This is a genomic window from Bradyrhizobium sp. DN3 (assembly GCF_041357655.1).
Classification (GTDB): domain Bacteria; phylum Pseudomonadota; class Alphaproteobacteria; order Rhizobiales; family Xanthobacteraceae; genus Bradyrhizobium.
This window is the reverse complement of the sequence record NZ_JAULLN010000005.1, coordinates 1-57128: the sequence shown is the minus strand read 5'-3', so window position 1 is coordinate 57128 and position 57128 is coordinate 1. Positions and strand designations below refer to the sequence as shown.

Annotated in this window: 52 protein-coding genes, 1 other RNA gene and 2 pseudogenes (1 of these 55 running past the window's edge); 14 read left to right on the top strand and 41 right to left on the bottom strand. The window is 64.5% G+C overall.

Features of this window, described 5'->3' with window-relative positions:
• The 17 genes and pseudogenes from AAE027_RS09490 to AAE027_RS09410 all read right to left on the bottom strand — a co-directional run.
• Positions 1-52 carry the beginning of a septal ring lytic transglycosylase RlpA family protein gene (locus AAE027_RS09490; protein WP_370987531.1) on the bottom strand. 467 nt of this gene lie to the left of the window's left edge, so only the first 52 of its 519 coding nucleotides appear in the window; its start codon is at positions 50-52; its stop codon lies beyond the left edge, outside the window.
• A 148-nt stretch (positions 53-200) separates the two neighbouring features.
• Entirely contained in the window at positions 201-362 is a 162-nt protein-coding gene (locus AAE027_RS09485) for a hypothetical protein (protein ID WP_370987529.1), read from the bottom strand.
• Between the two features lie 6 nt (positions 363-368).
• Positions 369-1619: a DUF1501 domain-containing protein gene (locus AAE027_RS09480; protein WP_370987528.1), complete on the bottom strand. Its 1251-nt coding sequence runs from the start codon at positions 1617-1619 to the stop codon at positions 369-371.
• A gap of 2 nt (positions 1620-1621) precedes the next feature.
• Positions 1622-3073, bottom strand: coding sequence for a DUF1800 domain-containing protein (locus AAE027_RS09475; protein ID WP_370987527.1), 1452 nt, complete (start codon positions 3071-3073; stop codon positions 1622-1624).
• A gap of 163 nt (positions 3074-3236) precedes the next feature.
• Positions 3237-5756, bottom strand: coding sequence for a M56 family metallopeptidase (locus tag AAE027_RS09470; RefSeq protein WP_370987526.1), 2520 nt, complete (start codon positions 5754-5756; stop codon positions 3237-3239).
• Complete coding sequence (locus tag AAE027_RS09465) at positions 5753-6145, bottom strand: BlaI/MecI/CopY family transcriptional regulator (protein WP_091878929.1); 393 nt, start codon at positions 6143-6145, stop codon at positions 5753-5755. The genes AAE027_RS09470 and AAE027_RS09465 overlap by 4 nt, the downstream gene beginning before the upstream one ends.
• 351 nt (positions 6146-6496) lie before the next feature.
• Positions 6497-8149, bottom strand: a complete 1653-nt coding sequence (locus AAE027_RS09460; RefSeq protein WP_370987525.1) for an NAD-dependent malic enzyme — start codon at positions 8147-8149, stop codon at positions 6497-6499.
• A 324-nt stretch (positions 8150-8473) separates the two neighbouring features.
• Positions 8474-10807, bottom strand: coding sequence for a mechanosensitive ion channel domain-containing protein (locus AAE027_RS09455; RefSeq protein ID WP_370987524.1), 2334 nt, complete (start codon positions 10805-10807; stop codon positions 8474-8476).
• A gap of 975 nt (positions 10808-11782) precedes the next feature.
• Entirely contained in the window at positions 11783-12820 is a 1038-nt protein-coding gene (locus AAE027_RS09450) for a patatin-like phospholipase family protein (protein WP_370987763.1), read from the bottom strand.
• Positions 12817-13746 carry a polyphosphate kinase 2 family protein gene (locus tag AAE027_RS09445; RefSeq protein ID WP_370987523.1) on the bottom strand — a complete coding sequence of 310 codons (930 nt, stop codon included), beginning with the start codon at positions 13744-13746 and terminating at the stop codon, positions 12817-12819. Before AAE027_RS09445 ends, AAE027_RS09450 begins: the two co-directional genes overlap by 4 nt.
• Positions 13718-14726 (bottom strand): annotated as a pseudogene (locus AAE027_RS09440) (branched-chain amino acid ABC transporter permease); the annotation flags it as partial. The pseudogene AAE027_RS09440 and the gene AAE027_RS09445, both read right to left, overlap by 29 nt.
• Positions 14723-15604, bottom strand: a complete 882-nt coding sequence (locus AAE027_RS09435; protein WP_370987522.1) for a branched-chain amino acid ABC transporter permease — start codon at positions 15602-15604, stop codon at positions 14723-14725. The gene AAE027_RS09435 and the pseudogene AAE027_RS09440, both read right to left, overlap by 4 nt.
• 6 nt (positions 15605-15610) lie before the next feature.
• Positions 15611-16315: an ABC transporter ATP-binding protein gene (locus AAE027_RS09430; protein ID WP_370987521.1), complete on the bottom strand. Its 705-nt coding sequence runs from the start codon at positions 16313-16315 to the stop codon at positions 15611-15613.
• 3 nt (positions 16316-16318) lie between these two features.
• Positions 16319-17086 (bottom strand): ABC transporter ATP-binding protein, encoded by a 768-nt coding sequence (locus AAE027_RS09425; RefSeq protein ID WP_128935945.1) that lies wholly within the window; start codon positions 17084-17086, stop codon positions 16319-16321.
• Positions 17087-17101: 15 nt separating this feature from the next.
• The gene (locus tag AAE027_RS09420; protein WP_370987520.1) at positions 17102-18418 is read right to left on the bottom strand and encodes an ABC transporter substrate-binding protein; all 1317 of its coding nucleotides are present in this window, start codon (positions 18416-18418) and stop codon (positions 17102-17104) included.
• 95 nt (positions 18419-18513) lie between these two features.
• Entirely contained in the window at positions 18514-19218 is a 705-nt protein-coding gene (locus tag AAE027_RS09415; RefSeq protein WP_370987519.1) for an NUDIX hydrolase, read from the bottom strand.
• 29 nt (positions 19219-19247) lie between these two features.
• The gene (locus AAE027_RS09410) at positions 19248-20273 is read right to left on the bottom strand and encodes an ABC transporter substrate-binding protein (RefSeq protein WP_176945290.1); all 1026 of its coding nucleotides are present in this window, start codon (positions 20271-20273) and stop codon (positions 19248-19250) included.
• 138 nt (positions 20274-20411) lie between these two features.
• Between AAE027_RS09410 and AAE027_RS09405 the strand changes: the two genes are divergently transcribed.
• Positions 20412-20861 carry a cupin domain-containing protein gene (locus tag AAE027_RS09405; RefSeq protein WP_091878970.1) on the top strand — a complete coding sequence of 150 codons (450 nt, stop codon included), beginning with the start codon at positions 20412-20414 and terminating at the stop codon, positions 20859-20861.
• A gap of 175 nt (positions 20862-21036) precedes the next feature.
• Here AAE027_RS09405 and AAE027_RS09400 read toward each other — a convergent pair whose 3' ends face one another.
• Complete coding sequence (locus AAE027_RS09400) at positions 21037-21825, bottom strand: ABC transporter permease (RefSeq protein WP_370987518.1); 789 nt, start codon at positions 21823-21825, stop codon at positions 21037-21039.
• Positions 21825-22643, bottom strand: a complete 819-nt coding sequence (locus tag AAE027_RS09395; protein WP_370987517.1) for an ABC transporter ATP-binding protein — start codon at positions 22641-22643, stop codon at positions 21825-21827. Before AAE027_RS09395 ends, AAE027_RS09400 begins: the two co-directional genes overlap by 1 nt.
• A 279-nt stretch (positions 22644-22922) precedes the next feature.
• On the opposite strand from AAE027_RS09395, the gene AAE027_RS09390 reads away from it, so the two are divergent.
• On the top strand, positions 22923-23705 hold the full coding sequence (locus AAE027_RS09390; RefSeq protein ID WP_370990890.1) for an ATP-binding cassette domain-containing protein: 783 nt from the start codon (positions 22923-22925) through the stop codon (positions 23703-23705).
• Complete coding sequence (locus AAE027_RS09385) at positions 23702-25261, top strand: glycine betaine ABC transporter substrate-binding protein (protein ID WP_370990888.1); 1560 nt, start codon at positions 23702-23704, stop codon at positions 25259-25261. The genes AAE027_RS09390 and AAE027_RS09385 overlap by 4 nt, the downstream gene beginning before the upstream one ends.
• Before the next feature lie 206 nt (positions 25262-25467).
• On the opposite strand, the gene AAE027_RS09380 is transcribed toward AAE027_RS09385, so the two are convergent.
• The 9 genes from AAE027_RS09380 to miaA all read right to left on the bottom strand — a co-directional run bounded on the left by AAE027_RS09380 (position 25468) and on the right by miaA (position 35918).
• Positions 25468-27180 (bottom strand): sulfatase-like hydrolase/transferase, encoded by a 1713-nt coding sequence (locus AAE027_RS09380; RefSeq protein WP_370990887.1) that lies wholly within the window; start codon positions 27178-27180, stop codon positions 25468-25470.
• A 258-nt stretch (positions 27181-27438) separates the two neighbouring features.
• Complete coding sequence (locus AAE027_RS09375; RefSeq protein WP_370990886.1) at positions 27439-28290, bottom strand: SDR family oxidoreductase; 852 nt, start codon at positions 28288-28290, stop codon at positions 27439-27441.
• Positions 28291-28779: 489 nt separating this feature from the next.
• Positions 28780-29799, bottom strand: a complete 1020-nt coding sequence (gene ilvC, locus AAE027_RS09370) for a ketol-acid reductoisomerase (RefSeq protein WP_370990885.1) — start codon at positions 29797-29799, stop codon at positions 28780-28782.
• A 133-nt stretch (positions 29800-29932) separates the two neighbouring features.
• A complete protein-coding gene (locus AAE027_RS09365; protein WP_370990884.1) occupies positions 29933-30535 on the bottom strand; it encodes a LysE family translocator in 603 nt (200 codons plus the stop codon).
• A 7-nt stretch (positions 30536-30542) separates the two neighbouring features.
• Positions 30543-31433 (bottom strand): EamA family transporter, encoded by an 891-nt coding sequence (locus AAE027_RS09360; RefSeq protein WP_370990883.1) that lies wholly within the window; start codon positions 31431-31433, stop codon positions 30543-30545.
• 48 nt (positions 31434-31481) lie between these two features.
• Positions 31482-32177 carry a class I SAM-dependent methyltransferase gene (locus AAE027_RS09355; RefSeq protein WP_370990882.1) on the bottom strand — a complete coding sequence of 232 codons (696 nt, stop codon included), beginning with the start codon at positions 32175-32177 and terminating at the stop codon, positions 31482-31484.
• A 3-nt stretch (positions 32178-32180) separates the two neighbouring features.
• Complete coding sequence (gene ilvN / locus AAE027_RS09350; RefSeq protein ID WP_091878999.1) at positions 32181-32723, bottom strand: acetolactate synthase small subunit; 543 nt, start codon at positions 32721-32723, stop codon at positions 32181-32183.
• 143 nt (positions 32724-32866) lie between these two features.
• The gene (locus AAE027_RS09345) at positions 32867-34642 is read right to left on the bottom strand and encodes an acetolactate synthase 3 large subunit (protein ID WP_370990881.1); all 1776 of its coding nucleotides are present in this window, start codon (positions 34640-34642) and stop codon (positions 32867-32869) included.
• A gap of 328 nt (positions 34643-34970) precedes the next feature.
• Positions 34971-35918 (bottom strand): tRNA (adenosine(37)-N6)-dimethylallyltransferase MiaA, encoded by a 948-nt coding sequence (miaA, locus tag AAE027_RS09340; RefSeq protein ID WP_370990880.1) that lies wholly within the window; start codon positions 35916-35918, stop codon positions 34971-34973.
• Positions 35919-35929: 11 nt separating this feature from the next.
• Between miaA and serB the strand changes: the two genes are divergently transcribed.
• A complete protein-coding gene (serB, locus tag AAE027_RS09335) occupies positions 35930-36835 on the top strand; it encodes a phosphoserine phosphatase SerB (RefSeq protein ID WP_370990879.1) in 906 nt (301 codons plus the stop codon).
• Positions 36836-36974: 139 nt separating this feature from the next.
• Here serB and AAE027_RS09330 read toward each other — a convergent pair whose 3' ends face one another.
• The 11 genes and pseudogenes from AAE027_RS09330 to AAE027_RS09280 all read right to left on the bottom strand — a co-directional run.
• On the bottom strand, positions 36975-38480 hold the full coding sequence (locus tag AAE027_RS09330) for a Do family serine endopeptidase (RefSeq protein ID WP_128935963.1): 1506 nt from the start codon (positions 38478-38480) through the stop codon (positions 36975-36977).
• A 144-nt stretch (positions 38481-38624) separates the two neighbouring features.
• Positions 38625-38831, bottom strand: a complete 207-nt coding sequence (locus AAE027_RS09325; RefSeq protein ID WP_027560516.1) for a DUF2065 domain-containing protein — start codon at positions 38829-38831, stop codon at positions 38625-38627.
• A 71-nt stretch (positions 38832-38902) separates the two neighbouring features.
• Positions 38903-39799, bottom strand: a complete 897-nt coding sequence (gene hflC, locus AAE027_RS09320; protein ID WP_370990878.1) for a protease modulator HflC — start codon at positions 39797-39799, stop codon at positions 38903-38905.
• Complete coding sequence (gene hflK / locus AAE027_RS09315) at positions 39796-40932, bottom strand: FtsH protease activity modulator HflK (protein WP_091879018.1); 1137 nt, start codon at positions 40930-40932, stop codon at positions 39796-39798. Before hflK ends, hflC begins: the two co-directional genes overlap by 4 nt.
• Positions 40933-41085: 153 nt before the next feature.
• Positions 41086-41595, bottom strand: a complete 510-nt coding sequence (locus tag AAE027_RS09310; protein ID WP_370990877.1) for a dihydrofolate reductase — start codon at positions 41593-41595, stop codon at positions 41086-41088.
• Positions 41595-42080 (bottom strand): GNAT family N-acetyltransferase, encoded by a 486-nt coding sequence (locus AAE027_RS09305; RefSeq protein WP_370990876.1) that lies wholly within the window; start codon positions 42078-42080, stop codon positions 41595-41597. The genes AAE027_RS09310 and AAE027_RS09305 overlap by 1 nt, the downstream gene beginning before the upstream one ends.
• Before the next feature lie 6 nt (positions 42081-42086).
• Entirely contained in the window at positions 42087-42881 is a 795-nt protein-coding gene (locus tag AAE027_RS09300) for a thymidylate synthase (RefSeq protein ID WP_091879028.1), read from the bottom strand.
• Between the two features lie 170 nt (positions 42882-43051).
• Positions 43052-44032 (bottom strand): tripartite tricarboxylate transporter substrate binding protein BugD, encoded by a 981-nt coding sequence (locus tag AAE027_RS09295; RefSeq protein ID WP_370990874.1) that lies wholly within the window; start codon positions 44030-44032, stop codon positions 43052-43054.
• 138 nt (positions 44033-44170) lie between these two features.
• Positions 44171-45685, bottom strand: a complete 1515-nt coding sequence (locus tag AAE027_RS09290; RefSeq protein WP_370990872.1) for a tripartite tricarboxylate transporter permease — start codon at positions 45683-45685, stop codon at positions 44171-44173.
• 7 nt (positions 45686-45692) lie between these two features.
• Positions 45693-46454: a tripartite tricarboxylate transporter TctB family protein gene (locus tag AAE027_RS09285; protein WP_370990870.1), complete on the bottom strand. Its 762-nt coding sequence runs from the start codon at positions 46452-46454 to the stop codon at positions 45693-45695.
• 95 nt (positions 46455-46549) lie between these two features.
• Positions 46550-46824, bottom strand: a pseudogene (locus tag AAE027_RS09280) (chromate transporter); the annotation flags it as partial.
• Between the two features lie 109 nt (positions 46825-46933).
• Here AAE027_RS09280 and ssrA point away from each other — a divergent pair.
• The 10 genes from ssrA (at position 46934) to AAE027_RS09230 (ending at position 55319) form a co-directional block, all read left to right on the top strand.
• Positions 46934-47301: a transfer-messenger RNA gene (ssrA, locus tag AAE027_RS09275) on the top strand.
• Between the two features lie 116 nt (positions 47302-47417).
• Positions 47418-47936, top strand: a complete 519-nt coding sequence (locus AAE027_RS09270) for an SspB family protein (protein ID WP_091879040.1) — start codon at positions 47418-47420, stop codon at positions 47934-47936.
• A gap of 90 nt (positions 47937-48026) precedes the next feature.
• Positions 48027-49460 (top strand): class II fumarate hydratase, encoded by a 1434-nt coding sequence (gene fumC / locus AAE027_RS09265; protein WP_370990869.1) that lies wholly within the window; start codon positions 48027-48029, stop codon positions 49458-49460.
• Between the two features lie 277 nt (positions 49461-49737).
• Positions 49738-49926: a DUF4169 family protein gene (locus AAE027_RS09260; protein ID WP_370990868.1), complete on the top strand. Its 189-nt coding sequence runs from the start codon at positions 49738-49740 to the stop codon at positions 49924-49926.
• Entirely contained in the window at positions 49923-50174 is a 252-nt protein-coding gene (locus tag AAE027_RS09255; RefSeq protein WP_084805126.1) for a ribbon-helix-helix domain-containing protein, read from the top strand. The genes AAE027_RS09260 and AAE027_RS09255 overlap by 4 nt, the downstream gene beginning before the upstream one ends.
• Positions 50175-50289: 115 nt before the next feature.
• Positions 50290-50565 (top strand): FeoA family protein, encoded by a 276-nt coding sequence (locus AAE027_RS09250; protein WP_091879050.1) that lies wholly within the window; start codon positions 50290-50292, stop codon positions 50563-50565.
• 26 nt (positions 50566-50591) lie between these two features.
• Positions 50592-52463 (top strand): ferrous iron transporter B, encoded by a 1872-nt coding sequence (feoB, locus tag AAE027_RS09245; protein WP_370990866.1) that lies wholly within the window; start codon positions 50592-50594, stop codon positions 52461-52463.
• 302 nt (positions 52464-52765) lie between these two features.
• Positions 52766-53047, top strand: a complete 282-nt coding sequence (locus AAE027_RS09240; RefSeq protein WP_370990865.1) for a hypothetical protein — start codon at positions 52766-52768, stop codon at positions 53045-53047.
• Between the two features lie 127 nt (positions 53048-53174).
• A complete protein-coding gene (cax, locus tag AAE027_RS09235; protein WP_370990864.1) occupies positions 53175-54278 on the top strand; it encodes a calcium/proton exchanger in 1104 nt (367 codons plus the stop codon).
• Between the two features lie 507 nt (positions 54279-54785).
• Positions 54786-55319, top strand: coding sequence for a GNAT family N-acetyltransferase (locus AAE027_RS09230; RefSeq protein WP_370990889.1), 534 nt, complete (start codon positions 54786-54788; stop codon positions 55317-55319).
• Between the two features lie 100 nt (positions 55320-55419).
• On the opposite strand, the gene AAE027_RS09225 is transcribed toward AAE027_RS09230, so the two are convergent.
• Entirely contained in the window at positions 55420-55659 is a 240-nt protein-coding gene (locus AAE027_RS09225) for a hypothetical protein (RefSeq protein WP_091879060.1), read from the bottom strand.
• Between the two features lie 31 nt (positions 55660-55690).
• Entirely contained in the window at positions 55691-56809 is a 1119-nt protein-coding gene (locus tag AAE027_RS09220; RefSeq protein ID WP_176945292.1) for a DUF2336 domain-containing protein, read from the bottom strand.
• Positions 56810-57128: the final 319 nt, after the last annotated feature.

Genomic DNA, 57128 nt, shown 5'->3' with positions numbered 1-57128 from the left:
ACGAGGTTGCGAGGGAAATCCGGGTAGTTTCGGCACGTGTGATGCGAGACATGGTACGCCCCTCCGAACGGCCGGATTTTCGGTGGGGAATGAGGGCAGAACCTTGTCGGAACAAAAGCGGGCCTGGGGCCGCGGCCGTTTCACGCCAGCTGTGACGATTCCACCACAGTGCCTGTCCTGAATCGGGACAGGCTCGCGGTTCAGCCCGATACTACGCGCCAGCCGATTGGGCGCGCCTCCAGCTGAACCTCGCCATGCTCGGCGTCTTGCAGGAGCCGCATCAGCTCACGCCGATAGAGCCGCCGCCAGCCTGTCTTCAGGCCGGCGATAAAGTCGAGTTCCAATTGCGTCAGCGTGCACATCGCGCTTCAGGCCACGAGGCCTTCCATCGGCTTGACGTCGGCGCTGCCGGGGAAGACCGTCTCGGCGAGAACCTTCTCCTCGAGGCGCAGGTGATCTCTCAGCAGGCCCTTCAGCACGGCGCGTAGATCCGTTGTCGGCTTGAGGTCGCGATCCTCGAACAGCTGCGCCGGCTTCAGCCCCGGCCAGTCCGCGATCACGCGGCCGCCGGCAAGCGCGCCGCCGATGAGGAAGGCGACCGTGCCGGTGCCATGGTCCGTGCCTTGCGTGCCATTGATGCGCGCGGTGCGTCCGAACTCGGTGACGACGGCGACGACCGTCTCTCGCCACGCCTCACCCATGTTGCTCTCGATCGCCGCGAAGGCGCCGTCGAGTGCGCCGAGCAGATTGTAGAGCTGACCCGAGGCCGCGCCTTCGGCGATATGCGTGTCCCAGCCGACGAAGCCCATGGCGCCGACGCGCGGGCCGTCGGGCTTGGCGAGATAGCGCGCGGCGGTGCCGGCGGCTTCGGCGAAGTAGGCGCGCACCCGCGCGATGCCCGGAGGCGCCAGCGTCGGATCGTCTGACATCGGATCGCCCGCGCCAGGCGCGCCGCCGAGTGAAGCGAGCTTCATCCGCGCCTGGAGCACGGTCGCGAGCTTCGGATCGGTGTGCTGATAGAGATCGAGCAGGCGGTTCTGCGTATCCTCGCTCGCCGGCAGCAGCTTCTGCGGCACCCACGTCATGACGGGCGCTGAGCCGCGCACGACGAGCGGGGTGACGGAGCCAATGCCGAGCGCGCGGCTGCCGCGCGGATCGACGCGGCCGCCTGACTCCAGTGCGAGCAGCGCGCGGTTGAGCCATCCCGAGCTGGTCATGCCGGGCTTGACGAGCCCGCTCTCCAGCACGTCCTGGCCGTCGAAATGCGAACGCTCGCGATAGGGCGTCGCAGCGGCATGGACGATCGCGGCCTTGCCGCTTCGATAGAGCCGGTGCAGGTTCGGCATAGCCGGATTGAGCGCGAAGAACGAATCGAGCGGCAGCGCCGGCGGCTTGCCATCCAGCACCAGCGCGCGATCGCCGCGCAAGCCTAGCCAATCGGGATCGCCGACCGGCGCGACGGCACCGAGGCCATCGAGCGCGCCGCGCAGGACGATGACGAGCAGGCGCGGATCGCGTCCTTCGGCGCGCGCAATCCGCGGCATCTGGCTCCATGCGAACAGCGCACCGGAGCCGACCAGAAGCTCGCGCCGCGTGGGCAAATGATCGACAAAGCCCATGCTCACCTCCTCTGAAAATCCGCCGACATGAACAAGAGCGCCAGCGCCTGCTGCCGGCTCTCGGCGCGACCGACCGCCTGCTTCACCTCGGGCGCGATCTGCGATGCGAAGACGTCCTCGATGATGGCTTGCGGATCGGTCATGCCGGTGATGCGCTCGGCAAAATTGTTGGCGACGTCGAGCCGCCGGCCGACGCCGTCGATCCAGCTTGCCTCGTCGTCCGGATAGCCTTTTGGCGCCGGCGGACGCCACAGCGCCTCGCCGAGCAGCTCCTGGCCTCCGGTGAAGCGCACGGGATCGACGACCATGATGCCGGTCGCGCGCACCATGCCGATCACCCATTCGCCGGGACGTTTCAGTTTTGACGGCGGCCCGCGCCAGGCCTCGTCCGACGACACCATCGCGATCGCGACCTGCTTGAGATCGCCGTCGGTGTCGCGAAACATCTTTGCCATTTGCTCGACGAGTGCTGGCGGCGGCTCGTCGGCGACGAAATGCCGTGCGAGCTTGGTCGCGACATGGGTTGCGGTCGCCGGATGCGCGGCGAGGTCGCGCAGCACGGCGCGGCCCTGCTCGACGTCGTCCTGCTCATAGCGCTTGCCGAGCACGGTCTGGCCGCCGGGCTCGTGCAGACGTGGATTGAAGGTGAACTCGCCGCCATGCTGGGGGTCGGCGCCCGGCGGCACCAGCGTCCAGCCGGTGAGCACGTTGGCGAAGCTGATCACGTCCTCCTGCGTATAGCCGGTGCGCACACCGAGCGTGTGCAGCTCCATGATCTCGCGCGCAAAATTCTCATTGAGGCCGCGGCTGCGGTTGATGCCGGCCGTCGAGTTGGCACCCATCGACTCCAGATTGTCGAGATAGAACAACATTGCCGGGTGACCTTCGACGGCCTGGAGCAGGTCGACGAAACGGCCGAGCGCGTGGGCGCGAACGGCTTCGCGCTCATAGGCACCGGACATGCTCTGGATCCGGTTGGCCGAGACGCAGAAATGGTTGGACCAGAACCACACCAGCCGCTCGGCAAAGCCGATGTCGGCAGCAAGCGCAGCTTCCGTGCGCAGCTTGGCTTCCTGCAAATAGATCGGACGTCCGGGATCGGGAATGGCGTCGGCCGCCTGTTTCGCCGCCATCTCGGCGGCGTCCTTCTCCTGCCGCTGTCCCTGTGCTTGATCTTCGGACATGACGGGCGCCGCAGCCATCTGCTGCTTCTTGGCCTGCTGCTGCGCCTGCTTGGCACGCGCGGTTCGCCGCGCATTGGCATCGGCGACGGTGCGATAGGCCTTTGCGCTTGTGGGAAGGCTGGCCGCGGCGCTCAGCACCAGCGGCCGCTCGAGCTCGGCGATCAGCGCGCCGCGCGGGTCGGTGCCGACGGCGGCGATCGATCCCGGCCGCGGCCCCAACCCGAAGCGCTGAAGCGCGAGGACGACCTCTGCCTTTACAGAATTGCTCATGGCGGACGCCCAATTCTTTCGAGCCTGCGCTATAGCGCCAGGCTACAGCTTGTAATGCTACAAACAGTAGCACTCACGGCAGAGGGCCGCAAGCCGAGATTGAACGCTCGCCGTCATTTGATCGGGAGCTGCCGGTCTGCCAGACCGGCAGCTCCTGTCGTCTCTAGAAATTCGGCCCCAACGCGATCTTGGTGATCGTGCCGTTCCTGACGCCGATGCGCCATTCCGCCGACCCATTGGCGAACTGGGCGACATAGATGTCGCTGTCGAGCGCTGTGACGCCGCGGAAGGAGACTGCACGCAGCGCGCCGAGCCGCGCCAGGATCGCCTGATCGAACGGAAGCTGTTGACGCGTGATGTCGGCCACCTCCGACGTCATGCGGTCGTAGTCTGGCTGCCCCTTGCCGACGCCCTCGATGTAGCGGCGCAGCATCTCCTCGCCATTGGCAATCGGAACGGCGCGGCGCGCAGCGCGCCCCGGACGCGCACCGAGGCTCATCGCTTCGACATTGTGGAAGCGCGTCTGCCGGCCCGGCACCAGGATCTCCAGGCATCGTCCGGACTTGTCGGCAATCACCCAGGGATTGTTCACAGTGGTCGTGGAAGCCCAGGACATATTGGGCCTGACCACGCTCTGCGTCCTGCGATTGCCGTCGGCGTCGAGATTGGAGATCTGGATGTCCTCGCCCATCTCGTTATAGACCATGATCCTGATCGGCGAGGTGCCGGCGCGACCGCGCACGCTCGCCTCTTCCGCGCAGGAGACGATACCGCCGAGCTCGTCATTGCCGTCGGCCCGGAACAGCACGTCGCCGACCTTGCCGTCGGGCTCGAGCAGCAGGCGGAATTCCGCCGAGCCGTTCTCGAATTTCGCGCCATAGATGTCGTAGCCGCCGGGGCCGACGCCGCGGAAGAAGATCGACTCAAGGGCTCCGAGCGCCACGAACGTCGCCTGCGTCTCGTTGAGCTGACGGTGGATCTTCGCAGCCAGCGGCGCGCTCATGCGATCGTAGTTCGGCGTGCCGCGGCGTAAGTCTTCGATCCCGCGCAGGATCATCTCCTTGCCGCCTGCAACGGGGACCTGCTCGCGGAAACGGTCCGGCACCTCCGCAACACGGCGCGCGAAGTCGGCCTCGATCGCCTGCGCCACGGCCGCATCGATCCGCGGCGCGAGTCGGGCACCAAACACCGCATTCTGGACCAGCACGCGCGAGACCCTGGCTTCTTCGTCGCGCAGGAAGATCAGGAGGTTGTCGCCATGGATCGAGAAGACATCGGCGCCTTCCGCGAGAAGTGCCGCCCGGCCCTGCACGGTTTCCTGCACCTGAAGCCGATCGCCGTCGCGGCGCACGGTGAGAACGCGGTTCGGTGCAACCCTGTACCAGCCGACATATTGATCGAGCGGCGCGGGTCCAGTTGCCGCCGCCGGCATCTCCGCGACGCGAAGCGCGCGCACGTCGCGACCGTTCATGCGCAGCATTAGCTCGGAGGAGCGACGCTCCGCTTCGATCGGGAACGTGATCTCGCCGGATGAAGCCGGGTAGGATGCCGTACCATCACTGCCGACCGTCAGACGCAATCTGCGCTGCCCGGTGAGCTGGCCGTAGAGCTCGTCGCCCTCGCGGAAGATGGCGAAGACCGAGGCCGGGCCCATGGCATAGAAATTGACGAAGGGGCGGTAATGCTGGTCCGGGACATCGCCGAGATCGGCGCTGACCGGCGCGACGTCCGGCGTGCGATAGGCGATCATGCCGGCGGACACGATCACGGCGGGGACGATCGCGGCCGCGATCCACAATCGCTTGCGCCAGCCGACAGCCACCGGCATCGCGGCGGCCGCGATGATGCGCTCGACGCGGGCGCGCACCGTCGAGGCCCGCGCCATCGCGAGCTCGACCGAGCGCGGTCTTACGGTGCTGGCAAAATCGAGCAGGATCTCCGCATAGGACAGCCGGTCTTCGATCACCTCGATCGCCCGGGCATCGCTGATGATCTCGGCGAGCTCGGCGAGACGCGCAAGCTGCCACCACGAGAACGGGCTGAACCAGAACACCGCGCGATTGAGTGAGGCCAGCAACAGGACGTAGAAATCGCGATTGGCGACATGCGCGCCTTCATGCGCCAGCACGGCGAGGCGCTTTTTCGCATCCCAGCCAGCGAATTGCGGCGGCACCAGAATGGTCGAGCCGAAGGTGACGGGACCGCCGACGTCACGGCTGACGCGGACGTCGGCAGCGATCAGCTGCGCGCCTTTCATCGGCGCCGCCGCCCGTGCCATGCGCCAGGTCAGGCAGAGGCCGATCATCAGCCGCAACAGCAGGCAAGCGGTGACGCCGGCATAGATGATGGTGGCCACCAGCCACCAATTGATCGAGAGCCCGCTTCCGGCCGGCGGAACGATCGCCGCGCCTGATGCGACCGGCAGCGACGGCTGCGGCAGCTCCAGCATCGAAAGGTCAGCCGGCAGAAAATCGTCCGGCGCCGGCATCGGCACAGGCGGCCGGGTGATCGTGAGCGTCGGCCAATGCATCACGAAGGGCATCGCCAGCGACGCCAGCAGCACGACGACCCACGCCGTCATGTGGACGTGCGGATTGCGCACGCGAAACAGGGTGAGACCGAACCAGACGATGCCTCCCAGCACGAAGGAGCGCAGCGCCGCCTCAGCCAGAGTTGCGATCATTCTTTCTTCACTCCCCTCGCCTTCTTCGCCTTGGCCACCTGGTCGGCCAGCGTGCGCAGCTGCTGCTGGTCGAGCATCTTGTTGTCCACCATGCCGACGAGAACTTCTTCAATTGAACCGTTGCAGAACCAGTCGACGATGCGCTGCACCGCCTTGGCCGCCACACGCGCGCGTGGTTCGGCGGCGTGGTAGACGTAGGTGCGGCCGTCCACGGTGTGGTTGGCATAGCCCTTTTCTTCCAGCCGGCGCAGCACCGTGCGAACCGTGGATTCCTTCAGACGCCGCGACAGACGCTCACGCACGATTTCGGCCGTGACGGGACCATGGGCCCAAACCAATTGCATGACCTCGCGCTCGAGGTCGCCCAGTTCGGGCAAACGATCGTCCATGGCACCTACCTTGCGGATAGAGTTTTCTTGTAACGCTACAGATCGTCGCATATGCGGCCGCGCCGCGCAACGGCGATTCTACCTGAAATGGTATCGCCGTGCTGACCTAATGGCGGTTGGGAAGAGACACGTCTAGAGTCGGATCTATCTCCGACGTGGTTGGCAGTGTGCCTTGCCCCTCACCCGGATCGCGCCGGACGATGCTGCGCATCGCCGGGGCAATCCGACCTCTCCCCGCTGAAGAGCGGGGAGAGGTTAAGGAGGCAACCTCTCTCGCTCCCTCTCCCCGTTCTTACGGGGAGAGGGTGGGGTGAGGGGCTATCTCAGCGAGTTCAGATTGAGTTGTAAGCTTCAGTAATGCGGCTCGTACATCTGCGACTGGACCAGGGCCCTCACATCGTTGGGCGCCGGTCCGTCGGCGAGGCCGCGCTGAAAGGCGACGTCTGCGACGGCGGCGGCGATGCGGACCGAGACCTCGCGGATGCGTGGCAGCGCCGGATAGAGGCTACCCTGCGCGAGGTCCTCCTTGCCGACGCAATCGGCGAGCGTGTGGGCCGCCGCCATGAACATTTCGTCCGTGACGAGGCGCGAGCGGCTGGCGATGACGCCGAGGCCGACGCCGGGGAAGATGTAGGAATTGTTGCCCTGGCGCGGCACGAAGGTGCGGCCGCTGAGCGTCACCGGATCATACGGACTGCCGCAGGCAAACAGCGCGCGGCCCTCGGTGTAGCGGTAGGCATCCTCCGCCGAGCACTCGGCCTTCGAGGTCGGATTGGAGAGCGCGAACACGATCGGCTGCTCGTTGAGCTCGACCATCGCCTTGAGCACCTCGGGCGTGAAGGCGCCGCCGACCGCCGCAACGCCGATGATCGCCGTCGGCTTCAGCGTCTTGATCGCGGTGAGGAAATCGGCGATCGGCGCCTGGTCGGCATGGGCATAGCGCAGCTTGTGGCCGGACAGGCCATCGCGGCCGCCGACGACGAGGCCACGGGAATCCACCAGCCAGTTGCGCCGGAGCGCTTCGGCCTCCGCCAACCCCTCCGCTATCATGGCGGAGACCACGAGATCGGCGATGCCGGTCGCCGCCTCGCCCGCGCCGAGGAACAGGATGCGCTGATCCCTGAGCTTGCCGCCGGAGACGCGCAGAGCCGAGAACAGGCCGGCGAGCGCCACCGCCGCGGTGCCCTGGATGTCGTCATTGAAGACGCAGGCTTCATCCCGGTATTTGTGCAGCAGCTTGAACGCCGAATGGTTGGCGAAATCCTCGAACTGGATCAGCACGCCCGGAAAGGTCTTGCGCGCGGCCTGCATGAATTCGTCGACGAAGCTGTCATAGGCCTCGCCCGTCAGCCGCCGCTCGCGCAGGCCGAGATAATAGGGATCGTTCAAAAGCTCTTCGTTGTTGGTGCCGACGTCAAGCACGATCGGCAGGCACAGCTCGGGATGCACGCCGGCGCAGGCCGAATAGAGCGAGAGCTTGCCGACCGGAATCCCCATGCCGTTGGCGCCGAGATCGCCCAGCCCGAGGATGCGCTCGCCGTCGGTCACGACGATCAGCTTGGCCGGATACGGCCAGTTCTTCAGGATCTCGGCGATCTGGCCACGATCGCGCGAGGAGATGAACATGCCGCGCGGCCGCTGGAAGATCAGACCGTATTTCTGGCAGGCGAGCCCAACGGTCGGGGTGTAGATGATCGGCTGGATCTCGTCGATATTGTCGACGACGACGCGGAAGAACAGCGCTTCGTTGCGGTCATGCAGCGCATTCAGCGCGACGTATTTTTCCAAATCCGTCGGCAGCGTGCGCAGATTGGTCAGCACGCGCTGAGCTTGCGTCTCCATCGTCAGCACGCATGGCGGCAGCAGGCCGCGCAGGCCCAGCGCCTCGCGCTCGGATTCCGTGAAGGCGGTGCCCTTATTGAGCAGAGGATCGCGCAGCAGCGTCATGCCTTGCGATTGATCGGATGATGTCGCTTGGGCAGCGACACGGGCAGGTCTATTCACGAATTCCCCCAAGGAGTTTCTTATTGAACCGCGGTCATTGTCGGCCAGCGCTCCCCGGAGATCAAGGACGTTGGGACTGAGGCATCGATTGTGATCTCGCACCGCAGCGAGATTGTCGCGCGAGATCGCAGGTCGCGCGCGACGCAAAGGTTAACGCCGCAAAGCTCCTGCTCCTCATGATGAGGATTGAGAGCTGGGCCTGCTCTCTCCCCTCGTCATTCCGGGGCGCGCGTCAGCTCGAGCCCGGAATCCATTTGTCAGCAGGCTGATGCCGGAGTGAACGCTGCCGGGCGCGCGGAGGCAAGCCGGAAGATGATCGAGCCGCTATCCGGCCGCCCGCCTTGGCGTCGGATTGGCGGCGCCGTCGGCCGGTGGCGCGATCTGCGTCAAGATGGTCTGGGTGGCGGAGGCGACCTCGATGCCGCTCTGCTGGAAGCGCAGCTTCATGCGGCGGTTGAATTCGCGCTGGACCGGCCAGCGGCCGGCCTCGGTGCAGCGGATCTGGCCGACGATCGACACCATTGCGCCATCGACCTTGTCGATGCCCCAGAGCTCGAGGTCACCGCGGATCAATGCACGGAATTCCGGCTCGCGGCGCATCTCCTCCACGATGTCCTTGAGGATCTGCCCGGCGCGGTCGGTGTCTTCCTTGTAGGCGACGTTGACGCTGACGGAGGCGTTGCCGGCGCCACGGCTGGCATTGGTGATGGTCGTAACCGCGCTGAACGGCACGATGTGCACGGCGCCATCGCCGGCGCGCAGGCGGATGGTGCGGATCGAGACGTTCTCCACCACGCCTGACAGCCCTGAGACGCTGACATTGTCGCCGACCTGCACCGTGTTCTCCAAGAGCAGGAACAGACCCGTGATGAGGTCCTGCACCAGCTTCTGCGAACCGAAGCCGATGGCAATGCCGACGATGCCGGCGCCCGCGAGCAGCGGGGCGACATTGACGCCGATCTCGCTCAGCGCGGTGAGGCCGACGACGGTGGCGATCAGGCAGAGCAGCGCCGTCCGCAGCATCGGTTGGAAGGTGCGTAAGCGAGCGGCGCGGGCATAATGGCCGTCCCGGGACAGCGCATTGATCTGGCGGTCCAGCAGCGCGTTGCTGGCTTCCCAGATCGCGGCCGCGATGAACACGGCGAGCCCGATCGTCACCAAGGCCGAGATCAGCCGGCTGCCGATCTGGCCGCCATAGAACCAGACGATCGCGTCCACGCCCCAGACTTCGAGCACCGCCACGAAGCCGATGAAGGCGATCACGCCAGATACGATCTTGCGCAGCAGCGGCAGATAGCGGTTGGCGCGGATCTCGAGACCGGGAAAGCGCTGCAGGATCTCCGGCTTGATACGAAAGCCGCGGTCGATCAGGCTCAGCGTCAGCATGATGGCGACGCGCGTGATCAGCGCCACCACGACCGTCCCGACGAAATACTGCAAGAGCAGCGAATAGCCGTTGCGGATGTTGAGCGCCCACACGGCCCACAGCGCGAGATCGAGCGCGATGGCAAGATAGTGCCAGCCGCCGGCGATGCGGTTGCGCAGACGAGCCGCGATGCCCTGCCGATCGGCCGGCGCGCGGATGGCTTCGGCGACCTGGCGGCGGCATTGCAAGATGATGACGACGATGAAGAGGTGCACGATCAGCATCACCATGCGCAGCAGCGCAGCGTAACCGGCGCGATGCAGGCCGAGCAGCAGCGCCACATTGGCGAAGGCGATGCCGGATACACCGACGCCGACGATGCGGCGCGCCCAGATTTCGATATAGGCTGCGGTCTCGGCCCGAACCGGAAACAGGCCGAACGGTCCCGCCAGCGCCCGGATCACGCAGATGAGTCCGCGGGAGAACGCATAGGCGTTGATGACAGCGAGGATCACGAGGCGAACGGTCGTGGGCTCGCCGATCTCGGTCCCGAGCAGCGCCGTGGCGATGCCCACCAAGACGACCACCGGCAGCAGTTCGAGCACGAGGCGTCCCAGCACGAAGGGCAGCCGCAGCAGAACCTGCCAGACCCGCGCCAGACTGTGGTGGCGCTTGTTCAGTTCGGGTGCAGGGGTGACATCGGCCACCGATGACGGCGGATCGGCAATCGGCAGCGCCTGTGCCGGCAGGCGCGCGGTCTGCGGCACGCGTTCTTCCAGGAACGCGACTGGACGCCGGATCAGGCGGAACATCACCCATTCAGCCGCAAGGGCGCAACCGAGCACCAGCGCCAGCTTCCAGGCGATCTCGATCAGGAGATTGTAGGCGGCGGGATCGTTCGCGGTCCGCATGATCCAGTAATAGAACGCCGGAAAATGCGTGAGCGTCCGCGCCATGCTGGCGATCTCGCTCGAGATCGCACCGATCTCCTCCGACACCGTGAGCAGGAGCTGTGCACCGAGACCGTCGGCCGAGAGCGGGATCGGCGATTTCTGCTCGGGCGCGGCGGGTGCAGGCTGCTGCTGACCGGGCGCATTCGCGATCGCGCGCAGCGTATCGATCATCTGCGCACGCTTCTTGTCATCCTGGAGCGTCTCCAGCGCCCGCTTGGCCTCGTCCGGCGACAGCGCCGCCGCACTGCTCGCGGCCGGCGTCTCGGCGCGAGCACCGCAGAGAGATGAGATCGCGAGGAAGAGAGCGGCGAGGAGCGCCGGGGCAAGCTTGTGCGACACGCGGATTCCCTGAAAAAAAATGAATGCGCTGGCGGTGCCGGGACCGTCACCACCGAAGCACATGCGTCATGTCGGATGACCGTTATTCGCCTCGGACCTGTGTCGGAAGTTGGCCTTTGAGGCGACATTCTCTTGGCATTTGGCCATGCAGGATTGGAGACGGCACAGGCTCAGCGCAGCGAGACGGCTTGAGAACGCTGAGCGCGCTCCCGCCGTTCCGCAGAGCAGTTGCTTTTGAGGGCGGTTTCCCTGTGGCCATCCTTCGAGACAGGATGAGGACTGAATGCGCGGCAACAGTTTCAACGAGCACCGCTGCCGCTTAGCCTCATCCTGAGGAGCTTGCGGAGCAAGCGTCTCGAAGGACGAGGCGCGCGCGCAGACCGCCTAAAGTGCCACATGCGATAGCCCAGCGTCATTCCGGGCGTCGGCCCGGAATGACGGCAAGGAGGGAGGAGGGACAAGGCAGAACTTTAATGCATTTGTCGTGGCGGCCTCGGCGCGGTCAGCCATTGATCGACGTGATGCAAATTACAGCGCCGGGAAGGTAGGGGCTTTGCCTCACTGATGCAGCCCGCTAAACCTTGACCCGGCGTGCCGTTCGCGGTTTTCGCCGCTATGCGATAGTCCGAACGAGCTCCATCGCACTTAGCGGCTGGATTTGCGGAGGTGGTGTCATAGACCTCCCCTTGCTCATGAGGTGGACGTTGCGCGTCGCTTGTTTGCGACCTCTGCGATGCTCCTCCCGAGACACAAAACTGTCAAGCAGGATCGATGACCTGAAGGATCACATTTGAACGCGCGAGTTCCCTGGACGGGGCATGGTGACATTATGCGCCTGTTTTGCCCGACGCGTCAAACCAATTTCGTAAAATCCGCATAAGCACGACGTGGCCGGCAAGCCATTGATTCCGCTATCCCCGGCTACTGTGCATGGGGTTGTTTTCGCAATTATTGTCCATGGCCGGCTCGCGCCGCCTAGAGAAACATGTCTGTCAGGTCAACCGTCGAGGACTTTCCGACCCGGTCGAAGTTTCGCGCCAGCCAGCTTCGCGCCGCCTCGCGGCCCTCGTCGCGCAGGCGACACAACAGGCTCCATTCGGGATGGAATTGCGTGGCCGTACCGAGCTGCGACATCAGCTGGTCGTTGCCGATCCAGTGCATGTACATGCGGCTATGCCTGTCGCTGTCGAGCTCGCCGTCGTCGATCAGCCGTGTGGCGAAGGCGATCGCGCGCATCTCGCGCATCAAGGACGAATTGAAGCTGATCTCGTTGATGCGGTGGAGGACATCGGCCGCGCTGGTCGGCAGCTCGTCGCGCCGGATCGCCGTGACCTGCACGATGATGACGTCGTGACTGCCCTTGCGGTAGATCAGCGGAAAGATCGCGGGATTGCCGAGATAGCCGCCATCCCAATAATGCTCACCGTCGATCTCGACCGCCTGGAAATAGGGCGGCAGGCAGGCCGAGGCGAGCACGGTGTCCGCATTGAGAAACGGGCTCTGGAACACCTTGATCTTGCCGGTGCGGACGTTGGTGGCGTTGAGAAACAGCTCTGGCGCCTCGGGCGAGGAGTTGAGCCGGTCGAAATCGATCACGCGCTGCAGCAGCGTGCGGAGCGGATTGAAGTTGAAGGGATTGAGCAGGTTCGGCGGCAGCGTGTGCGTCAGCGTGTGGATGAAGGCATGGACCGGATGATATTCCGGCGGCAGCTTCAGGGCCTGGATCCACTGGTTCAGCGGCGAGAGCAAATCGTACGCCAAGTCCATGCGCGACACTTCGTACCAGAACGCGTGCAGGCTCTGCCGCGCCGCTTCCGCGCCTCCGTTCGCCATGCCGGAGGCCATCGCCACCGCATTCATCGCGCCGGCACTGGTGGCGCTGATCGCCTCGATCGCCAGCCGGCCGTCCTCGAGCACCTGGTCGAGCACACCCCAGACGAAGGCGCCGTGCGCGCCGCCGCCCTGCAGCGCGAAGTTGACGTTCTTGCGGTTCGCGGTTCCGTTGGCTGTCACTTTGCCCGCTTCCTGCCTCCCGTCCCCTCTTTCTCCAGCGCCTTGCGCACTTGCTCGAATTCCTGCAGCGAGGCCCTGTCGGCACGCGGAAAGCGCAGGTCCAGCTTTTCGAGCGCAGCATTGATCACGGAGCCGATCACGACGCGGGCGAACCATTTGTGGTCGGCGGGCACGACGTACCACGGCGCATGTGGTGTCGACGTGTGGCGCACGATGTCCTGATAGACCGCCTGGTAGCGCGGCCACAGCGCGCGCTCCTTGATGTCGTCCATCGAGAACTTCCACTGCTTGGCCGGCTCTTCCAGCCGGTCGAGGAAGCGCTGGCGCTGCTCCTCCCTGGAGACGTTGAGGAAGAACTTCAGCACCACGGTGCCGTTGCGGCCGAGATAGCGCTCGAAAGCGGAGATGTCCTCGAACCGCTCCTTCCAGATGTTCTTGGTGACGAGCTTTGCCGGCAGCTTCTCCTTGGCGAGGATCTCCGGATGCACCCGCGTCACCAGGCATTCCTCGTAATGGGAGCGGTTGAAGATGCCGATATGGCCGCGCTCCGGCAGCGCGACCACGTGGCGCCAGAGGAAGTCGTGGTCGAGCTCCTTGCTGTTCGGCGCCTTGAAGGCACGGACCTCGCAGCCCTGCGGATTGATGCCCTCGAAGATCGCTTTGATCGCACTGTCCTTGCCGCCGGCGTCCATGGCCTGGAGTACGATCAGGAGCGACCAGCGGTCCTGGGCGTAGAGCTTCTCCTGAAACGCGATCAGCCGCTTCTTGTTGGCATCGAGGATCTCCTGCGCCGTCTCCTTGTCGAGATCGCCCTTCTCGTCGGTCTTGTGGTCCTTGAGGTGAAACTTGCCGGATCCGTCGTAACGGAACGGCGTGATGTAACGGTCGAGCTGGTCGGCGATCGATTTGGACGGCTTCTTGCTCATGAGTTCGGGGACACCTTGCGTTGCGGCTTCAATCGGTCGAGCACGCTACCAAGGATGCCCTTGGGAAGAAATATGATGAAAAGCACGAGCAGCACGCCATAGACGAGATTGTCCCAGCCGACCGCCTTGGTGCCGAAGCCGATACGCAAGCTCTCCGCGAGCAGGATGGTGATGATGGCGCCGACGGTCGGGCCGAGCGAGACGAACAGGCCGCCGACGATGGCCGCGAACACCATCTGCAGCGACACCGCGATGCCGCTGACGGTGTCGGGCGTGATGAACATCTGGTACTGGCAGTAGATCGCGCCGGCGAGCGCCGTCATCAGCGCGCTGAGCAGCGTGATCTTCAGCTTCTCGGCGGTGACGTCGACACCGGCCGCGGCCGCGGCGTCCTCGTCCTCCGAGATCGCCTCCAGCGCATGGCGAGCCATGCTGCGGTCGACCCAGTGCCAGACCACGATGCCGAACAGCCAAACCGCAAGTGCGATCAGATACCAGATGGTCTTGTCGTCAAATTGCAGCGCCAGCAGCTTGTTGCCGGACGCACGGTTCGGCGTGTAGCCGAGCGAGCCGCCGGTATAGTCGCGCGTCGCGGTGATGACTTGGAGCACGATGCCTGACAGCGCCAGCGTCACGAGCACGAAATAATGCCCGGTGATGCGGAAACGAAAGCAGGGATAGCCGACGATCAGCGCCAGCGCCCCGGCCGCGATCATGCTGACGGGAATGCCGATCCATGGCGAGAGGCCGAGGTGATTCCACAAGAGCGCGGTGACGTAGGCGCCGATCCCCATGAAGCCGCCGTGCCCGAGCGAGACCAGGCCGAACCGCCCCATCATCGACCAGGACGTGTAGGCGAACGACCAGATCAGGATCAGTACCAGGATGTGCAGATGATAAGGATCGCGATAGACGAAGGGCAGCGCGACCAGCGCCGCCAGCCCTATCCCCCAAGCTGCAATCCGCCCCTGCCCCATCATCGGCGCCTCGCCAGGAGGCCCGCGGGCCGGATGAACATCATGACGATGAAGAAGGCGAAGGCGAGCACATAGCCCCATTCCAGGTCGGAGAACAGGCCGCCGAGCGAGATGATCTCGGCGAACAGGAACGAGGCGATGAAGCCGCCGATGAAGTTGCCTAAGCCGCCGAGCACGCAGATCAGGAAGGTGATCGGCCCGAAGGAGAGGCCGACGAAGGGATGCACGTCATATTGCAGCACCAGGAGGCAGGCCGCGAGCCCGGCCAGCGCACCGCCGAGCGCGGACGTGATGAGATAGATCCGCTTGGCGTCGACGCCCATCAGCGCCATGATCTGCCGATCCTGCGAAATGGCGCGGATCGCGGTGCCGGTGAAGGTTCGCGTCATGAACAGATAGACCGCGACCATGCCGACCAGTGCCGCCACGAAGGACAGCAGCCGTGCGTAGCTGAAATTCATGTCGCCGAAGGCGAGCACCGGCAGGCGGATGCCGAGGTTGCGGAAGTCGATGCCGAAGGCGACGGTGGCAAAGCTCTGCAGCACGAACAGCACACCGCCGGTCGCGAGCAACTGATTGATCGGCGGTGCCGTGAGCAGCGGCGCGATCACGAGGTAGTGCAGCGCCGCCCCGAGGAGCGCGACCAGCAGGACGGTCAAGGGAGCGGCGATGAAATAGCTGACCCCGTAGTACTGCACCATGAAATACATGGCGTACATGCCGATCATCACGAGCTCGGCATAGCAGATCCAGGTCACGTCGATGACGCCGAAGATCAGGTTGAGGCCGAGCGCGAGCAACGCCAGCACGCCGCCGAGCAGGATGCCGTTGATCACGGCCTCCAGCAGATAAATGTCGAAGACGTCCAGAAATGCCTGCATGCCCCCTCACACCCCGAGATACGCTTCCTTGACCGTGTCGCTCGCCAGCATCTCGGCCGAGGTGCCGGAGGCGCGGATCGTGCCCGCCTCGATCAGATAGGCGCGATCGACCACTTTCAGCACCTGCTGCACGTTCTGCTCGACGATCAGCACGGTCAGGCCGCTGGCGCGGATCCGCTTCACCAGCTCGAACACCTGCTGCACCACGACCGGCGCGAGGCCGGCCGACGGCTCGTCGAGCAGCAGGAGTTTCGGATTGGACATCATCGCGCGGCCGATCGCGCACATCTGCTGCTCGCCACCGGACATGGTGCCGGCCATCTGGTGGCGTCGCTCCTTCAGGCGCGGAAACAGATCGAACACGACGTCGAGCCGCTCGGCATAGTGGGCGCGCGCCTCCTTCATGAAGGCGCCCATCTTGAGATTGTCGTCGACCGAAAGCTGCGGAAACAGCCGGCGGTTCTCCGGCACATGCGCAACGCCGAGGCTGACGATCTTGTGCGCCGGCGTCGCCACGACGTCGATGCCCTCCATTTTGATCGAGCCGCGCGACGGCCGGATCAGGCCGGAGATGATGCGCATCAAGGTGGTCTTGCCGGCGCCGTTGGGCCCGATGACGCCGACGGCCTCGCCGGCCTTGACGTCGAGATTGACATCGAACAGCGCCTGGAACGTGCCATAGCCGGCATTGACGCCGCGGAGCTCCAGCATCGGCTAACCTCCCGCGCGGCGGCGCGCCTCGGCGGCCGCGGCCTGCGTGGTCTCGGCATCGGTGCCGAGATAGACCTCGATCACCCGCGGATCGCCGGCGACCGCGCTGGGCAGCCCCTCGGAGATCTTCTCGCCGTGATCGAGCACCATGACGCGGTCGACGACGCGCATCAGCACGCCCATGATGTGCTCGACCCAGATGATGGTGATACCGAGCTCATCGCGGATGTTGCGCAGCATGTCGGCGGCCTGGTCCATCTCAGCCTCGTCGAGGCCGCCGAGGCTTTCGTCCGCCAGCAACAGCTTCGGCGCGGTGGCGAGGGCCTTCGCAAGCTCGAGCTTCTTCAAGCCGGCTGCGCCGAGGCCATCGACACTGGCATGGCGATCGGTCGGCAGGCCGACCATCGCCAGCGACCGCTCGGCCGCTTCCTCGGCCTTGACGCGACTGTGGCGGCCCTGGCCGTAGAAGCCGGCCAGCGCGACATTCTCGAAGATGGTCAGGCGGCGGAAGGGCCGCGGAATCTGGAAGGTACGGCCGATGCCGCGGTTGATGATCCGGTGCGGTGCAAGGCCTGCGATCTCATGCCCGGCGAACAGGATCGATCCGGAGCTCGGCACCAGGGTGCCGGAGAGCATGTTGAAGATGGTGCTCTTGCCCGAACCGTTGGGGCCGATCAGGCCGAGGATCTCGCCCTGGTCGACCCTGAACGAGACGTTGTTGACGGCCGTGAAGCCACCAAATCGCTTCACCAGCCCGCTGACTTCCAACACCGAAGCACTCCGCCGCTACTGGTTGCTGTAGGTGGTGCCTTTCGGCAGCGGCAGCACCGCCTCGCGCTGCGCCTGGCTCTTGGGCCACACCACAGAGGACTTGTCGTCGATGTACTGGATCACGACGGGAAACGAGCGTTCGTTCTGCCCGGCCATCGGCGTGCCCTCACCGTAGAACTTCACGCCGAAGCCGAGCATGGTGCCGCCCTCGGGAATGTCGGTGTCGAGCGCCGCCTTGCGCAGCGCGTCGGGATCGACACCGCCATACTTCTTGATCGCGCGCGGCAGCACGTCGCTCATGAATAAATACGTGTTGGACGCGCCGATGCCGACATGGGCCGAGCGGATCGCGACTCCAGGCTTGATCTTGTCGAACTCCTCGCCGACCATCTTGATCACGGGCGGCAGCTTCGGATCCATGGTCTTCTGGTTGGCGAGCCAGATCGAGATCGGATCGGCGTTGAAGATGTAGGCGGCGTCTGCGCCCATGCCTTCCTTCAGCTTCTCGTAGACGCCGTAGCCGGCGCCATGTCCCATCAGCGCGCCGAACTTCAATCCCTGCTCGCGGGCCTGGCGCAGCAGCAGCGTGATGTCGGGGTTGTAGCCGGTGTGGAAGATGACGTCGGGCTTGGCGCGCTTCAGCTTGGTCACCAGCGCGGAGAGATCAGGCGCGGTCGCCGAGTAACCTTCCTTCAGCACGACATTGAAGCCGGCCTTCTTCGCACCGGCCTCATTGCCCTTGGAGACGTCGACGCCATAGGCGCCGTCCTCGTGGATGATGGCGACGCGCAGGTCCTTCGGCTCCTTGCCGAACTTCTCCTTGGCGTTCTGCGCGATGAAATCCATCGTCATCATGCCGAACTGGTCGCCGCTCGCTTGCGGGCGGAACACGTATTTGTAGCCCTTCTCGTTGAACACGGCCGACGAGATGCAGGTCGTGATCCACATGAATTTCTTGAGCTGCTCGACACGGGCCGCGACCGGCACGCATTGCGCCGAGGAGAAGAAGCCGAGCACCATGTCGACCTTCTCGAGCAGGCGGACGGATTCGTTGATGGCGATGTCAGGCTTGCTTTGCGCGTCGGCGTAGACGGCCTCGATCTTGTAACCCTCGACGCCGGTCTTGGCGAAATGATCGAGGATGATCTTGGCGCCGACATAGTTCAGCTCGGACCCGCCGCCGGCGAGAGGTCCGGTCAAATCGAAGACGACGCCGATCTTGATCTTCTTCTCTTTGCCTTGGTCTTGGGCCTGGGCGGACACCGCCAAGCCCATCGCTGCAATCGCGACCAACAGCCCACGTACCAAACGGGCAGCCATGCGCAGGCGCATCAAAACCTCCCTGGACGATTGTGCATCGCATTCTTGTTGATCTTGCTTTTTCGCCCATCACATGGGGTGAGCGAAGCGATGTCAAGCCTCGGGCGTCAGCGAGAGGCGAACTGCTGCGCAATAAAGGCCGTGACAAATCGCGGCATGGTCGGCGTGACATCATCCATCCCGCGCACGAGATGGATAGCCGACAGTTCGGGCTCGACCTCGCGCGCCAGATTGGCTTCGATCCGGGCGCGGGCCACCTCGCCCGGCATATCCAGGTTGAGGACCTGAATCATCGCAATCGCACGGCCGGAGACCACGCAGTGCCAGTCTGCCTCCGCGGCATAGTCGGCCACGGTGAGGCCGGTCTCCTCCGCGATCTCGCGGACGACGCTGCCGGGTATGTCGAGGGCGCCAGCCCTGATGTCGTCGAGGTCGGGCGTTCCCGACGGGAAATAGATGCGGCCGGCATTGGCGGTGTGGTGCGCCATCTCGCCCATCACGAAGGCGCCGTCGGAGGTGCGCAGCGCGCCCATGCCAAAGCCGTTGAACACGGCCGGATCAGGAAAGCCCCAGTCGCGCCAGGCAAGGAAGCTGGCGAAATCGGTCTCGAAATAGGTCGCGGCGAGATGGCCGTCCGTGAACACGGCATCGCGTCCGAGCAGGACGCGGCCGTTCCAGATCTTCGGCCGCTCACGCTGCTTCTCGGCGAAATGCGCCGCGATCTCGGCGCGGCGCTCCTCCGCGAACGGCCACACGATCGGCCGCACCGCAAGATCAAGCGTCGCAACGCGATGAATGACCGGTGACGTCATGACGCCTGACTACTTCGCATTCGCGTCAGCTATTTGGCATTCCCCGTCGTCTTCTTGGCCTGATCGACGAATTTGTTGGTGAAGGTCTTGCTGACGTCGATCTTGGCGTTCGCCACCTCGGGCGAACCGACGCTGAACACCGCAAGCACGGCATCGGCGCCCTTCGGGTCCATCTTGCCGGTTTCGGAGAACATCGGGATCGTGTTCTTCAGCGCGGCGAGATAGAGGTCCTTGTTCTTGCCGACCGCCTCCTCCGGCATCTTCGCCATGATCTCCTCGGGCGAGTGCGAGTGGATCCAGGTCAGCGTCGCCAGGATCGCGTTGGTGAGCGCCTGCGTCTCCTTCGCGTGGCCGTTGACCCAGGCCGCCGTCGAGTACAGCGCGCCGCCCGGATATTCGCCGCCGAACGTCTCGAGCGTGTCCTTCTGGGTGCGGGTGTCCGAAAGGATGCGCAGATCCTTGTGGCTGCCCTGCAGCACGGTGACGGAAGGATCGAGCATCACGGCCGCGTCGATCTGGCCCTGCTCCATGGCGGCGACCGCGGTGGCGCCGAGGCCGACGCCGATCACGGCGGTGCCGGCGGGATCGAGGCCGTTCTTCTTGAGCATGTATTTGAGGAAGAAGTCGGTCGAGGAGCCCGGCGCGCTCACGCCGACCTTCTTGCCGGCAAGGTCCTTCACCGACTTGATGTCGTTGGTCCGAGAGGGCGCGACCACCAGCACGAGGCCGGGATAGCGGTCATAGACGACGAAGGCCTGAAGCTCCTGCTTCTTGGCGGCGAGATTGACGCAATGGTCGAAATAGCCGGAGACGACGTCGGCACTGCCGCCGAGCACGGCCTTGAGCGCGTCCGAGCCGCCCTTGAGGTCGACCAGCTCGACATTGACGCCGGCCTTCTCGTACTCGCCGAGCTGCTTGGCCAGCACGGTGGGTAGATAGCACAGGCAAGAGCCGCCGCCGACCGCGATGGTGACCTTGCTTTGCGCCGCGGCAAGCGAGGTGGTGAGCGTCAGCGCGAGCAGCGCGCCGGCGAGCCTGGCAATCGTGTTCTTCATTGGTTTCCTCCGTTCGGCCGGCGGCACCATAGAGCAGCGGGGCTGGCTTGAGAAGCACCGCCTATGCGGGCTGGCCATCGGCCTTTCTGCGCAATAGCATGCCCAAACAAGAACAATTCTCGATGGGGAGGATCATCCATGAATCGCCTTGCTGCCGGGCTGTCGATCGCCGCCGCCTTTGCCGCCGGATGCGGCGCCACCCACCTGCTCCGGCCGGCGCTCGCCGCTGAAAACATCACCGCGCAGATCATCCATACCGGCGAGATGCAAGGCGACGCGCTCGGTCCCGCCAACGCTGTCGGCTACCGCTCCAAGATGTTCGCGAGCGCGGACGGTGCCACCATCTCGATCCAGGTCGGCAACGTGCCCAAGCACCTGCATCCCAACACCAACGAGATCCAGTACATCCTGGACGGCACCGGGACGATCTGGCTCGGCGACAAGGAGGTGACGGTGAAGCCCGGCGACCTCGTGATCATCCCGAAGGGCACGCCGCATGGCGGCACCAAGCCGATCAGCGGCCAGGTCAAGGCGATCGCGATCAAGACGCCACCGCAGGCGCCCGACGACACCAAGCTGCTGGATTGAGCTTGTCTTCACCTCTCCCGCTTGCGGGAGAGGTCGCGCCGAAGGCGCGGGTGAGGGTTCTCTCCTCTTGGGGGCTCTCGCAAGTGGAGACACCCTCTCCCCAACCCTCCCCCGCAGGCGGGGGAGGGAGCGCACCTTGGATGTGGCTCGCAATCAGAAACTAATTTTCTTACTGCTATCCCCGCCCATCCGACGCTGTCGGCCGCCACACCAAGAGACGGCGCTCCACCAGCGTCACCCCAAAGTCGATCAGGATGACGAAGGCCGACAGCACGAACATGCCCGCGAACACGCCGGCGACGTCGAAGATGCCTTCGGCCTGCTGAATGAGATAGCCGAGCCCAGCCGCCGATCCCAGATATTCGCCGACGACCGCACCGACCACGGCGAAGCCGACCGAGGTGTGCAGGGAGGAGAACATCCAGGACAGCGCCGACGGCCAATAGACGTGCTGCATCAATTGCCGCTCGCTCATGCCCAGCATACGGCCATTGTCGAGCACGGTGCGGCTGACTTCCTTCACGCCCTGATAGACGTTGAAGAAGACGATGAAGAACACCAGCGTCACGCCGAGCGCGACCTTGGACCAGATGCCAAGCCCAAGCCACAGCGCGAAGATCGGCGCCAGCACGACGCGCGGCAGCGCGTTGACCATTTTGACGTAAGGGTCGAACACGGCCGCAACCAGCGGCTGGCGCGCAAACCAGAAGCCGACCAGCACGCCGCCGAGCGATCCGATCAAGAACGCCAGGATCGATTCCGCGAGCGTAATGCCGAGATGCTTCCAGATCACGCCGGACGCGAACCACTTCACGATCTGGTTGAACACGTCGAATGGGTTGGAGAAGAAGAACGGCGGCAGCAGGATCTTGCCGAACACGGGGACGGTCGACAGCACTTGCCACAGCACAATGCAGACGACCGCGACCAGAACTTGCAGCGCAAGCAGCGTCGGGCGCGACATCAGACCGCTTCCTTCGCGTGCGTGGACTGCTCGTAACCCTTCATCACCTCGTCCTTCAGCACGCTCCAGATCTCGCGATGCAGTGAGTGAAACTCCTTGTCGAGCCGCACCTCGAAAATATCGCGCGGGCGCGGCAAGCTGACGCGCCAGTCGCCGATGATGCGCGAGGACGGCCCCGCCGACATGATCACGACGCGGTCGGCGAGTGCGATCGCCTCTTCGAGGTCGTGGGTGACGAACAGAACCGCCTTGCGGTCGGCGTTCCAGAGGTCGAGCAGCAGGTTGCCCATGACCTGGCGCGTCTGCGCATCGAGCGGCCCGAACGGCTCGTCCATCAGCAGGATTTTTGGATCGCGGATCAGCACCTGCGCCAGCGCCACGCGCTTGCGCTGGCCGCCGGAGAGCATGTGCGGATAGCGGTTCGCGAAGGCGCCGAGGCCGACGGAGGTCAGCCATTGCTGTGCCCGCGGCAGCGCTTCGGAGCGCGGCGTGCCCTTGATCTCGAGCCCGATGGCGACGTTGTCGAGGGCGGTCTTCCACGGGAACAGCGCGTCGGCCTGGAACAGATAGCCGGCATCCCGGTTCAGCCCCGCGAGCGGCTGGTCGAATATCCTGACGCTGCCGGCTGCGGGCTTGAGCAGCCCGGCGGCGATGTTGAGCAGCGTGGATTTCCCGCAGCCGGTCGGGCCGACAATGGCGACGAACTCGCCCTGCGCCACCGCGAGATGGGCTTTCTCAACCGCTGTATAGACCCGGCCGTCCCCGAGGCGGAACGCGACCTTGGCATCTTCCAGCGCCACCGCCGTGGGCGTCGTCATGTGCTTCCTCCAAACCTGGACCGATGCCTTAGCCGCTCGCGCGGCCAAGTTCAATCAAGGCGCCAAGCGTGCTACGCATGGGGTCTTGCCGTGCTCTTACCCTCCCCTGGAGGGGGAGGGTCGGCTCACATAAGCGCAGCGAAATGTGAGACGGGGTGGGGTGAAGGTCTCTCTGCGAAGAACAGTGCCCGAGTGGAGAGATCACCCCACCCCGCTCGCGCTGCGCGCGATCGACCCTCCCCCTCCAGGGGAGGGTGAGAGAAAAGCGAGCCACCCGTGATGCCCTCCAGGCCGATGATCAGCTATGCGCATGTCACCAAGAGCTTCGGCCCGCTCAAGGCCGTCGACGATGTATCGCTCGACATCGCCGAAGGCGAATTTGTGGCGATCGTCGGTGGGTCGGGCTCCGGCAAGACCACCCTGCTGCGGCTCGCCAACCGGCTGATCGAGGCGGATGGCGGCACGATCATGATCGAGGGCGAGGACGTCCGAAATGTCGATCCGGTCGCGCTGCGGCGGCGGATCGGCTACGTGTTCCAGGCCGGTGGGCTGTTTCCGCATCTGAGCGTTGCCGACAATATCGGGATCACGCCAAGACTGCTGGGCGCGTCGGCTACGGACATCGCCGCGCGTGTCGACGAACTGCTGGAGCTCGTGCAGCTCGACCGTGCCGGACATCGCGACCGGCTGCCGGAAGAGCTCTCGGGCGGCCAGCGCCAGCGCGTCGGCGTGGCGCGGGCGCTCGCGGCAAAGCCCCACATCATGCTGATGGATGAGCCGTTCGGCGCGCTCGATCCCCTCACCCGCGATGCGCTCGGCGAGGATTTTCGCGACCTGCACCGCAAGCTCGGCCTGACCACCGTGATGATCACGCATGACATGACAGAGGCGATTTTGCTGGCCGACCGCATTGCGGTGATGCGCGCTGGAACGCTGCTGGCCCAGGGCACGCCGGCAGAGCTGTCAAAGAGTGGCGACGCCTATGTGCTGGAGCTGTTGCGCACGCCCCGGCGCCAGGTCGAGCGATTGAATGCGCTGTTGCCGCAGGGCGGTGGGGCATGAGCTTCTTCACCGACCCGCGCTGGGGCGAGGCGCTGTCGCATTTGCCCGACTATCTCGGCAACCATGTGCGGGTAAGCCTTGCAGCGCTCGCGCTCGGTCTCGCCGTCAGCCTGCCACTGGCCATCCTGACGCGCAATCGCCCGGCGCCGCGCGGCATGCTGCTCGCGTTCGCCAGCATCGTGCAGACCGTGCCTGGGCTGGCGCTGCTTGCGCTGTTCTATCCGCTGCTGCTGCTGGCGACTTCCGTCACGCTCGCCTGGTTCGGCGTCTCCTTCTCCGCTTTCGGCTTCCTCCCGGCGATGCTGGCGCTCGCGCTCTATTCGATGTTGCCGGTGCTGCGCAATGGCATCACCGGTCTCAACGGCATCGATCCGGCGCTGCTCGAAGCCGCCAAGGGTGTCGGAATGACCGCACGGCAGTCGCTGGTCATGGTCGAACTGCCGCTGGCGCTGCCGGTGATGATGGCGGGCATCCGCACCGCCGCGGTGTGGGTGATCGGCACGGCGACGCTGTCGACGCCGATCGGGCAGACCAGCCTCGGCAATTACATCTTCGCCGGGCTTCAGACCCAGAACTGGGTGTTCGTGCTGTTCGGCTGCCTGGCCTCGGCCCTGCTCGCGCTTGCCGTCGATCAGCTGCTCGGCCTGATCGAGACCGGTCTGCGCCAACGCAGGCGCATGCGCGCCGGGCTCGGGGCGATCGGGATCGCCGCACTTGTCGCTGCCACGCTGGTGCCGACGCTGGGACGCTCGTCGCAGAGCTATGTGGTCGGCGCCAAGACCTTCGCCGAGCAATATGTGCTGTCGGCGCTGCTCAGGGACCGCCTCCAGGCGGCCGGACTTTCCGCCACCGCGCGATCCGGCCTCGGCTCCAGCGTGATCTTCGAGGCACTGAAGGCCGGGGACATCGATCTCTATGTCGACTATTCCGGTACGCTCTGGGCCAACCAGTTGCATCGCACTGACATCAAGCCGCGCGCGGAGCTGCTCGCAGAGCTGAAGACAGCCCTCGCAAAAGAGAACATCACCTTGCTCGGCGAGCTCGGATTCGAGAATGCCTATGCGTTGGTGATGCCGAGAAGGCGCGCCGAGGCGCTTGGCATCCGCAGCATCGCCGATCTCGCCGCGCACACATCGACGATGTCGATCGCCGGCGACTACGAGTTCTTCTCGCGCCCCGAATGGGCCGCGCTGCAAAAGGCCTACGGCCTTTCCTTCCGCGCCCAACGCCAGATGCAGCCGGACTTCATGTATGCCGCGGTGGCCAGCGGCGAGGTCGACGTGATCGCCGGCTATACCAGCGACGGCCTGATCGCGAAATACGATCTCGTCGCACTCGATGATCCCAGGCACGCGATCCCGCCCTACGACGCGATCCTGTTGCTCGCGCCGAAACGCGCCAGCGATGAGCGGCTACAGGCTGCGCTCAAGCCGCTGCTCGGCAAGATCGACATCGCGACCATGCGCGAAGCCAATTTGCGCGCCAGCGGCAACGATGCCAATTCATCACCCGATGCGGTGGCGAAGTGGCTGTGGGAGAAGGTGGGCGGGCGGTAGGTCGCACCCAGCCGCTCTCAAGCCCCGTCATCCTGAGGCGCGAGATGCACAGTGCGCAGCACCGTGCGGCGAGCCTCGAAGGATGAGCGGCCCCGGTGCAGCCGGGCCGTCGCCCTTCGAGGCTCACCCAGCGGCGCCTTTGCGCCGCAGGGCTCGCACCTCAGGGTGACGGTCAATGAGTAGCGCTTGGGGGTACAGCAAGACAGCTACAGCCCCCGGATCATCCCCGCTTCGATCAGCAGCCGGTTCAGCCGCCGCGCCTCGGCGCCGTCCTTGCAGCCGTAGAAGATGCCCTTGCAGCGGAGCATGATCGCCTTCTGCTCGGCGAAGGACGGATCAAGCGGGATGCCGGCGGCCTCCTGGATCACCAGCGGCAGATACGGGCCGTCGATCGTGTCCATCACGGCGTCGCTCTTCACCGGTTCGAAATTGACGGCGTCGATCGCATAATAGGTTGCGTAGAGACGCGGATCGTAAGCGTCGAGCTTCTTGCCGAGAGCGCCCTCGTCGAGCCCGGGCTCGAGCAGGCTCGGCGCGAATTCCGGCTGGTGATCGCCGTAGCGCACGATCAGGAAAGGCTCGCCAGGAAAATTCTTCTTCAGGCCGGCGACGAAAGCCTTGTACTGCTCGGCGCTCATCGCCTGGCGGCGCAGATATTCGTCGATCGACGGCACGTTGCCGGGCGTGCGCCAGTTCGGCAGCAGGTCGGGACGGAAGCGCGTCTCCCAGGGGAAATGATTGGCACCGAGATAGATGAAGGTGAACAGCGGCTTGTTCGGCGGCTGTTGCCCCATCAGCTGGAGCGCCTTGGCATAGAAGAAGGAGTCCGGTTCGACGTCCTTGGCGCCGAGATCCTTCGAGTCGAGGAAGCGTTCGATGCCGGTCGTGATCTGGAAGCTGCGGGCGCCCATGAAGCCGCCATGGGCGGGATACAGCGACATCGTGTCGTAGCCGCAACGGCGCAGCGCCAACGGCAGGCCGCGCTCGACGCGGTTCGAGGCGATGCGCGTCACGAAATAGGCGAAGCGGCCGAACGAACGCGAGGAGAGCCCCGCAAGCACGTTGTATTCGGTGAACCAGCTCGGCCCGCCATTGCTCTCGGCCAGGAACGTGCGCTGCTTGCCGTCCCAGGACTTGAAGTGGTCACCGTAGCGCGGCGGCAACTTGATGCCCTGCGCGGCGCGGATGTCGAAGCTCGATTCATCGTGGATCATGATGATGTTGGGCCGGCGACCCGCAGGGTGGCACTCATCGACCAGCGGCACGTTGAGCCGCTCGTTGGTCGCGGCGGCGGATTCCATGAAACCGTACTGCACGAAATCGGCGACCGCGGTGACGCCGGAGCGGAAGAATTTCGAGAGATAGCCGTCGTCGTAATAGCCGCGCCAGGCTTCGTCCGGATGATAGAGCGAATAGCCGACCAGCGCGGCAAGGCAGGCGAGCTTGCAGGCGAACGCCGGCAGACGGCGGATGCGGAACGGATCGAGCCACCACAGCGCATACATCAGCGGCAGCGTGACGAGGCCGGCCAGGATCACCGACCAGCGCAGATTCGGGAAGATCGTGAACAGGAACGCGACGGTGTCGCGGTCGATCATCATCAGGTCGATGAAGTTGACCGTCATCTGCACGACGTCGTGCTTGAGCCGGGACAGCAGCACCAGCACGACGACCATGGTCAGCGACAGCGCGCCCGATAGGGCCGGCCGCCGCAGCAGCGTGATCCAGAAGAAATTGAGGATGCCCCAGGCCAGCGCGAAGGAGAGGCGCGAGCCGAAATCGGTCTCGGTCTCGTACATCAGCGCGATCGCTGCGAAATGTGGCGCTGTGACCGCGAGCAGCCGCCAGATGCCGAGCGCGGCGACGCTCGCCAGCACGGCGGTGGTGGCAGAAGGACCTGGATTGGGCGCGGACGCCATCGACGACACGCAACTTCTGGTCCGGCGCGGTGATGCCAAGCCGTCTGGCCGGCCTCGAGGCAGCTAGCGGCGCCCGGCGCAGCCGGAAGTCTGCACCGTGTCATAAAACTGTAACGGAACAGTCACGGTCAGGCAACGCGTCCGGCGATCCGACTTTCGCTTATTGTTAGCGGGAGACGTGGGCCGCAGGCCCGGCAGGCCGCTCCTCGCAACGTCAGGGCTTGGCGATAGGACGGACCGGCCGAGGCGAGCTGAACGTCACCCCTGCGGCAGCAGCCCGAGGCGCTTGGCGATGATGCGGTCCAGCGTCCGTTTTGGCAGCACGGCGCCGATCAGATGGCGGAGCGGGTCCGGCGTGATCTGGTAGCGCACTTTTGGGCTTGCCGCCGTCAGCGCCTCGAACACCACTTCGGCGATACGCTCGGCGGGCAGGCCCTTGGCGCCGATGTCCATCATGAACGCCATCGCCTTGTTTAGTGCCGGCAGATAGGGCGAGTTCTGGTAGACGGAGAGGTCGATCTCTTCGGCCTTGCTCCAGATCGGCGTCTTCACCGCGCCGGGCGCGACGATGATGACGTCGATGCCGAACAGCATCAGCTCGCGGCGCAGGCTCTCCGACAGGCCCTCGATGGCGTGCTTGGAGGTGCTGTAAGGTGCCGACAGCGGATTGCCGTTCTTGCCGGCGACCGAGCTGATCATCACGATCCGGCCCTTCGGCCCCTTCAGCGCGGCGTCTGCGCCCAGCAGCGGCCCGAACGCCTGCGTTGCGATGACCGGACCGATGACGTTGACGTCCATCTGGCGGCGGAAATCGTCGACCGACAATTCGAGCACGGGGCCGGCGACCGCGATGCCTGCATTGTTGACGAGCCCCGTCAGCGTCTCGCCGCCCAGCGCCTCGCGAACTTTTCGCGCAGCAGCGAGAACAGCTGCTTCGTCGGTGACGTCGAAAAGCAATGGCGTGAAATTGGTGCCGAACTCACTCTTGAGCCGGTCGGCGTCGGCCTGCTTGCGGACACTGCCGAACACGCGATAGCCACGCCCGATCAGAAATTTCGCAACTGCCCAGCCAATGCCGGTGGATGCGCCGGTGACGACGACAGATCGCATGGTCCCCTCCCCTCGAGTTCCCGCAATCATGTAGGAGGAAGGTGCCGGGGCGCAATGTCGCCCAGCTCGCAAGTCCGCGCAGCGGGTGCGCCATGAGTCGAAGGCGCGTTAAAAGACGGATGAAGAGCCGAATCCTTGGCTCTGACGACGCAGCGATTTTGACGATCAGGAAGTTCTAAGAAGCCTTGAAAAACGACGTGAAACCAAGAATGTGGTTTAAGCGTCAGTTCTTGGCGCTCAAGCAGCGCGTCAGCTCGCGAAGAATTTGAATGAAGCAACTGTGCTTCGCGCGAGAAGGAAAGAGCGAGACCGCTGTCTGCGATCTCGCTCGACGATAATTGCAAAGGGCTTAAGATTTGGTTTGGCGACCGAAGCTTGTGTTCGCTCGTGTCCCGGATAAGCGAAGCGAAGCGCAGAGCCGTCACCCAGAAGCCGCATTGGACCCCGGATCAGCAGCGCGGTGCTGCGCTGCGTCCGGGGCACAACGGCTTAGTTCTTGCTCTTATCGACCAGTGCGCCCTTCTTGATCCAGGGCATCATGTCGCGCAGCTTCGCGCCGACTTCCTCGATCGGGTGCGCGGCGAGCTTGGCGCGGGTCGCCTTGAACGAGGTCTGGTTGACCTTGTTCTCGAGCATCCAGTCGCGGGCGAACTTGCCGCCCTGGATGTCGGCGAGAACCTTCCGCATCTCCTTCTTGGTCTCGTCGGTGATGATGCGCGGACCGGTGACATACTCGCCGTACTCGGCGGTGTTGGAGATGGAGTAGTTCATGTTGGCGATGCCGCCTTCATAGATCAGGTCGACGATCAGCTTCACTTCGTGCAGGCACTCGAAATAGGCCATCTCCGGGGCGTAGCCGGCTTCGACCAGGGTCTCGTAGCCGCCCTTGATCAGCTCGACCAGGCCGCCGCAGAGCACCACCTGCTCGCCGAACAGGTCGGTCTCGCATTCTTCCTTGAAAGTGGTCTCGATGATGCCGGCACGGCCGCCGCCGATGGCGGACGCATAGGACAGGCCGAGGTCGTGGGCATTGCCCGAGACGTCCTTCGCGATCGCGATCAGGCAGGGCACGCCGCCGCCGCGCTGATACTCCGAGCGCACGGTGTGGCCGGGGCCCTTCGGCGCGATCATCAGCACGTCGAGGTCGGCGCGCGGGTCGAGCAGGTTGAAGTGGACGTTGAGGCCATGCGCGAACACGAGGGCGGCGCCCTTCTTCATGTTGTCGTGCAGGTGCTCGCGGTAGATGTCGCCCTGGAGCTCGTCCGGGGTCAGCATCATGACGAGGTCGGCCCATTTGGCGGCTTCGGCAACCTCGAGCACCTTGAAGCCGGCAGCTTCCGCCTTCTCGGCCGAGGCCGATCCCTTGCGCAGCGCAATCGCCACCTCCTTGACGCCGGAGTCCTTCAGGTTGAGCGCATGGGCGTGGCCCTGGCTGCCATAGCCGACGATGGCGACCTTCTTGCCCTTGATCAGGTTCAGGTCGGCGTCGCGATCGTAATAAACACGCATAGTTCGTTTCCTCGTTCGGGGCCGGAATCGGCCGATGGTCAGGTCTTTCGAAGGTGAATTGACGGATTTCGGGGGCTGTCTAGAGCATTTTAGGGCCCCTGGGAAACCCGTTTCTGCATGGAAATCTGCGGCATCATGCATCCATGAAGACGGGGTAGAGGGAAGCGAGCAGCAGCACCGCCATCAAGATATTGAAGGCACGGACCAGCCGCTCCGAGGTCAGGACCGGCCGCAATGCGGAGCCGAACAGAGCCCAGACCACGGTCGAAACCGTGCCGACGAGCAGGCTGATCAGGGTCTGGATTGCGATGTTGAGTGGGAATTGGGCGATCGCCGCGTAGGCGGTAATGGTGCCGATCACGATCACCCAGCCTTTCGCGTTGATCCATTGGAACATCGCCGCGCCCCAGAAGGTCATCGGGCCGCGGCCGCCCCCCTCGCCCGGCTTGGTCGGGCCGGACATGGCGATCGCGGCGGCGAGATAGATCAGGTAGGCCGCACCGGCATATTTCAAGATGGTCTGGAGGATCGGATAGGCCAGGAACACGGTGCCGAGCCCGAGGCCGACCGCGGCCACCATGAAGGCAAAGCCGATGACGATCCCGACGATGTGGGGGACGGTGCGCCGAAAGCCGTAGGTCAGGCCGGAGGACAGCAGCATGATGTTGTTCGGCCCGGGCGTGAAGTACATCACGACCATGAAGATGAGAAAGGCATAGAACAGCGATTGGGACATGCTCGCCTCACGCGACTTTGGGCAGCGGCTCTTCAGGCAGCGCCTTGGGCCGCTTCGCCAGCACCATCACCGCGATACCGCCGATCACGGTCAGCATGCCGGCGAGCCTTAGGGGTCCGAACCGCTCGCCGAACACGACGCTTGAGGCCGCCGATCCCACGAACGGCACCAGCAGCGCGAACGGCACCACCTGGGCGGCTGGATAGTCGCGCAGCAGCCGACCCCACAGCCAATAGGCGATGCTTGTCGAGACGCCGCCAAGCGCCAGCATGCAGAGCGCTGACGTCAGCGAGATGTGGGTCAGCGATATCCAGGTCGACGCCGGGCCGTTGGCGATAAGCGCCAGCGCGAACAACGGTATCGCCGAGGCGAGACACAACCACGCGAACAGGTCGAACATGGGCACGCCGCGGGCGCCACGCAGCAAGAGATTGCCGACGGCAAAGCTGACTGGCGAGATCATCAGCACCGCAAACGCAGCAGCGCTGAAATCATAGCCGACAGTGCCGCAGATCATCAGAAGACCGATCGCAGCAATGCCGGTGCCGAGTGCCTGCATCGGCGTCGGCCGCTCGCCGAATGCGAGCGCGGCAAAGCCGATGGTGAAGAGCGCCTGGCTCTGCACGACGACACTGGTCAGCCCCACCGGCACGCCATGGGCGATACCATAGGCCTGGGACAGGAACTGGCCGAGAAACAGCGTGAAGCTGATCGCGATCAGGAGCGACCAGGCAATCTTCGGCTTGCGAATGAACAGGCATGGGACCGCGGCGATGGTGAAGCGTAGCGCCGTCATCAACTCCGGTGACAGTTCGTCGAGCGTGATCCGGCTCGCCACGAAGGCAAGCCCCCAGATGATCGCCACCAGGATGGCGATGAGGATGTCAGCCGGCTTCATTGTTGTTCCCGGTTCTGCACTATCGTGCAGCCCTGTTGCTTTTTCTGTCTAGCCTTGCTCGCCGGCTTTCGGTTTCCTCAGCAGATAAGTGCCGTGCATGGGGGCGTGATAATCGGCCGAGATCAGCGTGAAGCCGACGTCGGTCAGCATCCGCTCCATCACCCAGCCGAAGGTGGAATATTCGTCGCGCATGTGCGTGACCACGCCTTCGCGCGAAAAGTCGTGGTTCTTGATCTGGAAGTCCGCCCATTGCTCGACATCGCGCTCGATCGCATCCGGCATCGAAGCGTAGACGATGTCGCGCAGGTAGAAGCTCGCGCCCGGCTTCAGCGCGCGATAGATCCGCGATATCGCCACTGCCTTCCAGAAGTCCGGCAGATGATGCAGCGTGAACTCGCTGACGATCAAATCGTAGGATTCCGGCCGGTAGGAGAAGCTCAGCAGGCCGGCCGACTGGGTGCGGACCGGCGCCTTGCGGTCACGTGCATAGATTTCGGCGAGCGCCAGCATCGCGGGCGAGATATCGATGGCATCGACCTCTGCACCTATCAGCGCCCCTTCGGTCGCGAGCACGCCGTTGCCGCAGCCGATGTCGGCGATGCGCCAGCCGCGCTGGACCCCGAGCATTTTCAGCGCGGCGCGCGCCCGCAGATCGGCATCGTCATGGTTGTCATAGATCGACGCCACCGCGGGCTCGATCCCCATCCGGTTCCGCTCGTTATAGTACCAGTCGCGCGCCAGCATGGTTCACATCCCTTCAGGCCCGCGACCAATCGCGGCAACGCCGGTGCGCGACACCTCGACGAGGCCGAGCGGACGCATCAGGTCGATATATTGGTTGATCTTTTCAGTGTTGCCTGTGATCTCGAACACAAAGCTCTCGGTGGTGGCATCGATCACACGGGCGCGGAACGCATCCGCCAGCCTGAGCGCCTCGACCCGGTGCTCGCCCTGCCCGCGCACCTTCACCATGGCAAGCTCGCGCTCGATCGAGCGCTTGGTCTGGGTCATGTCGACGACGCGGTAGACCGGGATCATGCGATCGAGCTGGTGCTTGATCTGCTCGATCACCATCGGCGTGCCGGTGGTGACGATGGTGATGCGCGACAGATGCTTCTGGGCCTCGGTCTCCGAGACCGTGAGACTTTCGATGTTGTAGCCGCGGCCCGAGAACAGGCCGATGACGCGCGCGAGCACGCCTGGCTCGTTCTGCACGAGCACCGCGAGCGTGTGCGTCTCGTTGGGATCGTGGCGGTCCTCGATGAAATAGGCAGATGCCGGCTGGTTCATTGTCGTCCCCTCAAATATCTCTCGTCACGCCCTGCGAAGGCGGGCATTCAGCGTTCACCGGCCGGGATTTTTCACGCAGGCCGCGGCGTACTGGATCGCCCGGTCGAGCCGGGCGATGACAGCGGAGCTTGTGATCATCGCGCTCACACCAGCGCCTTGCCGGCGGCGAATGCCTTCGCGGTAGCCTCGTCGTTGGCCTGCTCAGGCAACAGCATCTCGTTATGCGCCTTGCCGGAGGGGATCATCGGGAAGCAGTTTTCCAGCGCGGCGACGCGGCAGTCGAACAGCACCGGGCGCTTGACCGCGATCATCTCCTTGATGGCACCCTCGAGATCGGCGGGCTTGTGCACCTGGAGGCCGACGCCGCCATAGGCTTCGGCGAGCTTGACGAAATCCGGCAGCGCCTCCGAATAGGAATGCGACAGGCGGTTACCGTGCAGCAGCTGCTGCCACTGCCGCACCATGCCCATGTACTGGTTGTTCAGGATGAAGATCTTGATCGGCAGCTCGTACTGCACTGCCGTCGACATCTCCTGCATCGTCATCTGCACCGAGGCATCACCCGCGATGTCGATGACGAGGCTGTCGGGATGGGCTACCTGCACACCGATCGCCGCCGGCAGGCCGTAGCCCATGGTGCCGAGACCGCCCGACGTCATCCAGCGATGCGGCTCCTCGAAGCCGTAGAACTGCGCCGCCCACATCTGATGCTGGCCGACCTCGGTCGTGATGTAGGTATCCCTGCCACGCGTCAGCTCGAACAGGCTCTGGATCGCGTGCTGCGGCAGGATGACGTCGTTGCTCTTCTTGTAGTAGAGCGAGTTGCGGGCACGCCACTGCGCGATCTGCTGCCACCACGACTTGATGTCGGGCTTCTTCGCCTCCGCCTTGAACACCTGGAGGATGTCGCCGAGGATGTTGCCGCAATCGCCGATGATCGGCACGTCGACGCGGATGTTCTTGTTGATCGAGGACGGGTCGATATCGATGTGGATCTTCTTCGAGCCTGGCGAGAACGCGTCGACGCGGCCGGTGATGCGATCGTCGAAGCGCGCGCCGACGCACAGCATGACGTCGCAATCATGCATGGTCATGTTGGCTTCGTAAGTGCCGTGCATGCCGAGCATGCCGAGCCAGTTCTTGCCCGAAGCGGGATATGCACCCAAGCCCATCAGCGTGGAGGTGATCGGGAAGCCGGTGACCTCGACCAGCTCGCGCAAGAGCTTGGTCGCCTCGGGACCGGAATTGATGACGCCGCCGCCGCTGTAGATCACCGGGCGCTTGGCGTTCGCGAGCAGCGCCACCGCCTTGCGGATCTGCGTCGCATCGCCCTTCACGCGCGGCGCATAGGAACGATGCACGTCGGACTTGCGCGGCGGATGATAGGTGCCGGTCGCGAACTGCACGTCCTTGGGAACGTCGACCAGCACCGGGCCCGGCCGGCCGGAGGTCGCGACGTAGAACGCCTCGTGCAGCACCTTGGCGAGATCGTTGACGTCGCGCACCAGCCAATTGTGCTTGGTGCAGGGGCGCGTGATGCCGACGGTGTCGCATTCCTGGAAGGCATCGTTGCCGATCAGATGCGTCGGCACCTGGCCGGAGATGCAGACCAGCGGGATCGAGTCCATCAATGCGTCGGTCAGCGGCGTCACCATGTTGGTGGCGCCGGGGCCGGAAGTCACCAGGGCGACGCCCGGCTTACCGGTCGAGCGCGCATAACCCTCGGCGGCGTGGCCCGCGCCCTGCTCATGGCGGACCAGGATGTGCTGGACCTCGCTCTGCTGGAAGATCTCGTCATAGATCGGAAGCACCGCGCCGCCGGGATAGCCGAAAATGTCGGTCACGCCGTGATCGATGAGCGCGCGGACGATCATCGCGGCGCCGGTCATCTGGTTCGGATCGTGGCTCTTGTCGGTCATTGGCTTGCTCCGGATGCGCTGTTGTCAGCGGCTTCGTTCGTGTCGGGTTCGGGAAATAAAAAAGGCCCCGAAGAGGGCCCACGCACACCGCCTGTCTTGTGGATGGCAGCTAGCCACCCCCGGCGGTGTGCCTGGGTACGACGGCGATAAGGAGGTTGGTAATAATGTTACGCATGGCAGGCGCCCGGCTTCCCAAAGGTTGCGCGAAACATAGCGGCCAAAGCCTGGATGTCAAGGCAATGCGGCCGTTCCCGCGCGATTTTGGCAGTGTAGCGGGGTTCCCAGGGTTCGGCGAGAGGTAAATTCGGGAACCGGGCACAAAAGCACGTCAGTCGGCGTCCGCAGTCGCCGCCGCGAGCCATCCCCTCGCCTCCTCCGGCTTGACCCATTCGAACTCGGGCAATTGGTGCCGGAACCAGGTGAACTGGCGCTTGGCGTAATGGCGGGTGTCGGCACGGCCGATTGTGGCTGCTTCGTCCAGGCTGAGCTCGCCGCGCAGATGCCGGATCAGCGCCGGCACGCCATGGGCCTTCATGGCCGGCAGCAGCGGATCGAGGTGTCTGGCGGCGAGCCGCTCGACCTCCCTCAGCGCGCCGGCGCCTAGCATGGCATCGAAGCGGGCATCGATGCGGGCATAGAGCTCGTCGCGCTCGGGGGCGAGAAACACCGCGCGAAAACTATCCTTCGGCAGCAACGGCGGCTGGCCCTCGCCGTGCCAGTCGAGCAGCGAACGGCCGGTCGCCTCGACCACTTCGAGCGCGCGCGCGATCCGGGTGCGGTCGCGCAGATTCAATCGTTCGGCCGCGCGCGGATCGCGGTGTGCGAGTTCCGCGTGGAGCGCCTCGACGCCGCTCCGTTCCAGCCGCGCGCGCACGTCCTCGCGCACCTCAGCGGGAATTGGCGGTACCACGGAAAGGCCCGCCGTCAGTGCCTTGAAATAGAGCCCTGTGCCGCCGATGAAGATCGGCAGGCGACCATCGGCCGTCGCCGCTTCCAGCACCTTCGCCGCGTCGCTCACCCAGGCACCAGCCGAGAAATTCACGGCCGCATCGACGTGGCCGTAGAGACGATGCGGCACGAGCGCCTCATCCGCCCCTGTCGGCCGTGCCGTGATGATGCGCAGGTCGCGGTAGACCTGCATGGAATCGGCGTTGATGACGACACCGCCGGTGGCGAGCGCAAGCTCGAGCGCCAGCGCCGACTTGCCGCTGGCGGTCGGGCCTGCGATAAGCACGGCCTTGCCAACATGCCCTCCGCTGACTTGCCCCTCGCTCACGAAAACCTCAAATGTCCCTCGTCGCCACGCTGATCTGTAATCCCGACAATCCTGCGCTCGACTCTACCATCGTCGACGGCGCCCGCGCCGTGCTGCCAAAGGCAGCTCCCGCGCACTGGCTGTTCGACGGGGTTGCGGTCGACATTCCCTTCGGCGCCGACAGTAACCTCGAAGGCGACCGCCACGCCATCGAGCAGCGGCTCCGCGAGCTTCGCGGCGACCTGCCCATCGACATCGTCGTGCAGCCAGTCGGCTTCCGGCGCAAGAAGCTTTTTCTCGCCGACATGGATTCCACCATGATCGGCCAGGAATGCATCGACGAGCTCGCCGACTTCGTCGGGGTGAAGGCGCATGTGGCCGCCATCACCGAACGCGCGATGCGCGGCGAGATCGAGTTCGAGCCGGCGCTGCGCGAGCGCGTTGCGCTGCTCAAGGATCTTCCCGCCAGCGCGGTCGACGAGGTGCTGGCCAAGCGCATCACGCTGACCCCCGGCGGCCGTGAGCTGGTCGCGACCATGCGCGCGCACGGCGCTTACACCTGCCTCGTCTCGGGCGGTTTCACGCTGTTCACGACTGCGGTCGCCGCCAAGCTCGGCTTTCAGGAAAACCGCGCCAACGAGCTTGTGGTGCGCGACGGCAAGTTCACCGGCGAAGTGAAGCAACCGATCTTGGGCCGCGCCGCGAAACTCGCGACGTTGGTGGATCTGATGGAATCGTTCGATCTCGACGACCTCGAGTCGGTCGTGGTCGGCGACGGCGCCAATGACCTCGGGATGATCCAGGCGGCCGGGCTGGGCGTGGCGTATCATGCCAAGCCGGCGGTGGCTGCTGCCGCGGCGGTGCGGATCGATCACGGCGATCTCACCGCGCTGCTGTATGCGCAGGGATATCGGCGCGAGGAGTTTGTGGAGGCTTAGAGCCTCCTCTCCGCTGTCATCACCCGCGAAAGCGGGTGATCCAGTATTCCAGAGACCATGCGAGGATACGGAGTGGCCGCGGCGTACTGGATGCCCCGCCTTCGCGGGGCATGACAGTGAGCGTGGGGCTAAGCATCTCCTACTGCACGCTCAGCGCCACGAAGCGCAGCTCGCCGTCGGCATTGGAGACGAGCAGCAGTACCGACTTCTTGCCGTCCTTCTTGAGCTGGTCGACCCGCTTCTGGATCTCGGCGCCGCTCGACACCGCCTCCTGCGCCACCTCGACGATGACGTCGCCGGCGGACAGCCGCTTCTCGGCGGCGTCGGAATTGGCGTCGACACTGGTGACGACCACGCCCTTGACGGTGTCCTTGATCTTGTAGCGCGTGCGCAGATCCTTGCTCAGCGTTGCCAGGTCGAGACCGAGCGCCTTCTGCGTCACCGGCTTCTCGGGCGCGGGTTCGTCGGTCTTCACCGCGGCCTGAACCTTCTCGGGATCCTGGAGGCGGCCGAGCGTGACCTTCTTGGTCTGCTCCTGACCCTTGCGGATGATGATCACGTCGACCTCCTTGCCGACCGCCGTATCGGCGACGACGCGGGACAGGTCCTTCGGGTCCTTGACGTCCTTGCCGTCGAACTTGACGACGACGTCGCCGGGCTCGATGCCGGCGGGCTTGGCCGGGCCCTTGTCGTCGACGCCGGCGATCAGCGCGCCACGCGCGGGCTTGATGCTGAGGCTCTCGGCGATCTCGTCGGTGACGCTCTGGATGCGCACCCCTAACCAGCCGCGGCGCAGCTCGCCGAACTGCCGGAGCTGGTCGACGACGCCCACGACGGTCTTCGACGGCACGGCGAAGCCGATGCCGATGGAGCCGCCGGAGGGCGAGATGATCAGCGTGTTGACGCCGATGACGTCACCGTCGAGGTTGAACAGCGGGCCGCCGGAATTGCCGCGGTTGATCGAGGCGTCAGTCTGGATGTAGCTGTCATATGGCCCTGAGGAGATGTCGCGGTTCTTGGCCGAGACGATACCGGCCGTGACCGTGCCACCGAGACTGAAGGGGTTGCCGATCGCGACCACCCAGTCGCCGAGGCGCAGCTTGTCGGAGTCGCCGAACTTCACCGCGACCAGGGGCTTCGGCGGCTTGATCTTGAGCACGGCGAGGTCAGTCTTCTTGTCGACGCCGACCAGTTCGGCCTTGATCTTGGTTCCATCGTTGAGAATGACGTGGATCTCGTCGGCATCGGCAATGACGTGGTTGTTGGTGACGACCACGCCTGATGTATCGATGATGAAACCGGAGCCGAGCGAATTGGTCTTGCGCGGCGGGTTGTTGTCACCGCCTTTGCTGCCACCGCCGGGACCCCTGCGGTTCTTGAAGAAGTCGTCGAAGAACTCCTCGAAGGGCGAGCCGGGCGGCAGTTGCGGCATGGTGTTGCTGCCGCCGCCCTTGGCATCGACGGTCTGCGACGTGGAGATGTTGACGACCGCGTCGATCACCTTCTCGGCGACGTCGGCGATGCCGTCCGGTCCACGCGCATGAGCCGGCGTGCCGAATGCGCCGAAGGCACCGATGGCGAGCGCGGCCAGCCCAGTTCGCACCCAATGGCGCAAGCGGGACGGGGCAATGGTGGCAGCGGTCATTGTGATCTCCAGGGAATAGGGGGTTCGGCGCCAGACTGCGCTCGAACGGGGGGACGGCGCAAGCGCAGAGCTTAACGGGTCTCAACACCCCGATAATACGGCGAAAACCAGTCGTTCGCCTTCACTTTGACGTTGGCATGACGCCTAAACCGGGCGCCGCATCACCCAGATCAGGATCAGGCCGGCCACGGCCGAACCGATCCCGACCGCCCGCAGGATGTTGTCCGGCGTGGCGATGGCGCTCTTCATGGCCTTGCGCATCCAGTTGGGACTTGCCGCGAACATCAAGCCTTCGAGCACGAACAGGATGCCTAGGCCGATGAGGAAGTCGGCGAACGCAATGGACCTCATCGGAATGGAACCTCCCGTTATGCTGCTCTTGTCTGGACAAAGGGCGGCCAGACCGGCCGCCCTTGTCTAGCTTACGGCTTTGCCGGCGTCTCGGTCGCCGTCTTGCCGGACGGGCTACCGAAGTACCGGAAGAAATCCGAGTCCGGCCGCAGCAGGAAGCGGGTGTCGTTCGAACGCAACCCGTTCTCATAGGCCGTCATCGACCGGTAGAAGGCGAAGAAGTCGGCGTCCTTGCTGTAGGCTTCCGCAAACAGGCGGTTGCGCTCAGCATCGCCCGCACCGCGGGTCTGCTCAGCCTGCGAATTGGCTTCTGCGACGATGACGGTTGCCTCGCGGTCGGCCTTGGACTTGATCTCCTGAGCCTTCTGGCCACCCTGTGCACGGAACTCGGCGGCCTCGCGCTCACGCTCGGTCTTCATGCGCTGGTAAACCGCCTGGCTGTTCTGCTCGGGCAGGTCGGCGCGGCGGATCCGGACGTCGACGACCTGAATGCCGTAGCCATCGGCCTCGCGGTCGAGCTGGTCGCGGATGCGCAGCATGAGCTTTTCGCGGTCGTCGCGCACCACGTTGATGAAGGTGACTTCGCCGAGCACGCGGCGCAGCGCCGCGTTCAGGAGCGTGGTGAGCTGGATGTTGGCGGCCTGGATCGAGCCGACGCTCTGATAGAAGCGCAGCGCGTTCTTGATCCGGTAGCGCGCGAAGGCGTCGACCACCAGCCGCTTCTGGTCCGAGGCGATCGCTTCCTGCGACGGGTTCTCAAGATCGAGGATGCGCTTGTCGATGTTGATCACCGAATTCCACGGCGCCTTGAAGTGCAGGCCGGGCGCGGTGACGACGTCGATGGGTTCACCGAAGCGCAGCACGATGGTCTGCTCGGTCTGCTGAACCGTGAACAGCGACATATAGGCCACGATCAGGACCAGGAGCAGTCCGAGTAGCGTGACGAAACCTGTAACCGGAGACCTCATCGGTTGCCTCCGCTCGACTGCGGACCGGTCGTAGGCTGCCGCTTCGGCGCCAGCTCGGGAAGCGGCAGATAGGGCACGACACCCTGACCCGTGGAGCCGCCGTCATAGACGAGCTTGTCGGCGCCGCCGAGCACACGCTCCATCGTTTCCAGATAAATCCGTTCACGCGTCACGTCGGGCGCCTTCTTGTATTCCTCGTACACCTTCAGGAAGCGCGCGCTCTGGCCCTTGGCCTCGGCGACCGCCTGCTCCTTGTAGCCTTCGGCGTCCTGGAGGATCTTGGCCGCCCGTCCGCGCGCCTGCGGGACCACCTGGTTGGCATAGGTCTGCGCCTCGTTTTGCAGCTGCTCGAGATTGGCGCGCGCAGCCTGCACGTCGCGGAAGGCGTCGATCACCTGCGCCGGCGGATCGACCTTCTGCATCTGCACCTGGGTGATCTGAATGCCCGCGCCATAGCTGTCGAGGGTCTTCTGGATCAGCTCCTGCACGCCCTGTTCGGTGACATTGCGCGCGCCGGTCAGGATCGGCTGGATCTGCGAGCGGCCAATCACCTCGCGCATCGCGCTCTCGGCGACTGCCTTCACGGTGCCTTCGGGATTCTGGATGTTGAAGAGGAAGTCGCCGACGCCATCCGGCTTGATGCGCCAGAGCACGGTGAAGTCGACGTCGACGATATTTTCGTCGCCGGTCAGCATCAGGCTCTCTTCCGGGACGTCACGTATGGAGCGGCCGCGCCGCGCCGGATCGTCGATCAGCGTCATGCCGATGGAGATGGTGTTGACGCGTAGCGCCTTGGGCAGCAGTACTGTCTCGATCGGATAGGGCAGATGGTAATTCAGGCCCGGCTGCACCGTGCGGACGTGCTTGCCGAAGCGCAGCACGACACCGAGCTCTTCGGACTGCACGCGGAAGAAGCCCGACAGCAGCCAGAACGCGACGATGAGCAGGATGATCAGCGTGATGCCGAGGCCGGAGAAATAGCCGCCCGGCATGATCTGCTGGAGGCGGTCCTGGCCGCGTCGCAGAAGGTCTTCCAGATCCGGCGGCCTCGGCCCGACCGGTTGCGGGCCTGAGCCCCATGGTCCCTTTGGACCCGAGCCCCACGGGCCACCGCCCTGATTCTTCCACGGCATACGACGCTCTCCTCGGCAGGGTGGAAATAACCCCCGCCCGCTTGTCCGGTCCGGCTTTATAGGGGACGGGCAGGTCCCTTACAACGCAGCCCTGACTGTCTTCCGAGCTATGCTCGGGCACGAAAAAGTCAATGTAAACATTGGCGAATGCGGTTAATGGCCCGCCCGCCGACGATATGTCACATAGGAGAAGTCGGCGCTGTCGTCGGGGCCGGCAGGATGCCGGATGCGTGCCACCTCATCCCACTCCGCCTTGTCGATGTCGAAATGCGTGTCGCCTTCGGGCCGCGCATGCACTTCAGTGATTTCGAGCCGATCGGCGCGATCGAGCAACTGCCGATAGATCTCGGCGCCGCCGATCACCGCGATCTCGGCGACCGAACGCCGCAGGGCGTCGCCCCGCGCAACCTCGTTTGCATCCGCCGCCGATGTCGTGACGATGGCCCCGATAGCGCGATAACCCGCATCGCGCGTGATCACGATGTTGGTGCGGCCCGGCAGCGGACGGCGCAGGGATTCGAAGGTCTTGCGACCCATGATCACAGGCTTGCCGATCGTGAGCGCCTTAAAGCGCGCCATGTCGGATTTCAAGCGCCACGGGATCGCGTTGCCTGCGCCGATGATTCCGTTCTCGGCGATCGCGACAACGAAGACGATCTCCATCAGGACGCGCTCCCGGCAAGCCGTGTCAGCGCCGGCCCGGTGACGCGACACAGCGTCCAGTCGTCCATCATGACGGCACCGAGCGATTTGTAGAACGCGATCGACGGCGCGTTCCAGTCGAGCACCGCCCATTGCAGGCGCGACCAGCCGTTATCGACGCATTCCTTCGCGAGATAGACCAGCAGCGCCTTGCCGAGGCCCCTGCCCCGATGCGACGGTCGCACATAGAGGTCTTCGAGATAGATGCCGTGCCGGCCGCTGAAAGTGGAGAAGTTCGCAAACCACACCGCAAAACCGACCGACTCGCCGTTCCACTCGGCGATCGCGCAATAGAGTTGCGGCCTGTCGCCGAACAGCGCGTCCGCGATGTCAGCCTCGGTCGCCTCGACCTCGTGCGAAAGCGTCTCGTATTCGGCGAGCTCGCGGATGAAGGAAAGAACGAGCCCGGCTTCTCCCGGTCGCACGCGGCGGATGTTGAGCGACATAGGACGCTAGACCGCAACTTCCGCCTTGATGTGCGGATGCGGATCATAGCCGACGAGCTCGAAATCCTCGAAGCGGAAGGAGAAGATGTCCTTCACCTCGGGATTGATCCGCATCACCGGCAGCGCGCGCGGCGCGCGGGTGAGCTGGAGCTTCGCCTGCTCCAGATGGTTGGAATAGAGATGCGTATCGCCGAACGAATGCACGAAGTCGCCCGGCTTCAGGCCAGTGACCTGCGCGACCATCATCGTCAGCAGTGAATAGGAGGCGATGTTGAAGGGCACGCCGAGGAACACATCGGCCGAGCGCTGATAGAGCTGGCACGACAGCTTGCCATTGGCGACGTAGAACTGGAACAAGCAGTGGCACGGCGGCAGCGCCATCTTGTCGACCTCGGCCGGATTCCAGGCCGAGACGATCAGGCGGCGCGAGTCCGGATTGCGCTTGATCATGTCGACGACGTTCGCGATCTGGTCGATGCTGCGGCCATCAGGCGCGGGCCAGGAGCGCCACTGATGGCCGTAGACCGGGCCGAGATCGCCATTGGCATCGGCCCATTCGTCCCAGATGGTGACGCCGTTGTCGCGCAGATATTTGATGTTGGTGTCGCCCTTCAGGAACCAGAGCAGCTCATGCACGATCGCCTTCAGCGGCAGCCGCTTGGTGGTCAGCATCGGAAAGCCGGCGGACAGATTGAAGCGCATCTGGTGGCCGAACACCGACAGCGTGCCGGTGCCGGTCCGATCGGTCTTCTCGGCGCCGTCTGAAAGAATCCGCTCGAGCAGGTCCTGATACTGGTGCATGTGTCGTGAGCCTTTGGGGAGGCGGGAAACTTAACGGCCGCCTCTGCGCTGCGACAGCGGCGATTCGCTGTCCGCGTCGATTATACCCGGAAAAGTGAGCGTTCCCGGCGCAAACGACAAGGGGCGGAACTCGGCATTCCGCCCCTCACCTATCAGCTTGATACTGCTGGCTAAGTTGCCGGCTTGAGCACCGGGCTCCACTTCGCGATCTCGTTCTTGACGAGGGCCGCCAGCGCCTCCGGCGTACGGTCCTTAGGGCCCGGAATGACGCTGCCGAGCTCGAGCAGGCGCTTGCGCACGGTCTCGTCGTCGAGCGCCTTGATGGCGGCGGCGTTCAGGCTCGCCACGACCGCCGGCGAGGTTCCCTTCGGTGCGAACATCGCATTCCAGGCCTGGGCCTGGAATGCCGGCAGGCCGGCTTCCGCCGTCGTCGGCACGTTCGGCAGCGACGGATTGCGCTCCGCTGTTGCGATCGCATAGGCCTTGATGGTGCCGGCATTGATCTGCGGGACGGCGTTGACGATCTGGTCGCACATGTAGTCGACCTGTCCCGCCACCAGCGCGTTCATCGCGGGACCCGTGCCATTGAAGGGCACACCGACCGGTTTGATGTCGAGGATGGAGTGCAGAAGCTCGCATGAGGCGTGCGAGACCGAGCCGACGCCGGCATGCGCGGCATTCACCTTCTCCACATTCGCCTTCACATAGGTGACGAACTCCTTGAGGTCCTTCGGCGGAAAATCCTTGCGCGCCAGGATCAGGATCGGCGTGCCCGCGAGCAGCGCGACCGGCTCGAAGTCCTTCTCGGGATGATAGGCGAGTTTCGGATAGAGCGGCACGGAGGCGGCATGCGTGCCCATATGTCCGGTGATGAGCGTATAGCCGTCATTGGCCGCACGCGCGGCGCGCGTTGTGGCGGTGGTGCCGCCGGCGCCGACCACGTTCTCGATGATGATGCTCTGCCCCAGCGTCTGCGCCATGTGCGCGGTGACGATGCGCGCGACGACGTCGGTCGGTCCGCCGGCCGCGAACGGCACGATCATGGTGATGCTGCGCGTCGGATAGGTCTGCGCCTCAGCCGGTGCGGCATGGACGCACAACGATGCGAACGCCGCGGCACATGCGCCCGCAAGCGCGCGAATGACAGTCATCTCGATCTCCGGGAAACAAACAAAAATGCCGGCCACAAGGCCGGCATTTTCATTTCACGAAGCCGTCACACAAGTCGATTCGACTTCCGAATGCGGCGCGCCGACGCAGGGCGCGGCGCCGACGCAGGGCGCAACGCCTCAGTTCTCGGACTCGGTGAACACCTCATCGCGCTTGGCGCGCAAGATCGGTAGCACCGTAAGGACAAGGAGGGTCGCCGCGATCGCGAGCAGCACGGCCGACAACGGACGCGTCAGGAACACGCTCCAGTCGCCGCGTGAGATCAGCAGCGCACGGCGCAGGTTCTCTTCCATCAGCGGTCCCAGCACCATGCCGAGCAGCAGCGGCGCCGGCTCGAAATCGTGCTTGATCAGCCAGTAACCGACGAGGCCGAACACACCTGCGAGGATGACGTCGACCGGCGCGTTGTTCACCGAATAGATGCCGATCGCGCAGAAGATCACGATCGAGGGGAACATCAGCCGGTACGGCACGCGCAGCAGCCGCACCCAGATTCCGACCAGCGGCAGGTTGATGATGATCAGCATCAGATTGCCGATCCACATCGAGGCGATCATGCCCCAGACGAGATCCGGCTGCTTCTGCATCACCTGCGGACCCGGCACGATGCCGTGGATGGTCATCGCGCCCACCATCAGCGCCATCACCGCGTTCGGCGGGATGCCGAGGGTGAGCAGCGGGATGAAGGAGGTCTGCGCGGCGGCGTTGTTGGCGCTCTCCGGCCCGGCCACGCCTTCGATCGCGCCGCGACCGAACTGCGACGGATTCTTGGCGAGCTTCTTCTCGAGCGTATAGGCCCCGAATGATGCGATTGTCGCACCACCGCCGGGCAGGATGCCGAGGATCGAGCCGAGCACGGTGCCGCGCAGGATCGCGGGCGTCGAGTCGACCAAATCCTTCCTGGTCGGCATCAGACCTGTAATCTTCTGCTGCACGAGATCACGGCTCATCTCGGCGCCGGCGTCGAGATTGCGGATGATCTCGGCAAAGCCGAATACGCCCATCGCCACCGTCGCAAAGCCGAGGCCGTCAGCGAGTTCCGGAATGTTGAAGGCCATGCGCGAGGCGCCGGTCTCGATGTCCGAGCCGACCATCGAGAGCAACAGACCGAATACGATCATTGCGATCGCCTTCAGCACCGAGCCCTTGGCCAGCACCACCGCGAAGATCAGGCCGAGTACCATCAGCGAGAAATATTCGGCCGGGCCGAACGCCAGCGCGAGTTTCGTGAGCGGCGCGCCGAGGACGGCAATCAAGACGGTCGCGACGCAGCCGGCGAAGAACGAGCCGATCGCGGCGATCGCCAGCGCCGGGCCGGCGCGGCCCTGTCTGGCCATCTGGTGGCCGTCGATGGCGGTGACGACCGATGTCGCCTCACCGGGTATGTTGACCAGGATCGACGTGGTCGAGCCGCCGTACTGGGCGCCGTAATAGATGCCGGCGAGCATGATCAGCGCGCCGACTGGCGGCAATCCAAAGGTGATCGGCAGCAGCATCGCGACCGTTGCGATGGTGCCGATGCCCGGGAGCACGCCGACCAGCGTCCCGACCAGGGCGCCGATCAGGCACATCAGGAGGTTGATCGGAGAGAACGCGACGGCGAAGCCGTGAGCGAGGTTGGCAAAGATATCCATCACGCCCTCACTGAATCAGGAAACGCGGAAACATCGGCATCGGTAGCCCGAGCACGTATGGAAACAGGATCGCGCAACCAACCGTCAGGCAGGCGCCGACGATCGCCGCTTCAAGCCAGCGCGTCTCATTCGATCCGGTCGCCGCGATCATGAAGCTTAGGAAGGCCGTGACCACGAGGCCGAGGGGCCGGATCGCCAGCGCAAAGAAGAGGATCGCCGCCACCACAAACAGCGGTCCCCGCCAGGAGTAATGGGAAAGCGGGGCTCCCTCCGTCAGGAGGCCCGTCAAGGCGATGCCGGCGGACAAGGCGACCAGCAGGCCGCCGAACATGCGCGGCGCGGTCCCTGCGCCGAAGGAGAAGCCGCGCATGCCCTGCAAATCACTCGACGCCCATAGCGCGAACAGGGCGACCGCCATCAGGACGATGCCGCCGACATAGTCCTGCGCCGATCGGATCGTCATGAACAGCGTGAGGATCGCCACCACAAACAGCGGATAGGAATAGATCAGTGCCAGCAGCACCTCGGACGGCACCTTCTTGGCGTCGCCCCCGAGCGACCCGAAGATCGCGCTGGGCGCTCCGGCGAGCAGCGCCGTCGCGTGGCCGGTGACGACCGTCGCCGGGCCGCGGCCGGTGCCCCAGCCGAAGATCGTCCCGATCGACCAGATCAATTCGAAAATCTGCGGCGCAATCGCCAGCAGACAAAAACCGAGCGCCAGCTTTGTGTTTCGCGTGGCTGTCGCTGAGTGGCCCATCGTGTCGGCCATGCCTGTCTCCTCCGCGACCCGTAAGTCACGAGCACTGTTGTTCTAAATCGGCTGGAACTGGATCCCCCGCCCGGATCACTGCCTAGCGATTTTCATCACACAATGCCAGCAAAACCCAACAAACCCCCAGCATGCAGGAACCAGAGTGGATTATGCGCGAAACCGATGCGATCACCGCAACCATCGCGGTCAGGAGCAGTGCAGCAATTGTGCGATCGGTCGCAGGGCACTCGCCGCCGCCGCCGATTAACGTCACGATAAGCACGTTCGGAGCGGGCGAGAGCTACGCGATCGCATAGGCGTCAGTGAACGGCTTGTCGCTCATCCAGTGATGCACCTCGACTGCGATGCGGTGCATCTTCGGAACCGCCGTCCGGTGCTGAATCCGGGGACATGTCAGGCGCTTAGGAACGAGGGTCGCGCCATGGCCAAGACGGGCCGGTACCTATCCAAAGGAACCGCAGGCAATCCGCTTGAAAGCCCTGTTTTTCGAAAGCTTTGCGCCCTATATTGGGGATGCCGGTTCGCCGGCTATGGAAATAAACGGTCGTCGCAATAAACCATTCGGACCCGGGGGCGGTACCCGGCGCCTCCACCAAAGCCCACCCACGGGCTGGCCCTAGGAGCGGGCTTTGGCGGGGGCGAAATAGGATCGACGAGGGCGTAAAGGGCGTACTTTTTCCCGGTATTGTTCCGCCGTTATCGGGCTACTGCAATAGTTGCCAACGACAACTTTGCTCCGGTTGCTCAGGCTGCGTAACGCAGTTTGAAAGACCACTCTAAAGTCCTAGCGGGTTAAGCTCCGCTAGGCGGGGTTCGGAGGCACCTGGCAACAGAAGCCTCCACTTTGCTTTTTGATTTCTTCCACGGCGGGGACTCCTGCTGACCTGTCAGGCGCGGTACTATTGCGGCTTGGCGAGTCGGACCGGCAGGGTCCGGCTTCGGGGATGCAACAGGACCACGATGGCGACCGATCATATCCGATACGATGTGCTGGCCCGCGACGCGCTGCGCGGCGTGCTGCGCAAGGTGCTGACCGATGCCGCAGCCCATGGCCTGCCGGGTGAGCACCATTTCTTCATCACCTTCGTGTCGAAGGCCGAGGGCGTGAAGCTGTCGTCGCGGTTGCTCGCGCAATATCCGGAAGAGATGACGATCATCCTCCAGCACCAGTTCTGGGATCTGACCGTGCTCGAGGACCGTTTCGAGGTCGGCCTGTCCTTCGGCGGCATTCCGGAGCGGCTGGTGGTGCCCTTCAGCGCCATCAAGAGCTTCCTCGATCCGTCCGTGAAATTCGGTCTCCAGTTCGACACCTCCGACGTCGCCGAGGTGGCGCCCGAGAGTTTGCCGGCAGCACCCGCACCGTCGGCCGTCGCGGTCCCCGCGTCTGCCGCTGAGCCGGCGGAAAGCGCGGAGGAGCCGGCGGCCCCGAACCAGGGCGGCGCCGAAGTCGTGCGGCTCGATCGTTTCCGCAAGAAATGATCTAGGTTGGGCCCGCCCCCGTCGCTCACGGCCAGACTCCCTATATAGAAGAGCATATCAAGAGGCCCGCGCGGCATTTCGCGCGGCGGAATGGATGTGCTCATGGCCAAAACTGCCCGCTCGAAGACTACTCGCCCCACCCCCCGTACCGAGACCGACAGTTTTGGTCCGATCGAGGTCGCCGCCGACCGCTATTGGGGGGCGCAGACCGAGCGCTCGCGGCAGAATTTCCGCATCGGGACGGATCGCATGCCGATCTCGCTCGTACATGCCCTCGGCATCGTCAAGCTCGCCGCGGCACAGTCCAACCGCGAGCTCGGCCTGCTCGACCAGCGCCGCGCCAATGCCATCATCCGTGCCGCGCGCGAGGTGATCGACGGCAGCCTCGACGATCATTTCCCGCTGGTGGTGTGGCAGACCGGCTCGGGCACCCAGACCAACATGAACCTCAACGAGGTCATCGCCAACCGTGCCAACGAGCTGCTCGGCGGCGAGCTCGGCACCAAGAAGCCGGTGCATCCCAACGATCACGTCAACATGAGCCAGTCGTCGAACGACTCTTTTCCCACCGCGATGCACATCGCGGCGGCAGGCCGCATCAATGCCGATCTCGTTCCTGCGCTCGGTGAGCTGCTCCGCGCGCTGCGCAAGAAAGAAAAGGAGTTCGCCAAAATCGTGAAGATCGGCCGCACCCACACCCAGGACGCGACGCCGCTGACGCTCGGCCAGGAGTTTTCCGGCTATGCCGCGCAGGTCGAGAGCGGCATCACCCGCCTCAAGGGCGCGGTGAAGGAGCTCTATCCGCTGGCGCAGGGCGGCACCGCCGTCGGCACCGGCCTCAACTCGAAGCCGCGCTTTGCAAAACTGTTCGCTAAGCACGTTGCCGGGATCACAAAGCTCCCCTTCATCAGCGCCGCCAACAAATTCGAGGCCCTGGCCTCGAACGATGCCTATGTGCTGGCTCACGGCGCCATCAATTCGGTGGCGACGGGCCTGTTCAAGATCGCCAACGACATCCGCCTGCTCGGATCCGGCCCGCGCTCAGGGCTAGGCGAACTGATCCTGCCGGAGAACGAGCCGGGCTCCTCGATCATGCCGGGCAAGGTCAATCCGACGCAGTGCGAGGCGATGACCATGGTCTGCTGCCAGGTGTTCGGCAATCACACCGCGATCACCGTCGCCGGCAGCCAGGGCCATTTCGAGCTCAACGTCTACAAGCCCGTGCTGGCCTACAACATGCTGCACTCGATCCGCCTGATGGCGGACGCTGCGCGCTCTTTCACCGAACATTGCGTCAGCGGCATCCGCGCCGACGAGAAGCGCATCAAGGAACTAATGCAGCGCTCGCTGATGCTGGTGACGGCGCTCGCGCCCAAAATCGGCTATGACAATGCGGCCAAGGTGGCCAAGACGGCGCATGCCAACGGAACCACGCTGAAGGAAGAAGCGCTGCGATTCGGCTTCGTCTCGGCGGATGAATTCGACCGCCTGGTACGCCCCGAGAAGATGACCAGCCCGGGATAAAATTCCGAATTCCGATAGCCATCCGTAGTGATACGGACGCCCGAACCGCAGAAATATAGGGCTTTGAGGGCGGGATTTGATTACCGTCAATGTTGCGGCGGGGCGGCGTGTTACGCAGCCCCTCTGCCCTTGACGGGGCTAATTCATCGTTTGATGGCCCGAGGGGCCGATTGACGAGGACGAGCTAATGGCGATCAAGTCTTTTGGGGCGCAATGCGGCGCCCTGTTTCTGAATGTTTCATCCGGCGCAGAGAGGATCGGGTGATGGAGACACGGCATGGGGAACGTCATCAACCTGAATCGTTTCAGGAAGCGCGCCGAGCGGAAAGCCTCGGCGAAGCAGGCGGACGCCAACCGGGCGAAGTTCGGTCGCACGAAGGCGGAGCGGTCGGCGGCGGAGAAGCGGGCGGACCAGGCGAAGGAGCATCTGGACCAGCACCGGATCGATCGCGAGGAGCAGCCATGAAGTCGCCCGTTGTGAAGCGGTCGATCGTCGTCGCCGGGCACAAGACCAGCGTCAGCCTGGAAGAGGCGTTCTGGAACGGCATGAAGGAGATCTCGGGCCTGCGCAACATGACGCTGTCCGAGCTCGTCGGCGAGATCGACGGCGCCCGCCAGCAGGGCAATCTGTCGTCGGCGATCCGCCTGTTCGTCCTGGACTACTTCAAGAGCCGCGCCATGGCCGTCCAGCCGGAAAAGGTCCCGGCCCAGTAGCCGCCGGAGCGCTTTCCCGGAGCGCCCCGCGATCTGCACTTTAAAATCACTCTAAGGTGCAGCTTCGGCGGGCGAGCGCGCTTGACCTCAATGCCCTGCATTGAAAATACAGGGCATGACCGACACCAATGACATGCGCCCGCACATGCCGCTGGGTCTGGCCCAGCGTGGCTATACCGGCGTCATCCAGCATCTGTCCGCCCGCGAGGCGGGCTCGGCGCTCTCGGACATCGAGCTCGAGAGCCGGCTGATCGAGCTCGGCTTCGTCGAGGGCGCCCAGGTCGAGGTCCTGCATGAGGGGCTGGTCGGACGCGACCCGATCGCCGTGCGGGTCGACAACATCACCATCGCGGTTCGTCGTCGCGAAGCCATGGCCATCATCGTCGCTTAGATAGCGGCCGGATATTTGCTCCTCCCATGGAATTACCCCTGCTGCATCTCGCCCTGGTGGGCACGCCAAACAGCGGCAAGACCTCGCTGTTCAACGCCCTGACCGGCAGCCGGCAGAAGGTCGCGAACTATCCGGGCGTCACCGTCGAGCGCAAGGAAGGCTTCTTCGTCACCCCGCTCGGCCGCCAGGTCTCCGTGGTCGACCTGCCCGGCACTTATTCGCTGCGCGGCCGCAGCCCGGACGAGGAGATCACCCGCGACTTCGTGCTCGGCAAGGCCTCCGGCGAGACGGTGCCCGATCTCGTGCTGTGCGTGGCCGACTCGACCAATCTGCGCCTGACCATCCGCCTGCTGCTCGAGCTCAAGCGCACGGGACGGCCGATGATCCTCGTGCTCAACATGTTCGACATCGCGACGCGTCGCGGCATCGATGTGGACGTGGAGCGGCTCGCCAAGGAGCTCGGCGTGCCCGTGGTCACCTCGATCGCGGTGCGCAAGGGCGGCACGGCCGATCTGCTGGCTCTGACCGACGAGATTGCGGCAAAACTCGCCGCCGAGCCGCAGGAGAACAACTGGCGCGCGCTCAGCGTCTCCGAGCTGCGCGCCACCCAGCGCGAGGCCGACCGCATTATTGCCGACTGCGTCAGCCTGCCTGCTAGCCCCGACACCTGGACCGCCCGGATCGACGCGATCGTGCTGCATCCCGTCGGCGGCCTCATCGTGCTCGCGCTGATCCTGTTCGTGATGTTCCAGGCGGTGTTCGCCTGGGCGCAGCCGCTGATGGAGCTGCTCAACTCCGGCTTCGATGCGCTGGGCGAGCTCGTGCACAACACCCTCCCCGCCGGCCTGCTCCAGAGCTTCCTTCAGAACGGCGTGATCTCCGGCGTCGGCAGCGTCATCGTGTTCCTGCCACAGATCATCATCATCTTCCTGTTCATCCTGCTCTTGGAAGATTTCGGCTACATGGCGCGCGCAGCGTTCCTGATGGACCGCATCATGGGCGGCGCCGGCCTGCACGGCCGTGCCTTCATTCCGCTGTTGTCGAGCTTTGCCTGCGCCATTCCCGGCATCATGGCAACGCGCGTCATCGACAACAAGCGCGACCGACTGACCACGATCCTGATCGCGCCGCTGATGACCTGCTCGGCGCGTATTCCGGTCTACACGCTGATCATCTCCGCCTTCATTCCGGCCAGGGACGTCTGGGGCTTCATCAACCTGCAAGGCCTCGTGATGTTCGGCCTCTATGCGGCCGGCATCACCAGCGCGCTTGTGGTCTCATTCCTGATCAAATTCTTCATGCTGCGCGACTATGCGCCGGCGCCGTTCATGCTGGAGCTGCCGGACTACAAGATGCCGCGGCTGAAATCGATCGCGATCGGCATCTACACCCGCGCCAAGATGTTCTTGCAGCGCGCCGGCACCACGATCTTCTCGATGATGGTGCTGATCTGGTTCCTGGCCTCGTTTCCGCAGCCGCCGGCGGGCAGCACAGAGCCGGCGATCGACTTCAGCCTGGCTGCGATGATCGGCAAGGCGCTCGCGCCGCTGCTCGCGCCTGTCGGCTTCAACTGGCAGATCGCGGTCGCGCTGATCCCCGGCATGGCGGCGCGCGAGGTCGCGGTCGCAGCGCTCGGCACCGTCTATGCGATCGAGGGCGGCAAGGAGGCGGCCGAGCAGATCGGCCAGGTGCTGGCGACGAAATGGTCGCTCGCGACCGCTCTGTCGATGCTGGCCTGGTACATCTTCGCCCCGCAATGCGCCTCGACGCTGGCGGTGATCCGGCGCGAGACCGGAAGCTGGGCCTGGATGGCGGTGACCTTCACCTACATGCTGGTGCTGGCCTATGCGGCGAGCCTCGTCACCTACAATGTCGCGGTCGCCTTAGGGGCGGGCTAAAGCCTCCCAAAACAAAAACTGCGAAAACAACCCCATGCATAGTAGGACGGGGTCGTGAAATCAATGGCTTACGCGTGTGCGAAAGTCATCCGACCGTCGATGGGGCAACCGGCCGAAATTCGGAAAATCAGTTGACCCGTCGGGCAAAACACCGGCATGATGGCATCGTGGAAAGAAAGGCAAGATGCGTCCTCGGCGCGATGCTTGCGATCCCCTCGAACTACGACCGCATTGATCTCGGTCAATGGTCCACCTCACCGGCCTGTCACGCTTTCTCGTCGTCCTGCAAAGGGAGAGAGCACATGACTGGACATGCCAAGCTGATCGGACTGTTCGTCACCGCCGCGCTGTTCACGGCAGCGCCTCTGTCGTTCCGCACCTCGCCGGCAGATGCGCTCGCCGTGTCCGTTGACACCGCCGAGGCCCGCGTCGGACGCCCACTCACGCCCGGAAGCGTTGCAGGCGTCAATCGCAGGGTCCATCGGCGCGCCTACTATGGTGCAGCAGCGGCCGGAGCTGCAGCCTATGGTGCCTATGGCTATCGCCGGGCTTGTGGATATTACCCCTATCCGCCCTGCTATTGAGACGCGTGCGAGGCTCGTCGGATCGACGAGCCTCGCGCCGGTTCGAGGGCCTGCAGGTCATTGAGCCAGATCAATACCGGACCCATCTGCGGCGGCAGCGTCGAGGCCTGACCGCGAAGGACGGACCATGCATTCGCTGCTCAAGGAAATCCGGCACAGCCCGCTTCTGTGGATGCTGGTCGTCGTGCCGGTGGTGATCGCGCTCGAGCACATCATGCCGGACGCGCATACGCTGCTGTTCGTGCTGGCCGTGATCGCCATCGTGCCGCTCGCGAGCCTGCTCAGCCACGCAACGGAGGCCGTGGCCGAGAAGACCGGTGATGCAGTCGGCGGGTTGTTGAATGCCACGCTTGGCAATCTCACGGAGCTCATCATCGCCGTCACGGCGTTGCAGGCCGGTCAATACATGCTGGTCAAAGCCTCGATCGCGGGTGCGATCGTGACCAACTCGCTCTTCATGCTGGGCGCATCGCTGTTTCTGGGCGGACTGAGGCATCGCGTGCAGGAGTACAACCGGGCGGGCGGCAGGCTTCATTCCGCGCTGCTGCTGATGGCCACGATCGCCCTGTTATCCCCTTCGGCCGTGGCCGACCTCAACTTTCCCGGACACGAGGCGACGGTGCAGCGCTTGAGCGTCGCCTTGGCGGTCCTGCTGATCGCGGCCTACGGTCTCAGCCTGCTGTTCTCGCTGAAGACGCACAAGGAGCTGTTTGCGAGCAGCGACCATGGCGAGGGCGGCGGCCCGGCGCTACCGGTTGCGGTCGCCGTTCCGACACTGGGGATTGTCACGGTGCTGGTTGCGCTCGTGAGCGAGATTTTCGTCGAGTCGGTGCAGAAGGCTGCGGAAACGCTCGGCATGACCCCCGCATTCGTCGGATTCATCGTGGTTGCCCTGGTCGGCGCTGCGGCCGAAATGGCCGTGGCGTTTTCCGCGGCACGCCGGAACCGGCTCGACATGAGCGTGAGCATCGCGCTCGGAAGCGCATCCCAGATCGCCTTGTTCGTCGCACCCGTTCTCGTGCTGCTGAGCTATTTCGTCGGCCCGCAGCCCATGGACCTTCAATTCTGGCCGGGAGCCGTGACCATGGTCATGATCGCCGCCGTGGTGACGAGCTTCATCACCAACGGCGGACAATCGGCCTGGTTCGTCGGTGCGCTCCTGCTCTGCATCTACGCGATCTTCGCGATGACGCTCTACATGGTCCCGCCCGGCTCGCACGGCCCCGTCTAGGCTCCGGCCGCTTCCACCCATCCTTGCGAGGAGTCCTTGCAACGAAGCAATGAAGACCATCTCCGCGGAAACAGCCTGGCAACGGAGTGTAGGACGCCGTCGTCGCCCCCTAGCGACTAACGCGCGACCGGCTGCGAGCCGGTTGACCTGTCAGGCAAGACAGCCGCTATGATCGACCATGTCCAGGATCAAGCTGGCTTATGAGCCAGCACCGCTCCACTCCGCTCCTTTTTGAGCGCGAACTATGCTGCCAATGCGAGGCCGAATGCCATGCAAAAGGTCGTACCGGCCGCAATGAAGCGTAGCTTGTTGGTTTCCCAGATCGCACCCTCCTGTGCCACCAACGACAGCAAGGGCGGAAGAAGTACGTGTGTGTGAAGAATTTCACACGCTCCGGGAGTTTTCGTGCTACGCCGCCGGCGCCGGGATTGCCGTCTCCGAGGCTTGACCGTGGCGGTCCCCGCTGGCGTGGTGACATCCGGTGCAAAATGCAGCTATCTGTCTTCAATGGATCACTTCAGCACCGACAGACTGACCGCCGAGAGGTTGAACGAAGATCACCTCACCGACCTCGTCGCGCTGCATCTCGATGCCGAGGTGTCCCGCTATCTCGGCGGGGTGCGGGCGCCCGAGGTCACGAAGACCTATCTCGCCACCAACATGGCGCATTGGGACGAGCATGGCTTCGGGCTGTGGACGCTGCGATCGAAAGACGGGGCATTCGCCGGGCGGGCGGGAATCCGGCACATCCTCGTCGACGACGTCGACGAGATCGAGATTGCCTACGCGTTCAAGCGCGAATTCTGGGGCCAGGGATTTGCGAGCGAGATCGCGAGCGCGCTGACGGACATCGGGCTGTCACAGCTCGCGCTGCCATCCCTCATCGGCATCGTCTATGTGGAGAATAGCGCATCGCGCCGCGTGTTGGAGAAGTCGCACTATCTGCTCGAGCGGAGCACGAACCGTCACGGCGAGGACGTCGTGATCTACCGCATCCGGCGAGACTGGAAGGCGAGCGCGGCAGCGCGCTCGGGCGCGTAGCCCGGATGGAGCGCAGCGAAATCCGGGGCATGGCACGGGGAGGCTCCGCGGCGATGCTGGTCCCGGATTACGCTTCGCTCCATCCGGGCTACGGACGGACTTACCTGAAATAGCCCAGCACGAGATCGACATCCGCGCTGCGTGCCACCGTGCCGTTCAGCTCAGCGTCGATGACGCGGCGGCAGGCTTCGATCGCGGCGTGGTCGCCGAGGTCGTTGGCGGCTTCCAGCACGAGCCAGGCGACGTCGACCGACGCCTTGTCCGGCGCACCGCCGCCGAGATCGGCGGCCGGCGCCTTGTTGATCTTCTTGCGAACCGCGGTGCCGAATTGAGGCAACATTGCAGATACTCCCTTGTCCTCAGTGTACCTGTCAGTGAACTTGGAGCTCGGGCTGACGGCCCGCATCGGCACCCGCGCTGTTCTTGCGCGACTGGTAGAACTTCAAGATGCTGCGCGAGGTCTCGATCTTGAGGCGGCCGTACTCACGCTCATTGTCCTGGAGCTCGCGCGCCGTGATCAGGTGATCCTTGGCGCCGAGGAACAGCAGCGACATGGTCGTGTCCCAGGAGAAATCGAGCGCCTTGCACAGCACCAGGATCATCTCGCGGTTGCGGTCCATCAGCGCGCGCTCGATCACGTCGACCGGCAGCGCCGACAGCAGCGACAGGCCGATCTGCACCTCGTCGAAGCGGTGCTGGCGCGCATAGTTCGAGATCGAATCCTGGTTGAGGTTGCCCTGGCGGTACTGCGTCGTCACCACGCGCTTGGCGACGAAATAGCTGCGTGAGGACGGACCGAACTTGGACTGAAGGTCGCCGGTGACCTCGGTCACCGAGCTCTGGATCTGTGCCATCATCTCGGGCCGCTCGGTCTCGAGGCGGCGGCGAACGTCCTCCGAGGCCTTCGCGATCAGCTGCTGGAAGATGTGGCGCGGTACGTCCTTGCGCAGGCCAAGCTGCTCGGCGAGGATCGAATCGCCCTCGGCGCGGCGCACCATGTGCAACAGGCCCGAGCCGGAGAAGCGCGCGCCCTCGTTTTTCGCAACCGACGTCACGACCTCCTGGTTGCCGCGCTTGACCAGCACGTCGGTCACGGCCTCGCCGATCGACTGGCGCTGGGCGATCGCGAGCAGATGCGCCTGGCCCTTTGTCATGGCGCTCTCGACCAGCATCTTCTCGTCGATACGCGTGGAATCGCGCAGAATGGGACCGGCGACCTCGATCTCGTCGTCGAGCGCGAGCTTTGCGATGACGTTGAACGGGGCGTGGTCGCACGCCGACATCACCTCCGAGAGCTGCACCCGCGCGGCGACCTCGATTTCGTCGGCGAGCCGCCCGATGACCTCGCCGAACGTGCTGATCTCGTCATCGCTGTAGCGGCCGGTGATCAGGATATCGGTCGCGTGCCACAACGCTTTCGCCCGGCTTTCGTCGGTGCCGCGCGCGATCGCGTCGTCCAGATCCTGTAGAAGCGTCTTCGCCCCGTTCATCTCGATAACCCCAGTTCTTGGTAGCCCTTCGGCGAGCTGTCCCGCCGCTCGTGGCAGGACGCCGAATTCCTCAGGAACCGACACTAGAGACCAAACGCGAGAATTCAGTAAAATCGGCAAATCAGTTTTGCTGACCAAAATTCATTCAAATGCGCGGGAATCGGTTTACCGGCGCGGAAGGTCTCGCTTCACCTCTCCCGGAGGGAGAGGTCGGATCGCATCGAAAGATGCGATCCGGGTGAGGGGTTACAGTGACACTGTCTGCCGCGGCCCCTCACCCGGATTGCACTGGACGATGCTTCGCATCGCCAGGCGCAAT

Excerpts from the sequence above, each read along its gene's own strand:
- fumC (WP_370990869.1), top strand. The coding sequence starts at position 48,027 with ATGGATGTGCTCATGGCCAAAACTGCCCGCTCGAAGACTACTCGCCCC.
- feoB (WP_370990866.1), top strand. The coding sequence starts at position 50,592 with ATGGAATTACCCCTGCTGCATCTCGCCCTGGTGGGCACGCCAAACAGC.
- ilvC (WP_370990885.1), bottom strand. The coding sequence starts at position 29,799 with ATGCGTGTTTATTACGATCGCGACGCCGACCTGAACCTGATCAAGGGC.
- AAE027_RS09225 (WP_091879060.1), bottom strand. The coding sequence starts at position 55,659 with ATGTTGCCTCAATTCGGCACCGCGGTTCGCAAGAAGATCAACAAGGCG.
- AAE027_RS09435 (WP_370987522.1), bottom strand. The coding sequence starts at position 15,604 with ATGCAGGCATTTCTGGACGTCTTCGACATTTATCTGCTGGAGGCCGTG.
- AAE027_RS09430 (WP_370987521.1), bottom strand. The coding sequence starts at position 16,315 with ATGCTGGAGCTCCGCGGCGTCAATGCCGGCTATGGCACGTTCCAGGCG.
- AAE027_RS09345 (WP_370990881.1), bottom strand. The coding sequence starts at position 34,642 with ATGACCGACAAGAGCCACGATCCGAACCAGATGACCGGCGCCGCGATG.
- cax (WP_370990864.1), top strand. The coding sequence starts at position 53,175 with ATGCATTCGCTGCTCAAGGAAATCCGGCACAGCCCGCTTCTGTGGATG.
- AAE027_RS09290 (WP_370990872.1), bottom strand. The coding sequence starts at position 45,685 with ATGGATATCTTTGCCAACCTCGCTCACGGCTTCGCCGTCGCGTTCTCT.
- AAE027_RS09400 (WP_370987518.1), bottom strand. The coding sequence starts at position 21,825 with ATGTCGCGCCCGACGCTGCTTGCGCTGCAAGTTCTGGTCGCGGTCGTC.
- AAE027_RS09375 (WP_370990886.1), bottom strand. The coding sequence starts at position 28,290 with ATGCGATCTGTCGTCGTCACCGGCGCATCCACCGGCATTGGCTGGGCA.
- AAE027_RS09395 (WP_370987517.1), bottom strand. The coding sequence starts at position 22,643 with ATGACGACGCCCACGGCGGTGGCGCTGGAAGATGCCAAGGTCGCGTTC.
- AAE027_RS09255 (WP_084805126.1), top strand. The coding sequence starts at position 49,923 with ATGAAGTCGCCCGTTGTGAAGCGGTCGATCGTCGTCGCCGGGCACAAG.
- AAE027_RS09260 (WP_370990868.1), top strand. The coding sequence starts at position 49,738 with ATGGGGAACGTCATCAACCTGAATCGTTTCAGGAAGCGCGCCGAGCGG.
- AAE027_RS09355 (WP_370990882.1), bottom strand. The coding sequence starts at position 32,177 with ATGCTGGCGCGCGACTGGTACTATAACGAGCGGAACCGGATGGGGATC.
- AAE027_RS09305 (WP_370990876.1), bottom strand. The coding sequence starts at position 42,080 with ATGTCGCTCAACATCCGCCGCGTGCGACCGGGAGAAGCCGGGCTCGTT.
- AAE027_RS09470 (WP_370987526.1), bottom strand. The coding sequence starts at position 5,756 with ATGATCGCAACTCTGGCTGAGGCGGCGCTGCGCTCCTTCGTGCTGGGA.
- AAE027_RS09420 (WP_370987520.1), bottom strand. The coding sequence starts at position 18,418 with ATGCGCCTGCGCATGGCTGCCCGTTTGGTACGTGGGCTGTTGGTCGCG.
- AAE027_RS09365 (WP_370990884.1), bottom strand. The coding sequence starts at position 30,535 with ATGTCCCAATCGCTGTTCTATGCCTTTCTCATCTTCATGGTCGTGATG.
- AAE027_RS09250 (WP_091879050.1), top strand. The coding sequence starts at position 50,290 with ATGACCGACACCAATGACATGCGCCCGCACATGCCGCTGGGTCTGGCC.
- AAE027_RS09415 (WP_370987519.1), bottom strand. The coding sequence starts at position 19,218 with ATGACGTCACCGGTCATTCATCGCGTTGCGACGCTTGATCTTGCGGTG.
- AAE027_RS09465 (WP_091878929.1), bottom strand. The coding sequence starts at position 6,145 with ATGGACGATCGTTTGCCCGAACTGGGCGACCTCGAGCGCGAGGTCATG.
- serB (WP_370990879.1), top strand. The coding sequence starts at position 35,930 with ATGTCCCTCGTCGCCACGCTGATCTGTAATCCCGACAATCCTGCGCTC.
- AAE027_RS09475 (WP_370987527.1), bottom strand. The coding sequence starts at position 3,073 with ATGAGCAATTCTGTAAAGGCAGAGGTCGTCCTCGCGCTTCAGCGCTTC.
- ilvN (WP_091878999.1), bottom strand. The coding sequence starts at position 32,723 with ATGAACCAGCCGGCATCTGCCTATTTCATCGAGGACCGCCACGATCCC.
- AAE027_RS09270 (WP_091879040.1), top strand. The coding sequence starts at position 47,418 with ATGGCGACCGATCATATCCGATACGATGTGCTGGCCCGCGACGCGCTG.
- AAE027_RS09230 (WP_370990889.1), top strand. The coding sequence starts at position 54,786 with ATGGATCACTTCAGCACCGACAGACTGACCGCCGAGAGGTTGAACGAA.
- AAE027_RS09480 (WP_370987528.1), bottom strand. The coding sequence starts at position 1,619 with ATGGGCTTTGTCGATCATTTGCCCACGCGGCGCGAGCTTCTGGTCGGC.
- AAE027_RS09310 (WP_370990877.1), bottom strand. The coding sequence starts at position 41,595 with ATGGAGATCGTCTTCGTTGTCGCGATCGCCGAGAACGGAATCATCGGC.
- AAE027_RS09360 (WP_370990883.1), bottom strand. The coding sequence starts at position 31,433 with ATGAAGCCGGCTGACATCCTCATCGCCATCCTGGTGGCGATCATCTGG.
- AAE027_RS09405 (WP_091878970.1), top strand. The coding sequence starts at position 20,412 with ATGAATCGCCTTGCTGCCGGGCTGTCGATCGCCGCCGCCTTTGCCGCC.
- AAE027_RS09410 (WP_176945290.1), bottom strand. The coding sequence starts at position 20,273 with ATGAAGAACACGATTGCCAGGCTCGCCGGCGCGCTGCTCGCGCTGACG.
- AAE027_RS09380 (WP_370990887.1), bottom strand. The coding sequence starts at position 27,180 with ATGGCGTCCGCGCCCAATCCAGGTCCTTCTGCCACCACCGCCGTGCTG.
- AAE027_RS09330 (WP_128935963.1), bottom strand. The coding sequence starts at position 38,480 with ATGACCGCTGCCACCATTGCCCCGTCCCGCTTGCGCCATTGGGTGCGA.
- AAE027_RS09445 (WP_370987523.1), bottom strand. The coding sequence starts at position 13,746 with ATGAGCAAGAAGCCGTCCAAATCGATCGCCGACCAGCTCGACCGTTAC.
- hflK (WP_091879018.1), bottom strand. The coding sequence starts at position 40,932 with ATGCCGTGGAAGAATCAGGGCGGTGGCCCGTGGGGCTCGGGTCCAAAG.
- AAE027_RS09485 (WP_370987529.1), bottom strand. The coding sequence starts at position 362 with ATGTGCACGCTGACGCAATTGGAACTCGACTTTATCGCCGGCCTGAAG.
- AAE027_RS09285 (WP_370990870.1), bottom strand. The coding sequence starts at position 46,454 with ATGGCCGACACGATGGGCCACTCAGCGACAGCCACGCGAAACACAAAG.
- hflC (WP_370990878.1), bottom strand. The coding sequence starts at position 39,799 with ATGAGGTCTCCGGTTACAGGTTTCGTCACGCTACTCGGACTGCTCCTG.
- AAE027_RS09325 (WP_027560516.1), bottom strand. The coding sequence starts at position 38,831 with ATGAGGTCCATTGCGTTCGCCGACTTCCTCATCGGCCTAGGCATCCTG.
- AAE027_RS09390 (WP_370990890.1), top strand. The coding sequence starts at position 22,923 with ATGCCCTCCAGGCCGATGATCAGCTATGCGCATGTCACCAAGAGCTTC.
- AAE027_RS09240 (WP_370990865.1), top strand. The coding sequence starts at position 52,766 with ATGACTGGACATGCCAAGCTGATCGGACTGTTCGTCACCGCCGCGCTG.
- AAE027_RS09295 (WP_370990874.1), bottom strand. The coding sequence starts at position 44,032 with ATGACTGTCATTCGCGCGCTTGCGGGCGCATGTGCCGCGGCGTTCGCA.
- AAE027_RS09385 (WP_370990888.1), top strand. The coding sequence starts at position 23,702 with ATGAGCTTCTTCACCGACCCGCGCTGGGGCGAGGCGCTGTCGCATTTG.
- AAE027_RS09220 (WP_176945292.1), bottom strand. The coding sequence starts at position 56,809 with ATGAACGGGGCGAAGACGCTTCTACAGGATCTGGACGACGCGATCGCG.
- AAE027_RS09300 (WP_091879028.1), bottom strand. The coding sequence starts at position 42,881 with ATGCACCAGTATCAGGACCTGCTCGAGCGGATTCTTTCAGACGGCGCC.